The 57,671-nt window shown below is 37.5% G+C and carries 42 protein-coding genes and 1 other RNA gene (2 of these 43 running past the window's edge); 13 read left to right on the forward strand and 30 right to left on the reverse strand.

All coding sequences use genetic code 11. The features are described from left to right. The 3 genes from KORDIASMS9_RS23955 to glgA all read right to left on the reverse strand — a co-directional run. Positions 1-29, reverse strand: the start of a protein-coding gene (locus KORDIASMS9_RS23955; protein ID WP_256387002.1) for a hypothetical protein. 103 nt of this gene lie to the left of the window's left edge; the window shows 29 of its 132 coding nt (coding positions 1-29); it begins with the start codon at positions 27-29; its stop codon lies beyond the left edge, outside the window. Positions 30-276: 247 nt separating this feature from the next. Continuing rightward, positions 277-1,545 (reverse strand): glucose-1-phosphate adenylyltransferase, encoded by a 1,269-nt coding sequence (locus tag KORDIASMS9_RS20940; RefSeq protein ID WP_114904730.1) that lies wholly within the window; start codon positions 1,543-1,545, stop codon positions 277-279. A 6-nt stretch (positions 1,546-1,551) separates the two neighbouring features. Beyond that, positions 1,552-2,754 (reverse strand): glycogen synthase, encoded by a 1,203-nt coding sequence (gene glgA, locus KORDIASMS9_RS20945; protein ID WP_114904731.1) that lies wholly within the window; start codon positions 2,752-2,754, stop codon positions 1,552-1,554. Positions 2,755-2,964: 210 nt separating this feature from the next. On the opposite strand from glgA, the gene msrB reads away from it, so the two are divergent. Further along, the gene (msrB, locus tag KORDIASMS9_RS20950) at positions 2,965-3,450 is read left to right on the forward strand and encodes a peptide-methionine (R)-S-oxide reductase MsrB (RefSeq protein WP_114904732.1); all 486 of its coding nucleotides are present in this window, start codon (positions 2,965-2,967) and stop codon (positions 3,448-3,450) included. A gap of 1,120 nt (positions 3,451-4,570) precedes the next feature. On the opposite strand, the gene KORDIASMS9_RS20955 is transcribed toward msrB, so the two are convergent. Then, positions 4,571-5,290 (reverse strand): hypothetical protein, encoded by a 720-nt coding sequence (locus tag KORDIASMS9_RS20955; protein WP_114904733.1) that lies wholly within the window; start codon positions 5,288-5,290, stop codon positions 4,571-4,573. A gap of 147 nt (positions 5,291-5,437) precedes the next feature. On the opposite strand from KORDIASMS9_RS20955, the gene KORDIASMS9_RS20960 reads away from it, so the two are divergent. Both KORDIASMS9_RS20960 and KORDIASMS9_RS20965 read left to right on the forward strand, forming a co-directional pair. After that, positions 5,438-5,908, forward strand: a complete 471-nt coding sequence (locus KORDIASMS9_RS20960) for a hypothetical protein (protein WP_114904734.1) — start codon at positions 5,438-5,440, stop codon at positions 5,906-5,908. After that, complete coding sequence (locus KORDIASMS9_RS20965) at positions 5,905-6,471, forward strand: DUF1572 domain-containing protein (RefSeq protein ID WP_114904735.1); 567 nt, start codon at positions 5,905-5,907, stop codon at positions 6,469-6,471. The genes KORDIASMS9_RS20960 and KORDIASMS9_RS20965 overlap by 4 nt, the downstream gene beginning before the upstream one ends. 286 nt (positions 6,472-6,757) lie before the next feature. Here KORDIASMS9_RS20965 and KORDIASMS9_RS20970 read toward each other — a convergent pair whose 3' ends face one another. The 13 genes from KORDIASMS9_RS20970 to KORDIASMS9_RS21030 form a co-directional block, all read right to left on the reverse strand. Then, complete coding sequence (locus KORDIASMS9_RS20970) at positions 6,758-7,624, reverse strand: SGNH/GDSL hydrolase family protein (protein WP_114904736.1); 867 nt, start codon at positions 7,622-7,624, stop codon at positions 6,758-6,760. Between the two features lie 304 nt (positions 7,625-7,928). Next, positions 7,929-9,572 carry a serine hydrolase gene (locus KORDIASMS9_RS20975; RefSeq protein ID WP_162820093.1) on the reverse strand — a complete coding sequence of 548 codons (1,644 nt, stop codon included), beginning with the start codon at positions 9,570-9,572 and terminating at the stop codon, positions 7,929-7,931. An 84-nt stretch (positions 9,573-9,656) separates the two neighbouring features. After that, positions 9,657-10,850 (reverse strand): AraC family transcriptional regulator, encoded by a 1,194-nt coding sequence (locus KORDIASMS9_RS20980; protein WP_114904738.1) that lies wholly within the window; start codon positions 10,848-10,850, stop codon positions 9,657-9,659. 27 nt (positions 10,851-10,877) lie between these two features. Beyond that, positions 10,878-11,492 carry a zinc-ribbon domain-containing protein gene (locus KORDIASMS9_RS20985; RefSeq protein WP_114904739.1) on the reverse strand — a complete coding sequence of 205 codons (615 nt, stop codon included), beginning with the start codon at positions 11,490-11,492 and terminating at the stop codon, positions 10,878-10,880. Positions 11,493-11,524: 32 nt separating this feature from the next. Further along, positions 11,525-12,283, reverse strand: a complete 759-nt coding sequence (locus tag KORDIASMS9_RS20990; RefSeq protein WP_114904740.1) for a hypothetical protein — start codon at positions 12,281-12,283, stop codon at positions 11,525-11,527. A 25-nt stretch (positions 12,284-12,308) separates the two neighbouring features. Continuing rightward, positions 12,309-12,656, reverse strand: coding sequence for a hypothetical protein (locus KORDIASMS9_RS20995; protein ID WP_162820094.1), 348 nt, complete (start codon positions 12,654-12,656; stop codon positions 12,309-12,311). Positions 12,657-12,712: 56 nt separating this feature from the next. Continuing rightward, entirely contained in the window at positions 12,713-13,336 is a 624-nt protein-coding gene (locus tag KORDIASMS9_RS21000) for a hypothetical protein (protein ID WP_114904742.1), read from the reverse strand. A 24-nt stretch (positions 13,337-13,360) separates the two neighbouring features. Further along, entirely contained in the window at positions 13,361-13,834 is a 474-nt protein-coding gene (locus KORDIASMS9_RS21005; protein ID WP_114904743.1) for a hypothetical protein, read from the reverse strand. Positions 13,835-13,887: 53 nt separating this feature from the next. Beyond that, positions 13,888-14,841, reverse strand: coding sequence for a hypothetical protein (locus KORDIASMS9_RS21010; RefSeq protein ID WP_162820095.1), 954 nt, complete (start codon positions 14,839-14,841; stop codon positions 13,888-13,890). A gap of 267 nt (positions 14,842-15,108) precedes the next feature. Continuing rightward, entirely contained in the window at positions 15,109-17,064 is a 1,956-nt protein-coding gene (locus KORDIASMS9_RS21015; protein ID WP_114904745.1) for an OmpA family protein, read from the reverse strand. Between the two features lie 21 nt (positions 17,065-17,085). Further along, a complete protein-coding gene (locus tag KORDIASMS9_RS21020; protein ID WP_114904746.1) occupies positions 17,086-18,030 on the reverse strand; it encodes a type IX secretion system membrane protein PorP/SprF in 945 nt (314 codons plus the stop codon). 56 nt (positions 18,031-18,086) lie between these two features. Beyond that, positions 18,087-33,635: a gliding motility-associated C-terminal domain-containing protein gene (locus KORDIASMS9_RS21025; protein ID WP_114904747.1), complete on the reverse strand. Its 15,549-nt coding sequence runs from the start codon at positions 33,633-33,635 to the stop codon at positions 18,087-18,089. Positions 33,636-34,766: 1,131 nt separating this feature from the next. Continuing rightward, on the reverse strand, positions 34,767-35,855 hold the full coding sequence (locus KORDIASMS9_RS21030) for a hypothetical protein (protein WP_114904748.1): 1,089 nt from the start codon (positions 35,853-35,855) through the stop codon (positions 34,767-34,769). A gap of 792 nt (positions 35,856-36,647) precedes the next feature. Here KORDIASMS9_RS21030 and lpdA point away from each other — a divergent pair. The 4 genes from lpdA (at position 36,648) to KORDIASMS9_RS21050 (ending at position 39,416) form a co-directional block, all read left to right on the forward strand. Continuing rightward, positions 36,648-38,039: a dihydrolipoyl dehydrogenase gene (lpdA, locus tag KORDIASMS9_RS21035; protein WP_114904749.1), complete on the forward strand. Its 1,392-nt coding sequence runs from the start codon at positions 36,648-36,650 to the stop codon at positions 38,037-38,039. A gap of 57 nt (positions 38,040-38,096) precedes the next feature. Continuing rightward, a complete protein-coding gene (locus KORDIASMS9_RS21040; RefSeq protein WP_114904750.1) occupies positions 38,097-38,732 on the forward strand; it encodes a hypothetical protein in 636 nt (211 codons plus the stop codon). A 2-nt stretch (positions 38,733-38,734) separates the two neighbouring features. Next, positions 38,735-39,040: a DUF3817 domain-containing protein gene (locus tag KORDIASMS9_RS21045; protein WP_114904751.1), complete on the forward strand. Its 306-nt coding sequence runs from the start codon at positions 38,735-38,737 to the stop codon at positions 39,038-39,040. Between the two features lie 187 nt (positions 39,041-39,227). Then, on the forward strand, positions 39,228-39,416 hold the full coding sequence (locus KORDIASMS9_RS21050; RefSeq protein WP_114904752.1) for a hypothetical protein: 189 nt from the start codon (positions 39,228-39,230) through the stop codon (positions 39,414-39,416). A 265-nt stretch (positions 39,417-39,681) separates the two neighbouring features. Here KORDIASMS9_RS21050 and KORDIASMS9_RS21055 read toward each other — a convergent pair whose 3' ends face one another. From KORDIASMS9_RS21055 to KORDIASMS9_RS21075, 5 genes are all read right to left on the reverse strand, one after another. Further along, entirely contained in the window at positions 39,682-40,404 is a 723-nt protein-coding gene (locus KORDIASMS9_RS21055; RefSeq protein WP_114904753.1) for a diphthine--ammonia ligase, read from the reverse strand. A gap of 6 nt (positions 40,405-40,410) precedes the next feature. Continuing rightward, entirely contained in the window at positions 40,411-40,827 is a 417-nt protein-coding gene (gene aroQ / locus KORDIASMS9_RS21060) for a type II 3-dehydroquinate dehydratase (RefSeq protein WP_114904754.1), read from the reverse strand. A 91-nt stretch (positions 40,828-40,918) separates the two neighbouring features. Then, a complete protein-coding gene (locus KORDIASMS9_RS21065) occupies positions 40,919-41,518 on the reverse strand; it encodes a porin family protein (protein WP_114904755.1) in 600 nt (199 codons plus the stop codon). Positions 41,519-41,660: 142 nt separating this feature from the next. After that, entirely contained in the window at positions 41,661-42,263 is a 603-nt protein-coding gene (locus tag KORDIASMS9_RS21070) for a porin family protein (protein ID WP_114904756.1), read from the reverse strand. 131 nt (positions 42,264-42,394) lie between these two features. Then, positions 42,395-42,907: an outer membrane beta-barrel protein gene (locus KORDIASMS9_RS21075; RefSeq protein WP_114904757.1), complete on the reverse strand. Its 513-nt coding sequence runs from the start codon at positions 42,905-42,907 to the stop codon at positions 42,395-42,397. Between the two features lie 167 nt (positions 42,908-43,074). Here KORDIASMS9_RS21075 and xerD point away from each other — a divergent pair, with 167 nt between their 5' ends. After that, positions 43,075-43,971: a site-specific tyrosine recombinase XerD gene (xerD, locus tag KORDIASMS9_RS21080; protein ID WP_114904758.1), complete on the forward strand. Its 897-nt coding sequence runs from the start codon at positions 43,075-43,077 to the stop codon at positions 43,969-43,971. A gap of 60 nt (positions 43,972-44,031) precedes the next feature. On the opposite strand, the gene KORDIASMS9_RS23525 is transcribed toward xerD, so the two are convergent. The 5 genes from KORDIASMS9_RS23525 to KORDIASMS9_RS21100 all read right to left on the reverse strand — a co-directional run bounded on the left by KORDIASMS9_RS23525 (position 44,032) and on the right by KORDIASMS9_RS21100 (position 46,951). Then, positions 44,032-44,202 (reverse strand): hypothetical protein, encoded by a 171-nt coding sequence (locus tag KORDIASMS9_RS23525; RefSeq protein ID WP_162820096.1) that lies wholly within the window; start codon positions 44,200-44,202, stop codon positions 44,032-44,034. Between the two features lie 146 nt (positions 44,203-44,348). After that, entirely contained in the window at positions 44,349-45,920 is a 1,572-nt protein-coding gene (gene rny, locus KORDIASMS9_RS21085) for a ribonuclease Y (RefSeq protein WP_114905314.1), read from the reverse strand. A gap of 249 nt (positions 45,921-46,169) precedes the next feature. Continuing rightward, positions 46,170-46,295: non-coding RNA, 6S RNA (ssrS, locus tag KORDIASMS9_RS21090), on the reverse strand. 53 nt (positions 46,296-46,348) lie between these two features. Then, the gene (locus KORDIASMS9_RS21095; protein WP_114904759.1) at positions 46,349-46,642 is read right to left on the reverse strand and encodes a cell division protein ZapA; all 294 of its coding nucleotides are present in this window, start codon (positions 46,640-46,642) and stop codon (positions 46,349-46,351) included. 18 nt (positions 46,643-46,660) lie between these two features. Then, on the reverse strand, positions 46,661-46,951 hold the full coding sequence (locus KORDIASMS9_RS21100) for a hypothetical protein (protein WP_114904760.1): 291 nt from the start codon (positions 46,949-46,951) through the stop codon (positions 46,661-46,663). Positions 46,952-47,135: 184 nt separating this feature from the next. Between KORDIASMS9_RS21100 and KORDIASMS9_RS21105 the strand changes: the two genes are divergently transcribed. From KORDIASMS9_RS21105 to KORDIASMS9_RS21115, 3 genes are all read left to right on the forward strand, one after another. Continuing rightward, the gene (locus KORDIASMS9_RS21105; protein ID WP_114904761.1) at positions 47,136-48,836 is read left to right on the forward strand and encodes a M23 family metallopeptidase; all 1,701 of its coding nucleotides are present in this window, start codon (positions 47,136-47,138) and stop codon (positions 48,834-48,836) included. 5 nt (positions 48,837-48,841) lie between these two features. Beyond that, positions 48,842-51,316, forward strand: coding sequence for a TonB-dependent receptor (locus KORDIASMS9_RS21110; protein ID WP_114904762.1), 2,475 nt, complete (start codon positions 48,842-48,844; stop codon positions 51,314-51,316). Between the two features lie 128 nt (positions 51,317-51,444). Then, a complete protein-coding gene (locus KORDIASMS9_RS21115; protein WP_114904763.1) occupies positions 51,445-52,089 on the forward strand; it encodes a hypothetical protein in 645 nt (214 codons plus the stop codon). A 65-nt stretch (positions 52,090-52,154) separates the two neighbouring features. Here the strand turns inward: KORDIASMS9_RS21115 and KORDIASMS9_RS21120 are convergent, their stop codons facing one another. The 3 genes from KORDIASMS9_RS21120 to KORDIASMS9_RS21130 all read right to left on the reverse strand — a co-directional run bounded on the left by KORDIASMS9_RS21120 (position 52,155) and on the right by KORDIASMS9_RS21130 (position 56,036). Beyond that, on the reverse strand, positions 52,155-52,880 hold the full coding sequence (locus KORDIASMS9_RS21120; RefSeq protein WP_114904764.1) for a glycosyltransferase family 2 protein: 726 nt from the start codon (positions 52,878-52,880) through the stop codon (positions 52,155-52,157). After that, entirely contained in the window at positions 52,867-54,696 is a 1,830-nt protein-coding gene (locus tag KORDIASMS9_RS21125; RefSeq protein ID WP_114904765.1) for a hypothetical protein, read from the reverse strand. The genes KORDIASMS9_RS21120 and KORDIASMS9_RS21125 overlap by 14 nt, the downstream gene beginning before the upstream one ends. Positions 54,697-54,887: 191 nt before the next feature. Next, entirely contained in the window at positions 54,888-56,036 is a 1,149-nt protein-coding gene (locus KORDIASMS9_RS21130; RefSeq protein WP_114904766.1) for a cysteine desulfurase family protein, read from the reverse strand. A gap of 143 nt (positions 56,037-56,179) precedes the next feature. Between KORDIASMS9_RS21130 and KORDIASMS9_RS21135 the strand changes: the two genes are divergently transcribed. Beyond that, positions 56,180-56,713, forward strand: a complete 534-nt coding sequence (locus KORDIASMS9_RS21135; protein ID WP_114904767.1) for a hypothetical protein — start codon at positions 56,180-56,182, stop codon at positions 56,711-56,713. A 481-nt stretch (positions 56,714-57,194) separates the two neighbouring features. Beyond that, a protein-coding gene (locus KORDIASMS9_RS21140; RefSeq protein WP_114904768.1) for a hypothetical protein crosses the window boundary here: on the forward strand, positions 57,195-57,671 show its 5' portion. The gene runs 306 nt beyond the window's last position; the window shows 477 of its 783 coding nt (coding positions 1-477); its start codon is at positions 57,195-57,197; the stop codon falls past the right edge of the window.

A 57,671-nucleotide genomic window follows, 5' to 3' on the forward strand; every position in this document is an offset into this window, starting at 1 on the left:
GCTAAAATTTTCTTTACAGTTTTTTCCATGATTCTAATTTTTGTGTTAATGTTTTTAGAGATAAATAAAATCCCTTACTATGGTAACGAGATTTTCATCAGTATATTACTAAACTTGATTTAGAAATCCGTTATATTCGCTTTAAACGATTATGAAAAACCGAATCATACTGAATCAAGCTCAGCACAAGAGTTCGGTTTGACGAAACTAAAGTTCAAAAAAAAATCCCGTTCTACAACGGGATTCAATAACCTTCAACTTTATAGAAGCTGAAGGTTATTGTATGATCGTTCCCTTAGGAATAACCGAATCTTTTTTGATCACCACAATGCCGTCTTTGACAAAATAAGTGTCCGTTTCCACATCTTGTAAGTCTGGGCCACCGTTTATTTTTACATCATCGCCAATACGACAGTTTTTATCAATGATAGCGTTTTTAATGTAACAACGCTCCCCGATTCCCGAAAGAATGTCAATTTTCTTTTTTTCAATTTCTTCTAATGATTCATAGGTATCACTTCCCATCATGTAGGTGTTGATGATGACCGTATCTTTTCCAATACGAGAACGAATTCCGATGACAGAACGCTCAATTTTGGAAGCCTGAATGATACAACCATCAGAAATGACCGTTTTGTTCAGTGTGGTTCCTGAAATTTTAGAAGTCGCTAAAATACGTGCGTTAGTGTATATCCGTCGTTTTTGATCGTATAGGTTAAATTTTGGAATGTCGTCCGTTAATCCCAAATTGGCTTCAAAGAAGGAATCAATGTTTCCAATATCTGTCCAATAGCCTTGATACTGAAAACTCACGGTTTTATGATCGTTGATACTTTGCGGAATGATTTCTTTTCCGAAATCAACCGTATCTGGATTGTCCATGAGTTTGATGAGCAAATCTCTATTGAAAATATAAATTCCCATAGAAGCTAAGTATTTTCGCCCTTCTCTTTCCATTTCTTCGCCTACATCCGATGTCCAATCTGGCAATAAGTCTGCCGCTGGCTTTTCAATAAAAGACGTAATGACGTTTTCCTCATTCGTTTTTAGGATTCCAAACGACGTTGCATCTTTTGCATTCACTGGGTACGTAGCAATAGAGATTTCTGCGTTTGATGCTTCATGCCGTTTGATCATTTCATTAAAATCCATCTGATACAATTGATCTCCCGAAAGGATCAGTGCGTACTCAAAATCATTTTTTAAGAAGTGATGCATGCTTTGTCGTACTGCATCTGCCGTTCCTTGAAACCACTTGTCACTCGTAATGGTCTGTTCAGCCGCAAGGACATCTACAAAAGCCGAACTAAAGAAACTAAAGTGATAGGTATTTGAAATATGCTTGTTCAACGAAGCCGAATTGAACTGCGTTAACACATACATACGTTTAATGTCCGAATTGATACAGTTGGAAATTGGAATGTCTACCAATCTATATTTTCCAGCAATTGGCACCGCTGGCTTAGAACGTGCTTCCGTTAATGGATAGAGTCGTGAACCTTGTCCGCCTCCGAGAATAATACTTAGTACTTTGTCGTTAATCATGGTAAATTATATGATGGATTTATATAGGTTTTCAGTTTGTTTTGCAATGGCTTTCCAGTCAAAAAAGTCTTCTACGCGTTTTCTACCTTCTGTTTCCATGTGGGCTCTAAGTTTGTCATCATTGACCACTTTGTTGATGCCATCCGCTAGATCTTTCGCAAATTTTTCAGGATCCATAGGTTCAAAAGGTGCTGCGTCTTGTTGTTCCACAGAAACGAGAATTCCTGTTTCGTTCGGAATTACGACTTCTTTAATGCCGCCAACAGCACTGGCTACGACTGCCGTTTTACAAGCCATGGCTTCAATATTGATAATACCGAATGGTTCGTAAATGGACGGACAACAAAAAACGGTAGCGTGTGAATATAGTTGAATGATTTCTGGTTTTGGCAACATTTCTTCAATCCAAAACACATTGTCGCGCGTTTCTTTAATTGCTGCCACACTTTCCTGCATTTCTTTCGCGATGTCTTCCGTATCTGGTGCACCCGCACACAATACAATTTGCGTGTCTGCGTCAATATGTTTGATGGCATTTACCAAGTGAATGATTCCTTTTTGACGTGTAATTCGTCCCACAAAAAGCACATACGGTTTTGTTGAATCTATCTTAAATTTTTCAAGGATGCCTTTTTCGGGTGTGAATTGATACTGCTGTAGATTGATTCCGTTGTAAATGACTTGTATCTTTTCTTCATTTACGTTGAAATGTTTCAAGACGTCTACTTTCGTTTCTTCAGAAACGGCAATGATTGCATCGGCCATTTCGATGGCTGTTTTTTCAATCCATGAAGAAGCATCGTATCCGCGACCTAATTGCTCACGTTTCCACGGTCGTAATGGTTCTAGCGAATGCGTCGTAATTACCAACGGCTTTCCGTAACACAATTTCGCCATGATTCCTGCAAATTGCGCATACCATGTATGACAATGTACCACATCAGCATCGATGCCATTGGCATTCATGTGCAAATTGGTTTGCATGGTATTGAAAACTGTTTTCAGCTTTTTATCTGTGTTTTCAAAATCGTTGTGAGTACCTAAAAACCCTGCAATGCTGAGGTTTTCACCTTGGACATCTTGATCGCCAAAACTACGTACCTCAACTTCCATGAGTTGTTTCAATTCATCTGCTAAATATTCTACGTGAACTCCAGCACCTCCATAAACATACGGCGGAAATTCTTTGGTAAAGAACAGTACTTTCATGTGCTATTTTTCCTTTTTCTGGTTGATTTGTGGTAATGACTTTAAAATTAATCAATTAATATGACATAATTGCTATAATTGTGCGACTGTTAACGGAATATTAAAACGAAATCCTTTTCGTAATGATGGGATGTTTGTTACGACAGACTGTTTGTGTAAAAAGCCGTATTTTTACAGTAAAATTGAAAAAAAACGTTTAAACAAGAATAGATGAAAAAGATTTTTTTAGTTGCCTTGATGGGCATGTTATTTAGTTGTACAAGTTCTGCTCAAAAGAAAGCAGACAAAAATACCAAAGAAGAAACATTTAAGGTCACTAAAACCGAAGCAGAATGGAAAAAGCAATTGAGTCCAGAAGCATTTTACGTACTGAGAGAAGCTGGAACCGAACGCGCCTTTACAAGTCCGTTGAATAAAAATTATAAAGCAGGAACCTATCATTGTGCAGGTTGTAATACGCCATTGTTTGAAAGCGAAACTAAGTTTGATTCTGGAACAGGTTGGCCAAGTTTTTATAAAGAGATTGAAGGAAATGTGTCGTTTAGCACCGATTATAAGATTGGCTACGCGCGCACCGAAGAACACTGCGCCACTTGCGGCGGGCATTTAGGACACGTATTTAACGATGGACCAAAACCTACAGGAAAAAGACATTGTATTAATGGTGTGGCGTTGAAGTTTGTACCGGAAAATTAGACGCGCTTTGCTGTTAGACCGCTTCGCTATTGGATATTAGACCGTGCTAACGCACTTATAGACTTGCTTTGCTATTGGTATTTTGGGAAGAAGAATTTCGTATGAAACTTCATTGACACATTTTCAAATTACCAAATTGATATATTGAATTGGATACGCTTTGCTGTTAGACCGCTTCGCTATTGGATATTAGACCGTGCTAACGTACTTATAGACTTGCTTCGCTATTGGTATTTTGGGAAGAAGAATTTCGTATGAAACTTCATTGACACATTTTCAAATTACCAAATTGATACATTGAATTGAATGCGCTTTGCTGTTAGACCGCTTCGCTATTGGATATTAGACCGTGCTAACGCACTTATAGACTTGCTTTGCTATTGGTGTTTTGGGAAGAAGAATTTCGTATGAAACTTCATTGACACATTTTCAAATTACCAAATTGATACATTGAATTGGATGCGCTTTGCTGTTAGACCGCTTCGCTATTGGATATTAGACCGTGCTAACGCACTTTTAGACTTGCTTTGCTATTGGTATTTTGGCAAGATGAATTTTGTATGAAACTTCATTGATACATTTTCAAATTACCAAATTGATACATTGAATTGGATGCGCTATCGCTTTTAGTATATTAGTATCAGCTTCGTATTTTAGTATCGCTGTTAGATGTTAGACCGTGCTAACGCACTTATAGACTTGCTTTGCTATTGGTATTTTGGGAAGAAGAATTTCGTATGAAACTTCATTGACACATTTTCAAATTACCAAATTGATACATTGAATTGAATGCGCTTTGCTGTTAGACCGCTTCGCTATTGGTATTTTGGGAAGAAGAATTTCGTATGAAATTTCATTGATACATTTTCAAATTACCAAATTGATATATTGAATTGGATGCGCTTTGCTGTTAGACCGCTTCGCTATTGGATATTAGACCGTGCTAACGCACTTATAGACTTGCTTTGCTATTGGTATTTTGGGAAAAAGAATTTCGTATGAAACTTCATTGACACATTTTCAAATTACCAAATTGATACATTGAATTGGCTACTAATACCAATCAAAAAATCCTGAATTACGATTGTATAATTCAGGATTTTTTTATGTTTGAAACGCTTTAATTCAATTTGTTATAGATACTTTTCCAAATGTATTTGTTAAAGTTTTTCCCCGAAGCTACACCGTAAAATATGGCAACTGCAATCATTGATTTGAAGTGAAACATAAATAAGATTACAGCGTATGAGGGATTGGGTTCTTTAGAGAAGATGGAATAGGTTAACCAAGTTCCTAAAATACTGATAACTACCGAAAATAATAAAAAGTTGTATTCGTTTCGGATGGGCCAATATTTGAATTTTCTAAAGAAATTTAAGTCATTTCCCCATTTGTGAATTAGGTAATAATATCCATTTCCAATAGGCGCAAATAATAGTGGATCGTCTGCTTCTTTGAGTACAAATAGTTTGGAAGGCGCAATAATTTTAAAGCCACTCAACGTAGTGTTGTGTTGTTTTTCAATGTTGGTAATGGCAGAGATCGCTTCTTCAGGATATTCACCTTTAAAATATTTGGTATCTAAGAAACGTAATCTGTACGTAACACATACTTTTTCTATTTGACTGATGTGAAAGACGGATTGACTGTCTATGTTGTCTATATCAAATTGATTCGTAGTGTTTCCACCTGAAGCATCGTTTAATTTTTGAAGGATTTCTGCTCTTGATTTGTCAACTTGCTGAAAGATATCAGCAATCCAAGCGGTGAGATTTTCTTCGTTGACAGTGTTTGCTCTTTCCTTTAGTAATTCATTCTTTATATCGACATTCGGAAGCATTTTTTCTTTTTATTGTAAAAATAAAAAAAAAACTAAAAAAATTATAATATGTAATTCACGTCACCCTTATCTGGAATTGTTTTAAATAACATTCGTTTTTGTTGATCGATTTAGCTTCGTTTTTGATTTTTTCTGTATCTTGAGTGCATGGAAAAACGCTACTTTGTGTTGAAAAAAGGATACTTGAATGTTGATGAAGATTTTTTCTATTTCAGCGATCATGGAAATTGGGAAACGTGTCAAATTTTAGAAGAAACTGAAGTGCCACGTTTGACATTTTTTTATGTTTCTCACCATATCATTAAAGTGGTGTATACTATTCTTGCCATCGCTTTTGTCTTTCTTCTTTTGAATAATGAAGTTAATTTTTCTGGTGGCATCTTGCTTTTAGGAACGCTGATACACTTTCTTGATTATCGCTATAAAACCCAGTATTTCAAGATTCCGCTTGGTAAAATTCAACAGATTGTACTCAGAGATGAGAAATTGATGGTGGAATTTCTCAATAAGAAAGAGAAGATTATTGAGCATACTGTGAAACTTGATGATTCCAGAGAAACAAAAGATATTCAACAGTATTTAAGTACATATTTTAACCAAAAACTTCATGTTGCATGAGTACTACTATTGCAGTCAATTATTTAGAAAGTACCAAAAAACAATTCGCTTATTATAAAAGTTTGGGCGATAAAACCTTTGCACAATTGAACGATGCTGATATTCACTGGCAAGCCAATGAAGACAGCAATAGTATTTCCATCATCGTAAAACATATTGTAGGGAATATGCTGAGTCGTTGGACCAATTTCCTCACGGAAGATGGCGAAAAGGAATGGCGACATCGCGATGCTGAATTTGAAGCTACGTATAAAACCAAAGCTGAAATGATGGCTGCATGGGAAAAAGGCTGGCAATGTTTGTTTACTGCGATCCATCCATTGCAAGCGGACGATGTTTCACGCATTATTTACATTCGAAATCAAGGACACACGGTTTTGGAAGCTATTACGCGGCAATTGTGTCATTATCCGTATCATATTGGGCAGTTGGTATATGTTGCCAAGTTGATTCGTTCTGATGAATGGACTTCGTTGTCTATCCCGAAAGGTCAATCTTCAACATATAATAAAGATAAATTTAGTAAAGAAAAAAGTAAGAAGCATTTTACGGATGATGTGTAGATGCGGTTTGCTTTTAGATGTATTAGAACCGTCCTTGCGAGGAGCATAGCGACGTGGCAATCTGTTTCTAAGCTAAAATTAATTTTGTTTAAAATTCTTGTCATTCCGTACTTTTATACTGAGTTTAACAAAGTATGATACGGAATCTTACGCATTGTTATGGGACGCTGAATCACACTTGGAATCCGCTCAATGTAAAAGTTCAACTTGACGCAAGATTGTTTGCTATTTCTCTATTTATTGATTTTTCAAACTGACACATCTTCACTTTCTCAAATTAAAGAAGCTACACAATTAAATGCCTAAAGACTTTTACAGGATCTTCTTGAATGACTTCCGTTATTTTTTCGTGATAGATGTTCGCAATTTTTCGGTAGCCCGAATTTTTCAAATGAATTTCGTTGTCCCACTGCGAATCTTCTGGGAATTCTCCACGCAAGTCTATGTGATGAAAGTTTTCGTATTGTGCATCCAATCCAATGAGCATTTCATTAAATTCGTCTACTAAGTATTTGATAATGGCTTCATGATCTTCTTTTCGTGTGATGTTTTTCATACCAAACGAAGGCAACAACCACGGACCTTTGATGTTTCTAAAGATAAAATTATAGCCTTTTCCGTTGACTTTTGCATAATCGTAGCCATCCATTAAAATGTTACAATCGACATTGGTCGTACGCACCGATTTGATAAAAAATTCCACCGCCGTTTTCATTTCTTGCAAACGCGCTTGAAATATTTCTGTATTGATCAAACTTGCAGGTCTGGATACTTCGTGGTTTAAATAGCCTAGAATTTCACTTCCCACAATATCGTTGCCACCTGCGCTAAAGAGTACAATTTTAGGTTTGTGTTTTCGAATGGAATTCAACGTTTTTTGCAGCGAAATTGCACCTTCATTTTGTACCGAACTGCGGCGGCGCTTGATTTCCGTTCCGTACACCATATTTTCGAGCGTATCGCCCGCTTTGGCATATTTATCAATGGCATAGCCTTTTTTGATGAGATAGTCAATAATATCTTTTCGCAACGGATAGGCAAACCACGAATCGCCTTCCGCTACAATCGTTAATTCTTTTGGATACGCTGTTTTGAGTCTTTTTTGAGCAATCCGTATTTGATCGCGCTTAAAATTTTTGAGTTGTTGAGACATGCTAATATTTTTTTGGAACTCTTTTTAAAGGTAAGATTTTTTTTTAAAAAAGGAGTTACAGTTTTTCTCAATCGCTATTGTACTTGTTGTTTTTTTGAGTTGAATTGCTGGAAGTTTGCTGACTTTTTGTTGATTTCTATTATTTCTTACAGCATATAATACCAATTAAACTATAAAATTGGTATAAACACTGTACAGTAAATGAATATACATCATTTTCCATACAGTGTTTTTTGAATTTAGCAATGAATCGGTTTTAATGGATACACATGATTAGTCTGCGTAATAATTTATCTGTATTTTGCTACTTTCGCACAAAGCGCAAATTTTCTATACGTCCTGTAGAAACGAGTATTTCATTGATGTTTCCTTTTTTATCAGTTGTAAACGACAGATTGTAGTCATCTACTAACATTTCATTATCATATATCAAGAGCCCTTTCATTTTTTCCGCTCCTAGCGTCACTTCATAATTTTCCTTCCCAAGATTTTTGATGGTAAACGAAACATTGATTTCATCATTTAAGAAAGAACCGTTGAGCGCCGTATAGTCAAATTTACTTAAATCACTTTCAATACGTGTGAGTGTAAATGGTGGAACTGTTGGATAATACGCCGTAATTTGCATGGCGCCTTTTTTATTTTTGGTAAATTCTTGCTTGAAAGGCGCGTCATTCCACTGATGGAAGATATTGTCGTCTTCTCTAACGAGTTCGATATCATTTCTTCCCGATCGAATCATATATAATTTACCTTCACGCTCTTCAAATTTCATAATATACCCACCTTCCGTACGATACGTTCCTAAAATATCCTTAGTGGTTACCTTCGCTCCTACAGCTGCTGGAACAATAGCAAAGGTTTCTTTTTCGCTTGTTTTATTCAACAGGACATCTGCCATTTGCAAGGTGAGCATCATCGGATCAATTTTTCCCGAATTAATGATCGTTACAACTGTGAAATTCCCAGTTTCAAATCGTGCGGTAATGGCTTTCCATGCACCTGTAGAACCGCCGTGAAAACGGTATTTTTCATTTCTATGTTCGCCACGTTCTACACCATAACCGTACTTTTTAATTTTTGAATTTTTGATCAATTGTTGACTTTTTTCTAAGATTTCTTTGGAGAACACATCGCTTTTTTTTGTGTGCAGTATTTTTTCCCAATGCAATTGATCTTCCAATGTAGAAAATAAGTTTCCATCTCCATGTACATTGCACGTCCAATCGTAGGTAGTCCAAGTATTAAAATTGAAATACGGCTTTGCTATTGGACCTTTGATGTTTTCATAATCATCTACAAACGACGTATTCGGCATTCCTAAATCTGTAAACATTTGATCGGTATACGCTACAAAAGTCATTCCTGTTACTTTTTCTACAATTTGCGTCAATATGATGTAATTGGAATTGGTGTATGAATATTTGGTCCCTGGCACAAAGTTAAGTTCGTATTGCTTTTCCAGTAATTCCATCACATCTGCATTGTCAAATTTTTGTTTCCACCAAGTGTATCCTTGCAAACTCCACAATCTATATACACCTCGTATGCCACTAGAATGATTTAATAAATGTTTTATTTTGATTGGATGTTGGATGTTTTTTAAAAGATTTGGCACATACTTGCGAATGTCATCTTCCAAACTGAGTTTGCCTTTTTCTTCTAGGGTTAATATAGCAAAAGCCGTAAATTGTTTTCCGTTAGAAGCGATATTGAATCGTGATGATTTGCCAATTTGAATACTGTCTTTTAAGTTGGCATATCCTGCATATTTGGTATAGATCGTTTTACCATTTTGAACAATTCCTACGGCAATGCCTGGGGCAACTTTTGGAATATCTTGTAGGGCTATTTTGTTGAGTTGGGTGCGTTGTGCTTTCGTTAATTTTTGTCCAAATGCGAACAGAGAAGTTAAAAAGAAAGCTAAGAAGATTATTTTACATTTCATAAGTATATTATTTGCGTTTTTTGATATTACAAATGTGCGCATCTTCTATATACAAAGCGCGCCAAATCGTGATTTGACACTTTTTTAGGAGTCTTTTTTGCTAAAATATTCTTTCGGAGTTTGTTGTGTGTGCTTTTTAAAAGCTCTGTTAAATGTTGATTTTGAGTTAAATCCAGATTCTAGCGCGATTCCCAACAAGGTTTTAATGTTATTTTCGTTGGCTTCTACTTTTTTTATGACTTCTTTCGTTCTGTACGTATTTACAAAGTCGTTAAAGTTCATTTTGAAACCTTTGTTGATGATATTTGACACTTTTTTTGGATGTGTATTGAGCTTTGAAGCAACATCAAATAGTGTCAAGCTTGGATTGGCAAACAATTGTTCTTCTGTCATGAATTGTTCTAGTTGTTGCTGCAATATTTTGTCTTCTTCTGTAATGCTGACTTGTGTTTTTTCTGAATTTTCAGCAGGCTTTTCTTGATGATCCGCTTCCGCGAGAAAGTCCATCGTTGTATTCGAATCTAATTTGGGTAAAAACTGAAGATTTATTTTGATGCTATGTACGTATCCGCTCAAAGCGATGTAATAGAACAAAATTGAAAACGCGAGATAATACCAGTACTTCCTTCCAAAATTTGCCCATTCAGGATTGATGATAAAAAATAAGGCACGAATGAGCAATAATCCTAAGAATGCAATGAGAAACCGTTGAATCCACACGTGCAAAATGGAATCGGCAAAACTTACCGTTTCATAGGTTTTCTTTTTGTATTTCGCATATAATTTTAACGATTCAAACAAGTAAAACACCAACATCACAAAACCTGCAATTTGATACCACGCGGAGAAATCCTTATCGCGTTGGTCTGCGTAAAAGTAATATTCATCTAAAATTAGAGTATCTGTCACCCAAACCATCAAACTATATATTGCATACATGATGGCAGGTACAAAGTGAAGCCAATCTTTTCTTTTAAAACGAAAGCAAGGATTCAACGAACTTTTTACATAAAAATATAAGAATGGTGGCAATAAAAATAGTTGTTGAAATGGTACAAAGAATAAAATTTCCCGATACGTATCTATGCCATACCAACCTGCATATCCTAACATGAAAGGTGCAATATACATCGTACATAAAAAGATAAACGCAGCCAGCCAAAAACTCGATTTGTGTCCGTTGCGAATGCCTTTGTACAGCAATAACAACGTAAATATGATTCCATGAACAAAGAATATTAATAAGGTAGAACTTTTAAACCCGAAACCGAAGTGCATGTGTAATTGTATTGTTTTTTTGTGTGGTTAGTGTAGGTACTCTTGGAATTTTTTCATCCTAAAAATAATTAGAAAAATGATTGCAGGAATAATTAATAAAATTATAATAGCGTTTGCCAATTCACTTCCACCCTTTTCTTGATATAATGATACGGACAAAAATATAGCAACTATTACATAAATGATTTGACTTATAAAATAGAGCTGTAATCCTTTTTTTCGTTTTAGCATCATGAGTATAATTGCAATGAAGGTTGTTAATGAAACAATTGACATAACAACAGTAAGTACCACATAGACTGATGAGGCAAACTTAAATAACGTTCCAAAAAACAAATAGACAATTGTAGAACTAATCATATACAAAGGTCCTATAAATCCTAACAAAAAAAGAAATATATACAAAGGTGGTATGCGTTTTCTAGCGCTTCTAGGAATGTTTGTGGCTTCCGCTGTTTGCTGAACAGTTTCGGTTTGCTGAACAGTTTCGGTTTGTTGAACAGTTTCGGTTTGTTGAACAGTTTCAGTTTCCTGAACGTTTTCTGGCTCTACAATTTCTTTGATGATTTGTTTTTCACCACATTCACGACAAAACTTAGCGTCGTTTGCGATAGAATGTCCGCATGCTGTACAGTATTTCATGTATGATTTTTTTTCAATATAGTTAATAAAAATTAAAATACATCGGGAAGATTGCGTTCATAACGTGTTAAATAGTCTTTTCTATTGAGTTTTAAGATTTCTAAGAGTTGCGCTTTGGTAATGTCTACATTCGTGAGATCAATTGTTTGTACGCCTTCGTTGATCGTCCCAAGAATAAGTTGAAAATAACCTTTTTCATCTCCAGATCTGTATAATACACGATAGTCGACGATGTCATGCCAAAAAAATCGCTTTTCGCGTATGGTAACACCGAATTCGTCTGTGGTAAGAAGTATTTTTTTGGGAGTATAATAATCTATCATCAATCGTATAAGAAGAAAAATAAATGCTAAAACTGCTAAAAAATTAGACAACACTTTATAAAAATACGTTTCAGCATTAAAGCCTATTGATAAAAGTATGATAAAACCTAAAAAACTTAGTATCGTCCAAACACTTCCTTCTCTAGACGTTTTAATTTTGAGTCCGTGTGTGTTTTCTTTTGAATGATAGTTTGCTTTATATGGATAATTTGGTTTGAAGTAGTATTGCTTTTTAATATACTTTAGCAAGTAGTTTTTTTTAACAAGCGTTACAATTTCATTCTGAATATCTATTTGAATGCCTTCTAGTGCTTCAAAATCTAGTTGCATCGAAGGACATTCGTTTTCAAAATTGGCAATCGCTTTTGTCAGCACGCAGGTAATTCCTTTAGAATTGTCATAATCGCGATAATGGCAAATTTTACAATATGCCAAATGGTGATTTCTTTTGTTTAAATTCTGTTGCATGTTACATCATCATTTAAAAAGTATGTTACCTAATCAACAAAAATAAGATTGCTGTAATTCCTCTAAACTCCATGGAGTTTCTTAATTTATCAATTTTAAGTACTTGTGTGTATATAAATAGCAATACAGGATATGTAAATAGCGAAAGCCAAAAATACCATTGAGACTTCCCTGGATTATCGGAAAATATAAACTGTAAGTTGACAATGTCACGAAACATAAAGCACATCAGCAAAAAAGCAACAATATATACGCTTCCCAAAATTAATATAGCTACACAAATTTTTCGATCTATCGTAACTATTTTTGGTTTTACGGCATCTGCAAGTTTTAAAGCAATGATTCCTAAAGAATACCAAAAAAATCCACGCATGAGTATGTTTTCGAAAATGTGGATTGTGTATTCTAAGAATTCGTACATACAGGTGTTTATTTTCTAAATTTTGAACTGAATAAAGCGTCTTGCATGATCCTTTTATCTTTTTCGTTGTTGTAATTTAGGATGACATTAAACGCAACACCATTGATCAATTTTCTGTAATACAATTGGTTGAGTATGACTTCTCCATCCGATCCATAAATGACAAATCCTATTCTTTCAAAATCGAGTCCATCAATACGTTCTGTAATTGTTGCCATAGAATCTACGTTGATTCCTTTACTTTTATAAGTGTCATAAAGTATGGATTTAAGATTTGCTGAGCTTTCCTTCCATTCGCCTTCATAGGTTTCTTTGAAAGATTCTGAATTTGACAGAAATATATTGTACTTATCTTTTTTAAAAGCTATCAAATCTTTTACGCTGGAATCATCTACATCCATATCATGCACATCTTTAAAAACTTTTTTTCCTTTTTGTGAATAGTCGTCTTTTTGTGATTTGGTAATGATTTCCCAGCCTTTGGGCACTTTGAGCTGCCAACCAATTTCTTTGCTTACGTATAGTTGATCTTTATAGTTTCCTTCGTCAAATTGCTTATTCGGATCTACTTCTTTGCAAGCATTGACACTGACACAAATACAGAGAAAGAAAAGGATTTTTTTGAATTGCATTGTTTGTATGTGTAGATGTGTGGATTATTTCGTTAAATAATTTCTGATATCTTTTGACCAATATAAGAACAAGAAAATTGCCGCAGGTAATACGACGAGTAAAGTCCAGCTTGTAGAGTAATATTCTGTTTCCGTTGGAATACGAGTTAGAATAAATAGCAAAATAAAAATTGCTTGACATACGGAGTATATATACAATCCCATCTTCTTTTTTGACAACATCATAATGGCGCCAATCATCGTACCCACACAGGTAGCTGCATATAAATAGTACATAAAATCTCCCATACCAAAATACGAGGAAATGGAATCATACAGAAGTGATTTTCCCATAGAAAATAAAGATCCGATAATGGTAAAAATGACAAGAATTGTTAAAATAGTTGGTGCGCCTCTTCTTTCTACAAATACGACTTCTTTTCTTTGATCGGAATCCTCAATAGGTTGGAATTTAATATTGTTTGAAGTGTCTTTTTGAGGCTCTAAAGAATTATTCATAGTATACGTTTTATCGTGTTATGTTGATTTTTTGTTTTTATTACAGGAATTTACTATTCCCAATAGGTGATTTCGCGAATGTTTTCCTCTTTTTTTTCAAATTTGTGTGGTGGTGACCACGCTTTTTCGGTTACAATTTGTTTGATCCAATTCCCGTTTGCATCATATTCATATACATACGTTTCTTCCGTTGTAAAGTCTAGTCTCATTTCATAAGATTCATACACAGGAAAGTGCTTTTCATTGTATTTAATAATTTTAATGTTGTATTGCTCGCCCGATTTTTGAGTATCGTATTTTTTCTCTTCAACTACAAGACCTCCTCTGTAGGTATATTCAGTATGATGATATGCATCGGTTTCCTTAATCAATCGCCCAAAAGTGTCATATTTACATCTTCTAACGGTATCATTTGCAGAAAAATTGTACGCTGCTATTTTACGTATTAGTTGACTGTCATGCCTGTATTGATTGATATAAGTAAATGTTGAGGTTTTACCTTTTGAATCAATCCGTACTTTTTTTATGATCAAGTCATTAGTATCGTAATACCGCATTTCAGTATATTGCAACTCACGGTTTAAGTATTTTTTAAAAGTGCGCATTCTTTTCTCTTTATCGTACGCCACGCGTTCTTCTCTTTCAGTATACGTGTTGCCAGAGTGATAATCAACACTTTTCTTAAAAGTTTTAATTAATTCTTTATCTTCTCCATAAGTGTAATACACACCATTGGTAAAGTCGTTACCATAGAAATAATTTTCATCTTTTAAAAGAAATCCATCCTTGGAAAATTCTTGTGCTTTTCTTTGCCACAGCGTTTTCTCTTCGTTAGAATTATCATTTATTTTTTTTGGAAACATCAAAACTACTTTTTTTACTTTCCCAAACAAATCATACCGTTGCAAATCGTTTTCAAAGTCAAGATCTCCAACATTTTCTTTGGGATTTTTGAAACAACTTATCAAAAATAAAGTCACTAAAAAATAAGAGAATAATCGGTACAATGCTGAATAGTTTTGGTTATCGGTTTTGTTGTATTTGAAATTTTATAGTTTGAAAGATATAAACTATTTGTAGAAAAACAAGGATGGAACAGTGTTTTTTGCGTCGTTTCATTGTAAATGTAAATGCCATTAGCTAAATAAGCTGCAGTACTATTTTTAATTCACATTAGTATGTTCCATAAAACACAAAGCCCTAAAGCGAAAGAGACTTTAGGGCTAAAATAGAGAAGTATTTTAGTTAAAAAATTACTACGTACTCGAATCGTTTTAATTTTCAATAATTATAAACTCACTTCGTCTATTCAATTGATGTTCGTATTCAGCGCATGGGACGCCGTTACTACATCTATTTACGTGCCTCGTTTCTCCGTAGCCTCTGCCCTTGAGTCTACTTTCACTAATACCATTGGTTAGTAAGAATTCTATAGTTGATTTGGCACGTCTGTTTGATAAATCCATATTATAATCGTCGTCTGCTCTACTATCGGTATGTGAACGTACATCAATTTTCATCGTTGGATATAATTTCATGACTGCTATTACTTTGCGTAATTCTATTTCTGCATCCGCTCGGATATAGTCTTTGTCTAAGTCAAAATAGATCGGATTGAGTCCGAGTATTTTTACTAAATCAGCACCTACAGGAGCCACAATAGGTTTTTCCATCGTGTTCCCTGTTTTGAGGAATAGCGTCTTTTTTAGGGTTTTATTGAGTTCATTAGTGGTTCCGAATGATTTTTCGGCAGTTCCGTAATTTTCTTTTGCGGCTCTTATGGCATATAGTGTGTTGCAATCTAAAGGAAACTCAAAACTTCCATCATCTTTGGCAAAGGTTTGAGCAATCATATTATTGTCATTGTCTAACAATAGTACTTTTGCATTCGAAATTGGATTGTTAGTTTGTTCATCCAACACAACACCTTTAAGCGTTTGTGCACATTTTGAAATGATTTTTTCTGTACGCACAAAGCTGTAAATATCATCATTGCCCATACCACCTTCACGATTAGACGCAACATATCCTGCGCCTGAAATTTCATTGATGATAAAGGTAAAATCATCCTCTGGACTGTTGATGGGGCGCCCCAAGTTAAAAACTTCCCTGTAGTCATTTGCCCTGTCAATTGTTGACACAAAAACATCTAACCCGCCCAGGCCAACATGTCCATCGGATGAAAAATATAGTGTATTGTTTTTACTGATAAAAGGAAAGGTTTCTCTTCCTTCTGTATTGATGGTTTCTCCTAAGTTTGTAGGTTTGCCAAATTCCGTTCCTTTAATGGCTACTTTGTATAGATCTGATTGTCCTTTTCCGCCTGGCATATCAGAAGCAAAGTATAATGTTTTTTCATCAGTGCTCAACGCTGGATGCGCTACTGAATATTGATCACTGTTAAAGGGTAATTCTGTAACGTTCCATTTGTTATTTTTACGTATGGCTCGATAAAGTTTTAAACGGTTTGTACCTTCCTCGTCTTCTTTGTATTCTTTGTTGGTATAATTGTTTCGTGTGAAATAGAATGTGTTTCCATCTTTGGTAAATACTGCTGTAGATTCGTGATATATAGAATTGATGACCTTCGGCATTTTTTCAAGGGTAGTTGCTGCATCTTCTGAAACAACACTTACTTGATACAAGTCTAAAAAAGGTTGTTCATTCCAATCGTGAATTCTTTTGGTAGCGCCACGATTTGATCTGTTGGACGCAAAAACCAATCTGTTTTGATAAAACGAAGGTGCAAAGTCTGACAGCTCGGAATTAAACCCTGCTTTTTCAAGCTTGAAACGTCCAGATTGTTGTTCTATTTCTTGCAAATAATTGCGCTCATTCACAAATAGTTTTGCTCTGTAATCTTCGCCTTTAGTTTCATAAAATTTTTCCATAATCGCATCAGAAGCTGTGTATTGTTCTGTACTTTTTAACGAAAGTGCATATCTGTATAAATATTCGGCATTTACCTCTTCAGAAAAATTATATAAAGCTCCGTACCATTTTGCCGCATTTTCATAATCTGCTATGAAATAATACGAATCTCCCAAACGCGCATATAATTCTGTTGATTGATATCCTTCTTCTGCTACTTTTAAATACGCTTCACGCGCATCTATAAAGGCATATTTGTCATACTCACTATTTCCTTTTTTGATATTTTTTTCTTGTGCGTTAACCGCTATAATTCCAACGATTAAGAAAGCTATGATTGTATATACTCTGTGTCTCATGTGTAACTTTTTTTGGTTGGATTAAAAGAATCTTGGTGATACCATACGTTTGTTTCTCTTGAAAAGTTCATACCGAAGAAAGACCTCGTACGAACCGTCATTGAATTGCTGTAATTGCGTAGTTTCTCTGTCATACGCAAACCCAATCATAAACTGATCTGATAATTGAAATCCTACCATGGCGCTGAGTGCCGCGCTCCATCTGTAAGCAGCTCCAAGCGTGAGTTTGTCATAGATAAGAAAGTTAGCAGACACATCTACCTGTAAAGGTGCACCTGATACAAGTTTTACCAATCCTGCAGGTTTAAATTTTACTTCACTAGACAGTTCAAATATATAGCCTGTCATGAGGTAATAATTAACTCGTTCTACTGCTGTTGCACTAGAATTGTTACTATTGGGCGCGTCATCAAAGTGTTCTGTTTCAAGTATGTTTGGCACGCTCAATCCTAAGTAGAATTTTGGGGTATGATAATACAATCCCACTCCAAATTGTGGAGAAAAGCGCCTGTCTATATTTATAAAAGCATCAGGATCTCCTGGATTAAATGGTCCTGTATTCAGTCGATTTGAATCAATGTCTAATAAGTGTGCTCCTGCTTTTATTCCTAGTGCCAATCGTCCTTGTGTTCCCACATCTAACGTATAGCTGAAATCAATATCAATGTAACTTTCTTTGGCAATAAATATTTCGTCATTGGTTATGTTCAAACCTAATCCGACACGCTTTCCTACGGGTGAGTGCATGGATGCCGTAAACGTTCTTGGTGCGCCATCTAGTCCTACCCACTGTGATCTGTATAATCCTAGAAAACTAAACACATCTCTTGATCCAGCATACGCAGGGTTGATACTCAGCGTATTGTACATGTATTGTGTATACTGTGCATCTTGCTGAGCTGTTGTATGATTAGAGAACAACACTAAAACCAGTAAAGCTATAATGGTTACATAATTTTTTTTCATAAGTGTATGTATTATACCTATCAGAGCTTTCACTCCGATAGGTGTTTGTATTGTTTTTATCTTCTATTAATGTAAAATGGTCCTGCTTTTTCTTGTCTATTTCCATTGCCATCTACATAAGAAAGTACATAGTAGTAAGTACCGACTGGCAGGCGGTCGTCTTTTGCTATGGTGACTCTACCTTCGGAGTATCCGCGGAAGAATTTGTTTCCTTGACCATACCCGTCTACATCGTATACTTTTATTCCCCATCTGTTATAGATTTTTAAGTTATTGTTAGGGAAGTTTTGAATTCCTTTGATGGTGAACACATCATTGAGTCCATCACCGTTTGGTGTTACGATATCGTATATTTCAATCTCAATATTTGGATCTCCATTGTTGACCTCTACATAATCAGGAATGTTATTTCCGTTGTCGTCTCCAAGTTCGTCGCCGTTTGGAATTGCATCACCATCACAGTTCAATGCTAACCAAGCAGCGCTTACTGCGTCTAAGTCTTGACTATTAAAGTCAAAGTCACAAGGATCGGCCGGATTGGTATTGTCATTGGCAACTTCGACAGCATTGGTAACACCATCTCCATCACAATCACCAGTATTCCATGCATCTGAAGGCGAAATTGTTTGACTCGCTACATTGAGACTACAATCGTCTAGTGGATTGGTTCCATCTGCTAGTTCATCACCATTGGTTACGCCATCGCCGTCACAATCTGCGTTGCTCCATGCTGCACTTACGGCATTGATATCTTGATTTACTGTATCATAATCACAAGGATTTTGTACGCGAGTTCCGTCTGTAATTTCATCGCCATTCATCACGCCATCACCGTCACAATCAAGCATTTCCCAATCAACACTTACCGCTGTTACATCTTGACTTGACATTTCGTATTTACAAGGATCTTCTGGATCAGTTCCATCAATTGCTTCTTGACCGTTTGTAACTCCATCGCCATCACAGTCGAGATCATCGAAGTTCATCGTTACTATAGATATGTCCTGACTGTTGATATCAAAATCACATGGGTTTTGTGGATCGGTTGCATCTAGAATTTCTTGCCCGTTGACCACTCCATCACCATCACAGTCGATAGCATCCCAAGCATCAGTAACAATTGTTATATTTTGGTTAATAGCATCAAAATCACAAGGATCATCTAGATCGGTTCCATCTAATATTTCTTGAGCATTGGTTACTCCGTCACCATCACAGTCTAAATCTTCAAAAGCTGTATCTACAGGTACTGTTTGACTCGCCATTACAAAATTACAAGCATTGTTTGGGTCTGTTCCGTCGTTCGCTTCATCGCCATCAGTAACTCCATCGCCATCTGTGTCTTCATCTAACGGATCCGTTACATTGCCATTTGGATCGTTTGGCGTTGCAGGATCGTCTGTTCCTGTTACTTCTTCACCATTGGTTAAGCCATCATTATCACAATCTAAATCATTCCAAGCAGCAGTTACCGTTGCCAGGTCTTGATTTACAGGATTATACTCGCAAGGATCGTTTGGATTGGTGCCATCTACTGCTTCTACTCCATCAGTTACGCCGTCTCCGTCTGTGTCTGGATCTTGTGGATCGGTAGTGTTACCATTTGGATCGGATGGTGTGCTTGGGTCGTCTACGCCACTAACTTCTTCTTCATTGGTTAATCCGTCATTATCACAGTCTAAACCATTCCAAGCTGCTTCTACTGGTACAGATTGACTTGCTAGTAATAAGTCACATGGATCGTTTGGATTGGTACCATCATTTGCTTCATCGCCGTCTGTTACGCCGTCGCCATCTGTGTCTGGATCTTGTGGATCGGTGGTGTTACCATTTGGATCGGATGGTGTTGTTGGGTCGTCTACGCCTGATGTTTCTTCTCCATTGTTTAATCCGTCACTATCACAATCTAAGTCTGTCCATGCAGCTTCTACTGCTGTGAGGTCTTGACTTGAGGCTTCGTATACACATGGATCGTTTGGATTGGTGCCGTCTGTTGCTTCATCGCCGTCGGTTACGCCGTCTCCGTCTGTATCTGGATCTTGTGGATCGGTGGTGTTCCCGTTTGGATTCGCTGGTGTTGATGGATCGTCATTTCCTGTAACTTCTTCTTCATTGGTTAATCCGTCATTGTCACAGTCTAAACTATTCCAAGTTGCTTCTACTGGTACAGATTGACTTGCTAGTAATAAGTCACATGAATCGTTTGGATTGGTGCCATCATTTGCTTCATCTCCGTCTGTTACGCCGTCACCGTCCGTGTCTGAATTTTGTGGATCGGTGGTGTTACCGTTTGGATCGGCTGGTGTTGTTGGATCGTCTACGCCTGATGTTTCTTCTCCGTTATTTAGTCCGTCATTATCACAATCTAAGTCTGTCCATGCAGCTTCTACAGCAGTAATATCTTGACTTGAAGCTTCGTATAGACATGGATCGTTTGGATTGGTGCCGTCATTTGCTTCAGTTCCATCTGTTACGCCGTCTCCGTCTGTGTCTGGATCTTGTGGATCGGTTGTATTTCCGTTTGGATTCGCTGGTGTTGATGGATCGTCATTTCCTGTAACTTCTTCTTCATTGGTTAATCCGTCATTGTCACAGTCTAAACTATTCCAAGTTGCTTCTACTGGTACAGATTGACTTGCTAGTAATAAGTCACATGAATCGTTTGGATTCGTGCCATCATTTGCTTCATCTCCGTCTGTTACGCCGTCACCGTCCGTGTCTGAATTTTGTGGATCGGTGGTGTTACCGTTTGGATCGGCTGGTGTTGTTGGATCGTCTACGCCTGATGTTTCTTCTCCGTTATTTAGTCCGTCATTATCACAATCTAAGTCTGTCCATGCAGCTTCTACAGCAGTAATATCTTGACTTGAAGCTTCGTATAGACATGGATCGTTTGGATTGGTGCCGTCATTTGCTTCATCGCCGTCTGTTACGGCGTCGCCGTCTGTATCTGGATCTTGTGGATCGGTTGTGTTGCCGTTTGGATTCGCTGGTGTTGTAGGGTCGTCGTTTCCTGTAACTTCTTCTTCATTGGTTAATCCATCATTGTCACAGTCTAAACTATTCCAAGCTGTTGCTACCGTTACCGTTTGATTCGCTGCTACAAAATCACATGGATCGTTTGGATTGGTACCATCATTTGCTTCATCTCCGTCTGTTACGCCGTCGCCATCTGTATCTGGATCTTGTGGATCGGTGGTGTTACCATTTGGATCGGCTGGTGTTGTTGGATCGTCTACGCCTGATGTTTCTTCTCCATTGTTTAATCCGTCATTATCACAATCTAAGTCTGTCCATGCAGCTTCTACTGCTGTGAGGTCTTGACTTGAGGCTTCGTATAAACATGGATCGTTTGGATTGGTGCCGTCGTTTGCTTCGTCTCCATCAGTTACGCCGTCGCCATCCGTATCTGGATCTTGTGGATCGGTGGTGTTTCCGTTTGGATTCGCTGGTGTTGTAGGATCATCGTTTCCTGTAACTTCTTCTTCATTGGTTAATCCGTCATTGTCACAGTCTAAACTATTCCAAGTTGCTTCTACTGGTACAGATTGACTTGCTAGTAATAAGTCACATGAATCGTTTGGATTCGTGCCATCATTTGCTTCATCTCCGTCTGTTACGCCGTCACCGTCCGTGTCTGAATTTTGTGGATCGGTGGTGTTACCGTTTGGATCGGCTGGTGTTGTTGGATCGTCTACGCCTGATGTTTCTTCTCCGTTATTTAGTCCGTCATTATCACAATCTAAGTCTGTCCATGCAGCTTCTACAGCAGTAATATCTTGACTTGAAGCTTCGTATAGACATGGATCGTTTGGATTGGTGCCGTCTACTGCTTCATCGCCGTCAGTAACTCCGTCTCCGTCTGTGTCTGGATCTTGTGGATCGGTGGTGTTGCCGTTTGGATTCGCTGGTGTTGATGGATCATCGTTTCCTGTAACTTCCTCTTCATTGGTTAATCCATCATTATCACAGTCTAAACCATTCCAAGCTGTTGCTACCGTTACCGTTTGATTCGCCGCTACAAAGTCACATGGATCGTTTGGATTCGTTCCGTTTACTGCTTCTATTCCATCGGTTACTCCGTCTCCGTCCGTATCTGGATCTTGTGGATCAGTTGTATTACCATTTGGATCGGCTGGTGTGCTTGGATCATCTACGCCTGAGGTTTCTTCTCCATTGTTTAATCCGTCGCTATCACAATCTAAGTCTGTCCATGCAGCTTCTACAGCAGTAATATCTTGACTTGAGGCTTCGTATAGACATGGATCGTTTGGATTGGTGCCGTCATTTGCTTCAGTTCCATCTGTTACGCCGTCTCCGTCTGTGTCTGGATCTTGTGGATCCGTTGTATTTCCGTTTGGATTCGCTGGTGTTGATGGATCGTCGTTTCCTGTAACTTCTTCTTCATTGGTTAATCCGTCATTGTCACAGTCTAAACTATTCCAAGTTGCTTCTACTGGTACAGACTGACTTGCTAGTAATAAGTCACATGAATCGTTTGGATTGGTGCCATCATTTGCTTCATCGCCGTCAGTTACGCCGTCTCCGTCCGTATCTGGATCTTGTGGATCGGTGGTGTTACCGTTTGGATCGGCTGGTGTTGTTGGATCGTCTACGCCTGATGTTTCTTCTCCATTGTTTAATCCATCACTATCACAATCTAAATCATTCCATGCAGCTTCTACTGCTGTGAGGTCTTGACTTGAGGCTTCGTATAGACATGGATCGTTTGGATTGGTGCCATTTACTGCTTCATCGCCGTCAGTAACTCCGTCGCCATCCGTATCTGGATCTTGTGGATCGGTGGTGTTGCCGTTTGGATTTGCTGGTGTTGATGGATCGTCGTTTCCTGTAACTTCTTCTTCATTGGTTAATCCGTCATTGTCACAGTCTAAACTATTCCAAGCTGTTGCTACCGTTACCGTTTGATTCGCCGCTACAAAATCACATGGATCGTTTGGATTGGTGCCATCATTTGCTTCTACTCCATCAGTTACGCCGTCGCCATCCGTATCTGGATCTTGTGGATCGGTGGTGTTACCATTTGGATCGGATGGTGTTGTTGGGTCGTCTACGCCTGATGTTTCTTCTCCATTGTTTAATCCGTCACTATCACAATCTAAGTCTGTCCATGCAGCTTCTACTGCTGTGAGGTCTTGACTTGAGGCTTCGTATACACATGGATCGTTTGGATTGGTGCCGTCTGTTGCTTCATCGCCGTCGGTTACGCCGTCTCCGTCTGTATCTGGATCTTGTGGATCGGTGGTGTTCCCGTTTGGATTCGCTGGTGTTGATGGATCGTCATCTCCTGTAACTTCTTCTTCATTGGTTAATCCGTCATTGTCACAGTCTAAACTATTCCAAGTTGCTTCTACTGGTACAGATTGACTTGCTAGTAATAAGTCACATGAATCGTTTGGATTCGTGCCATCATTTGCTTCATCTCCGTCTGTTACGCCGTCACCGTCCGTGTCTGAATTTTGTGGATCGGTGGTGTTACCGTTTGGATCGGCTGGTGTTGTTGGATCGTCTACGCCTGATGTTTCTTCTCCGTTATTTAGTCCGTCATTATCACAATCTAAGTCTGTCCATGCAGCTTCTACAGCAGTAATATCTTGACTTGAAGCTTCGTATAGACATGGATCGTTTGGATTGGTGCCGTCATTTGCTTCAGTTCCATCTGTTACGCCGTCTCCGTCTGTGTCTGGATCTTGTGGATCGGTTGTGTTGCCGTTTGGATTCGCTGGTGTTGTAGGGTCGTCGTTTCCTGTAACTTCTTCTTCATTGGTTAATCCATCATTGTCACAGTCTAAACTATTCCAAGCTGTTGCTACCGTTACCGTTTGATTCGCTGCTACAAAATCACATGGATCGTTTGGATTGGTACCATCATTTGCTTCATCTCCGTCTGTTACGCCGTCGCCATCTGTATCTGGATCTTGTGGATCGGTGGTGTTACCATTTGGATCGGCTGGTGTTGTTGGATCGTCTACGCCTGATGTTTCTTCTCCGTTATTTAGTCCGTCATTATCACAATCTAAGTCTGTCCATGCAGCTTCTACAGCAGTAATATCTTGACTTGAAGCTTCGTATAGACATGGATCGTTTGGATTGGTGCCGTCATTTGCTTCATCGCCGTCTGTTACGGCGTCGCCGTCTGTATCTGGATCTTGTGGATCGGTTGTGTTGCCGTTTGGATTCGCTGGTGTTGTAGGGTCGTCGTTTCCTGTAACTTCTTCTTCATTGGTTAATCCATCATTGTCACAGTCTAAACTATTCCAAGCTGTTGCTACCGTTACCGTTTGATTCGCTGCTACAAAATCACATGGATCGTTTGGATTGGTACCATCATTTGCTTCATCTCCGTCTGTTACGCCGTCGCCATCTGTATCTGGATCTTGTGGATCGGTGGTGTTACCATTTGGATCGGCTGGTGTTGTTGGATCGTCTACGCCTGATGTTTCTTCTCCATTGTTTAATCCGTCATTATCACAATCTAAGTCTGTCCATGCAGCTTCTACTGCTGTGAGGTCTTGACTTGAGGCTTCGTATAAACATGGATCGTTTGGATTGGTGCCGTCGTTTGCTTCGTCTCCATCAGTTACGCCGTCGCCATCCGTATCTGGATCTTGTGGATCGGTGGTGTTTCCGTTTGGATTCGCTGGTGTTGTAGGATCATCGTTTCCTGTAACTTCTTCTTCATTGGTTAATCCGTCATTGTCACAGTCTAAACTATTCCAAGTTGCTTCTACTGGTACAGATTGACTTGCTAGTAATAAGTCACATGAATCGTTTGGATTCGTGCCATCATTTGCTTCATCTCCGTCTGTTACGCCGTCACCGTCCGTGTCTGAATTTTGTGGATCGGTGGTGTTACCGTTTGGATCGGCTGGTGTTGTTGGATCGTCTACGCCTGATGTTTCTTCTCCGTTATTTAGTCCGTCATTATCACAATCTAAGTCTGTCCATGCAGCAGTGACTGTTGCCAAGTCTTGATTCACAGGATTGTAATCACAAGGATCTTGTGGGTCTGTATTGTTTGGTCCTAGTGTTCCATCTCCATCTGGATCTACTTCATCTCCGTTGGTTACTCCATCGCCATCACAGTCTGATGTTAACCATGAAGCTGATACTGATGCCAAATTTTGTGCAGTTATATCATAGTCGCATGGATTATTGGGATCGGTTCCGTTTGGTCCTGCTGCTCCATCATTATTTGGATCCAGTTCTGTTATATTTGATACGCCATCTCCGTCGCAATCTGCTGTTGCCCATGCTGATGTCGTATTCATTAAGTCTACATTCGCTACTGTTGCTCCAACACATGGATCATTTGGATCTGAATCTGTGCCGTTTAGTGTGCCGTCTCCGTCACAATCTGCAGCAGCGTAAATTGCATTCGTTACGTCTTCATCTCCTAATGTACCATCGTCAACACAAGGATCTTGCGGATCTGGATCTGTGCCGTTTGGTGTGCCGTCTCCGTCACAATCTGCAGTAGCGTAAATTGCATTCGTTACGTCTTCATCTCCTAATGTACCATCGTCAACACAAGGATCTTGCGGATCTGGATCTGTGCTGTTTGGTGTGCCGTCTCCGTCACAATCTGACATTGTCCATATTGCGTTCGTAGCATCTTCGTCTCCTACCGTGCCATCGTCAACACATGGATCTTGTGGATCTGGATCTGTGCCGTTTGGTGTGCCATCTCCGTCACAATCTGCAGCAGCGTAAATTGCATTCGTAGCATCTTCGTCTCCTAATGTGCCATCGTCAACACATGGATCTTGTGGATCTGGATCTGTGCCGTTTGGTGTGCCATCTCCGTCACAATCTGCAGTAGCGTAAATTGCATTCGTAGCATCTTCGTCTCCTACCGTGCCATCGTCAACACATGAATCTTGCGGATTTGGATCAGTTCCGTTTGGTGTGCCGTCTCCGTCACAATCTGACATTGTCCATATTGCGTTCGTAGCATCTTCATCTCCTACCGTGCCATCGTCAACACATGGATCTTGCGGATCTGGATCGCCTCCATTTGGTGTGCCGTCTCCATCACAGTCTGCTATTAACCAAGCGGCGGTTTGTGTTTGTGTGACAAGTATTGGATTGTAATCACAAGGATCTTGTGGGTCTGTATTGTTTGGTCCTGCTGTACCGTCTCCATCTGGATCTACTTCATCCCCATTGGTTACTCCATCGCCATCACAGTCTGTTGTTAACCATGAAGCTGATACTGATGCCAAATTTTGTGCAGTTATATCATAGTCGCATGGATTATTGGGATCGGTTCCGTTTGGTCCTGCTGTTCCATCATTATCCGGATCCAGTTCTGTTATATTTGATACGCCATCTCCGTCACAATCTGCTGTTGCCCATGCTGATGTAGTATTCATTAAGTCTACATTCGCTACTGTTGCTCCAACACATGGATCATTTGGATCTGGATCTGTGCCGTTTGGTGTGCCGTCTCCGTCACAATCTGCAGCAGCGTAAATTGCATTGCTTAAATTTTCATCTCCTACCGTGCCATCGTCAACACATGGATCTTGTGGATCTGGATCAGTTCCGTTTGGTGTGCCATCTCCGTCACAATCTGCAGCAGCGTAAATTGCATTCGTTACGTCTTCATCTCCTACCGTGCCATCGTCAACACATGGATCTTGCGGATCTGGATCTGTGCCGTTTGGTGTGCCATCTCCGTCACAATCTGCAGCAGCGTAAATTGCATTCGTAGCATCTTCGTCTCCTAATGTGCCATCGTCAACACATGGATCTTGCGGATTTGGATCAGTTCCGTTTGGTGTGCCATCTCCGTCACAATCTGCAGCAGCGTAAATTGCATTGCTTAAATTTTCATCCCCTACCGTGCCATCGTCAACACATGGATCTTGCGGATTTGGATCAGTTCCGTTTGGTGTGCCGTCTCCGTCACAATCTGCAGCAGCGTAAATTGAATTGCTGAAATTTTCATCTCCTAATGTACCATCGTCAACACATGGATCTTGCGGATTTGGATCTGTGCCGTTTGATGTGCCGTCTCCGTCACAATCTGCAGCAGCATAAATTGCATTCGTTATGTCTTCGTCTCCTACCGTGCCATCGTCAACACATGGATCTTGCGGATTTGGATCTGTGCCGTTTGATGTGCCGTCTCCGTCACAATCTGCAGTAGCGTAAATTGCATTCGTAGCATCTTCGTCTCCTAATGTGCCATCGTCAACACATGGATCTTGTGGATTTGGATCTGTGCCGTTTGGTGTGCCGTCTCCGTCACAATCTGCAGCAGCGTAAATTGCATTCGTTACGTCTTCATCTCCTAATGTACCATCGTCAACACATGGATCATTTGGATCTGGATCTGTGCCGTTTGGTGTGCCGTCTCCGTCACAATCTGCAGCAGCGTAAATTGCATTGCTTAAATTTTCATCTCCTACCGTGCCATCGTCAACACATGGATCTTGTGGATCTGGATCAGTTCCGTTTGGTGTGCCATCTCCGTCACAATCTGCAGCAGCGTAAATTGCATTCGTTACGTCTTCATCTCCTACCGTGCCATCGTCAACACATGGATCTTGCGGATCTGGATCTGTGCCGTTTGGTGTGCCATCTCCGTCACAATCTGCAGCAGCGTAAATTGCATTGCTTAAATTTTCATCTCCTAATGTGCCATCGTCAACACATGGATCTTGTGGATCTGGATCTGTGCCGTTTGGTGTGCCATCTCCGTCACAATCTGCAGTAGCGTAAATTGCATTCGTAGCATCTTCGTCTCCTACCGTGCCATCGTCAACACATGAATCTTGCGGATTTGGATCAGTTCCGTTTGGTGTGCCGTCTCCGTCACAATCTGACATTGTCCATATTGCGTTCGTAGCATCTTCATCTCCTACCGTGCCATCGTCTACACATGGATCTTGCGGATCTGGATCGCCTCCATTTGGTGTGCCGTCTCCATCACAGTCTGCTATTAACCAAGCGGCGGTTTGTGTTTGTGTGACAAGTATTGGATTGTAATCACAAGGATCTTGTGGGTCTGTATTGTTTGGTCCTGCTGTACCGTCTCCATCTGGATCTACTTCATCTCCGTTGGTTACTCCATCACCATCACAGTCTGTTGTTAACCATGAAGCTGATACTGATGCCAAATTTTGTGCAGTTATATCATAGTCGCATGGATTATTGGGATCGGTTCCGTTTGGTCCTGCTGTTCCATCATTATCTGGATCCAGTTCTTCTCCATTGGTAACTCCGTCTCCGTCACAATCTGCTGTTGTGTATAATGGATTGCTTAAATCAGCAACTGTTCCTGCCGCACATGGATCATATTCCTCACGGAAGTCTACTTCTGAAGTAGTAGGATCATCATCATTGTCTGTTCCTAATGCTCCTGTATTTAAGTTGTCGTTAACATCTGGTTCAACGCCAGTGTCATCACTTGTATCAAAACCGTCATCCAATCCGTCCCCATCTGTGTCAGTTCCTGTGAAGGTTCCTTGTCCTGCTTCTAATATGTCATCAATTCCGTCATTGTCACTGTCAGTATCTAGATAATCTGGTGTTGCATCTGTGTCTGTGTTTTCTGGAGTATCTATGAAGCCGCCGCCTTCATACGCATCATCGATTCCGTTGTTATTGTTGTCAATTCCACTTGGTGGCGTGTAGCTTCCTGTGGATTGTGCTTCTATATTGTCTGGAATTCCATCATCATCGGCGTCAATGTCTAGATAGTCTGAACCGTCATTTATATTTCCATCGGTGTTTGCTGGAACAGTTCCTGCGGTGTTGTCTGCTTGACCGTCCATATTTCCATCTGCAAAGACCGCATCGTCTGCATCTACATCACCATCATTGTCAGTGTCTAAGTCACCATTTCCTGTTTCGACAACATCGGTAATTCCATCATTGTCACTGTCTAAATCAAAATGGTTTGGAATACCATCATTATCGGCATCGAAGCCTGATTCGATCATGCCATTTACATCTCCAATTAGTGGATCGGCTGGTGCATCGTCTAGATAGTTTGGTACGCCGTCGTTGTCTGTGTCTGCACTTGGATCTATTCCTGTTGGATTTTCATCTACATCGGCGATTCCGTCATTGTCATCATCAACATCATCTATATCCGTGATTCCGTCACCGTCACTGTCCATTTCCTCACGGAAGTCTACTTCTGAAGTAGTAGGATCATCATCATTGTCTGTTCCTGATGCTCCTGTATTTAAGTTGTCGTTAACATCTGGTTCAACGCCAGTGTCATCACTTGTATCAAAACCGTCATCCAATCCGTCCCCATCTGTGTCAGTTCCTGTGAAGGTTCCTTGTCCTGCTTCTAATATGTCATCAATTCCGTCATTGTCACTGTCAGTATCTAGATAATCTGGTGTTGCATCTGTGTCTGTGTTTTCTGGAGTATCTATGAAGCCGCCGCCTTCATACGCATCATCGATTCCGTTGTTATTGTTGTCAATTCCACTTGGTGGCGTGTAGCTTCCTGTGGATTGTGCTTCTATATTGTCTGGAATTCCATCATCATCGGCGTCAATGTCTAGATAGTCTGAACCGTCATTTATATTTCCATCGGTGTTTGCTGGAACAGTTCCTGCGGTGTTGTCTGCTTGACCGTCCATATTTCCATCTGCAAAGACCGCATCGTCTGCATCTACATCACCATCATTGTCAGTGTCTAAGTCACCATTTCCTGTTTCGACAACATCGGTAATTCCATCATTGTCACTGTCTAAATCAAAATGGTTTGGAATACCATCATTATCGGCATCGAAGCCTGATTCGATCATGCCATTTACATCTCCAATTAGTAGATCGGCTGGTGCATCGTCTAGATAGTTTGGTACGCCGTCGTTGTCTGTGTCTGCACTTGGATCTATTCCTGTTGGATTTTCATCCACATCGGCGATTCCGTCATTGTCATCATCAACATCATCAACATCGGGAATTCCATCGGCGTCTGTATCTACTGGAAGTAATACTGCTGGACCTGTAGGGTCTTCTATGACACCAGTTATTTCAATATTATCATCACCAACAAGATCATCAACCAATACGTATGTTGCCGTTAATACATTGATTCCATTGATATTTTCTATTTGTTGTGTAATTGGTATTAGATTCCCTCGGTAATCGAAATCTATTCCACCTGCAGAAGAAGGTCCAAATTTTCGGTACGCATCATAATCAGATAAGGACGAGATTCCATACCAATAGAATTTTACTGTTGCGGCTTGTCCGTTTCCTACACATGCTAAAGAGAAGTCTATTAATCCATAAGGATAATCATATACCGCATCTTGACTCGCTAGAGAAGCTTCTGTCAATAATACCATTGAGGTAATTTGATTACAATCTTCACCTACATTTGGCGATGTTACTTCTATGGTTACATAGTCACCATTTGCATCTGGAATTGAGGCTACATCTGGTTGTTGACTATCTAGTGTTCCGTCATTGTTTCCATCTCCACCATTTGGTGCGCCATCTTCAACAGCTTCATCTACATTGTCCATATCATTCGTAACACCTGTAAAATTCACTGTTACAGAACTTATGGAAGAGAGACAACTTGTTACTGTGTAATCAAAAATATATGTTCCTGTTACAAGACCTGAACTATTTAAGGTTCCTGCACTTTGATCAAAGTTTACTCCTGGCGCAGCAGAACTTCCATTGATGCTCCATGTTCCTCCAGCATCTGGAGAACCATTGAGGTTTGTGAATAAATTTATAATTCCTGAAGCTGTTGTTGCTGCTATGGTATTGTTTGTTCCTGCATTTGGTGCTGCTTGCACTGATACTGTGACTGATGTAGTTTCATTGATAGTACATGGACCACTAGCATTTACTGTGTAGTCAAAGATATATACTCCTCCCGTGGTTGGATCGAATGTTCCTGCTCCTGCGCTAAAGTCTCCGCCAGGCATATTAGGAGAACTTCCTGAAACTGTCCAATTTCCTCCTAAATCCGCTCCTGTTAGTAATGTATTTAAGTCAACCAAAACATCTCCTGCACAGGCATAATTGTCTGTTCCTGTTCCTGCTTCTGGTTTGTCTGTAACTGTAACCACTACTACATCTTCTCCTGCACACATGGTACCGTTGTCAGCATTTAATCGAAACCATGTTGTTTCATTTACTGTAACGGAAGGTGTTAGTGTGGCTATTTCAAAAGGTGCACTCCATGGACCAGTTGGTCCATCTGTACTGTACGACCAAGCATATCCCCCAGAACCATTGACTCCAATATTATCTTGAATGTTTAATGCTTCATTTGCTGCTACCGATGGTGTAAATGGTACTTCATAGATAGAAGCTGTAGCGGCAGTACACGAATCATCATTTATTTGAGCAGAAGGCGTTCCGTTAGGAATGGTTCCACTTGTAAAAGTGGAGGTATTAGAACCGTCGACAAAACTTATGATTACGGAGTCTATTTCTCCAAAATCCTGAAATTCACAGTCATATATTTGTACTTTCCATCCTCCTTGTCTTGCATCATAGCCATTGAGCGGCGTCATATCGATAAGATTGATTCCTGAAGCAGGAGAGAAAACAGTACACACTGTACTGTTATTGGATGGATTGGAATAATAGGCATTGTATGTACCTGTTAAAGCGGGACCTGCTCCACTACATGCATTGTTTCTTGCAAATTCACATATATCAAAAACGGGAAGTGTTGGTGTGATGGTTTGATCATTGGTGAATGTTAGATTTACTGCATTGTCTGCGGCATAACATGGACTTCCTGTTTCATTGAGTCCTAGTGGAATATTAACTAAACCATCTGGCGACACTAAATAATACCCAACGTCAGATATGTAGGTATGTGTTACGTTGAATGTAACTGACACTACGGTTGAATTTGTAATTCTGAAAGGTCTTTCTACTGGATCGTAATAGGTGAAATCTGTATTGTTTGCTGCTATACCATTAAGCATTACAGTATCTCCTGAACAAGCTATAAGGTCTGAACCTGCTTGTGTTTGAATAGATGTATTCCAAACCCAAGCTCTTCCTTCTTCAATAGTTCCTCCATCGTTTCTAACTACTAAATAACCCCCATCGGCTAATCCTGTTTGAATTCTTGTTGAGTTTATAGCATAGTTGTCATAGGTATTAGTTGTTGGATTGAATAGATACCAATCATAGGTTGTGACTCCAACACCAGCCGGACATTCTAGTTGTCCGACATTTGCTCCTCCGTCAAACACAAATATGGGATCATCTGAGTTTGCTGAGAAAAGTGGATTTGTATAATTTGTTGTGAGTGTTCCGCAATTGGAAGAAGCTGTTGGTGCAGATAATGCAATTTCACTCCCTTCAAGTTTAATGACTAATACTGTCGTTGTTTCATCATTACAAGGACCTGTACCGCTAACTACATAATTAAAAGTAGATGGTCCTAACGGTAAACTAGATACTGTAAGCGTACTTCCTGAAAGTGCGCCTGTAGTATCATTATCCATCCAAATTCCTCCTGCATCTTCTGAACCATCCAGAGCAGAAAATAAATCTGCTGTGGTGTCTGTTGTAAAAACATAAAAAGGTCCAGAAGTTGCTCCGGAATTAGGGGGATTTGTAAGGGTTAGGGTTGCTGTTGTGGTAGCTGATGTGTTTCCAAAAGGATCTGTTACTGTAATTTCAACAATTCTTGGGGTTGCTATTTCTGGAACTACTGCGCTATTAACATATACTAAATCATCGAGTGTATTTCGTACTGTATTTACATCTGCACTTTGATTGGTTACTGTAAGCGTAGTTGTTCCGTTTCCTGAAACCGAAACTCCTGGAAATATACCTTTTATACTCAGTGTTTCATCTCCTACATCTTGCGGATTTGTTAAGGTAATAGTCATAAAGTCAAGACCGTGAGGCGCATTGAATTCAGACGTTGCTCCTGTTGATGCTGCATCTAAAAATTCTGTGCTTTTAGAACATCCAGGTACTGAAATATTTATACCTCCTGCTCCTGTAATATTTGTATCGTCTAATCGTATGTAAGGAACTGGTGCTAGATCTAGTGTAAAAGGTTCACCAGAAGCAGCTTCCGCTCCATCCGTAACATAATATTCTACCGTAAGACTTGTAACAGCTATATTACTTTGTACCGTCCAATAGGTTCCGGCTGTACTAATGGAGCTGGAAGAACCAATATGAATTTCGGAAGTATTATTGTTATTTATGAAATGACCTGTTTGTCCTCCTGTTAAACTTCCTGAAAATAAAGCTCCTGCATCTGGACTTGATATTTTTATGTTTTCTGTACGAATTAATTCGCTGTGTTCTTGTGAACTTAGTATGACATGTACAGGTTCGCTAAATGTATAGGTGTATAAGTTCCCCGAAATACCCGTAGTAGCTCTACTATTATTGAAACTATTTGTTAGTATTATGGCAGGAGCTACTGCATTTTCTACGCCTCCAGTGGTTACGGAAGGACCTCTAGTAATGTCAACAGTCACAAAAGTAACGCCGTCTCCAACAGCAGATAGACTGCTCGTTTGGAAGTTATTTTCAGGAACTGTTCCTGATAAACCTCCCCAAGTTGTTACTACTTGAGCTTTGGACTCACTTGAAAATACAAGCATCAAAACAAGTACAATAACAAACTGCAATCGGTGGATTTTATGTGTAGTAATTCTCTTTTTTATTGTGGAACGATGGTTGTTCATTTCCTCAAAAAACAGTCTAACTCTCGAGTAGCTAATTAAAAGATATCTTAACATAAGTGAAAAGTATATTAGTATACTTCTAATTAGATAGAAGTATATTTGGTTAGTTAGAATATTGGCTTTATATTTAAATACGAATTGAAGTTGTTTACAACTTACCTATCTATTTATTTAATAAGCAAATCAGTAATTTCGTATTTTTGATATATTGGAATTGTGTCAGTTAGATATGTCTGACTTCTAATAGCGTAAAGATGTAACATAATACGGTTGATTTTTAATTAAATTAACTGTTATCCTGCCCTGCTTTTGTTTGCTCTCCAAAGTTTTACAATTGCGGGGTTTTTTTAATTTTTATATAAGCTATATGATAATTTATATATATAAATCATATAGACAGCTTTTCTTTTACTCTTTCAAGTAAATATGATAGTAATCGCTTATTGAATGGTTTGATAAAATAGTTCTTAGAAAACTACTCAAGGGATTTAATCAGGGTTTTAGAGGGAAATTGAATTAGACACATGGGCTTTGTTAGGTTTTTTTGTTATTATAATTTTTTTTTAATATTTAATTACGATTCTTTTTTAAAGAAAAATATGTTGTTAAAATAAGATAAATAATGGTGATCAAAAATGATTTTACCTTACTTTAACTACGGTATTCAAATTTTAATTTGATAAAGTAAAAATCGTATTATTATCTCTTGCCCCTTTTGTACTTAAAAATTAGATTGAAACATATTCTTAAAAAAATGTAGCACTAATCTTACGATTATAAATATAGTTAATATTTTCTTAAAACCAAATGAATTTCGACACTTGAGCGTAAATAATATGCTTTTTGTCGATGAATCGACATTTTCGTTAGATCAATAAAAAATTAAAATTCGATATCTTATCTAAAATTAAAGCTGAAAATAGCAGTATACACTATTTGATGCATCTTTTTTGTATGCGCTATGAGAGCATTTTTAGGAATTTATTTTATTGGATTAATTTGAGTTGGTTTAGCTTTTAGCAAAAATAGTTTTACATTTTAAATTTTCTATTTACTTCTAAAAACTCTTTTTAGAAAACGAACCATTTCTGGGGAATTAACAGTGATTCCATTTAATTTGAATTCTGTAATGGTGACCAAACCTCCTAAAATTTTTTCTTCGTTTTTTTCTTCTATGACTTGTACTTCAACAGATGATTCTTGTTGATAAATCGTCATGTTTAAACTTTCAATTTGTTTGTCTTTTAGTTGCAACATTGTACTGGCTAATGCTAATTGTGACTTGTAAAAATAAACTTGTGAAGCTAATTTTTGAACGCTCATATCTGTAAACTCTGAAGCTGCACTTTCAAACTCTGGACTTTCGGGTAAGTGAAGATAAATTTGTAACGCTTCTTTTATTTTATCCAACGCCTCTTCTCCATCTTTTGGAATTACGGTAAATAAAGTTTCATGTGCTTTGGATTCTATATTGGTTTCTGCGTTGATACCAATGTCTTTTAAAAAGGTAGCAAAATAGATGAGATATTGCTCGCAAGAAGTTTGGATTTCGGGTGGGAAAGTGAAGGTGTTTGTTAGGTTTCGTTGGTTAGGACTTTTAGTTAATTCAAAAAAAACATTTTCAATTTTAACATTTAGTAATTCAGTTATTTCTTTATGAACAACAAAAATATCTCTTAACCATACATCACTAGTTAGATAGATATTCAAACCTAATTGAATTACTTCTTGGAAGTTTTCAAACTGTTCTTCTTCATTAATATATACAAGCTCATTATCATCTAGAGATTTAGTTAGCCTTTTAAAAAAAGAATGAATTCCATATTGAAAATTCCAATTATCCATATTCAAATGTATATTAACATGAGAAATTTCGTTATCTGTAAAATTTATACTTGTATAGGATGTAAAAATAAAATCCCATTTATAATAAAAGTTGTCTTCGAAAAGTATTCTAGTAGCAAAAATTTTCTCGCCAAAAATATCTGACATCTTGATTCCTGATAGCTTATCAACTTCTTCAAACAATAAATAAAAACCAAGATCTGGGTCATTAATTTCTATACTCCCTATAACTTCTCCATCCAAAAAAACTTTTTCCTGCTCTCTATCTATTACCAAATTCGGCTTTCCCATATCTTAACTATTAATTACAATACGTTTGTTGCTACAATGTACTCAAATGTTACATTTCCTACAAAAAAAGGGAAATTCAAAATGCAAAAGTCTTTTGAAACGTCATTGCGAACGTTTTGTAAAAAACGTGTGGCAATCTGTTAGTTAAGAAACAGATTATTTCGATTGAACTCAATACAAGTACTTTGTCATGCTTCCTCGTAACGTTTCTGATTGGATTCGGTTAAAAAGTTCCAAACGTCACTTCGAGTGAAATTTTGAAAAAATTTTGTATCGAGAAGTACTTTGGTTTTCCGAGCTGTTCTCGATACATTTTTACCTATCTCGACTGCGCTCGATATGACAAAAATACTCGAACTGACGTTCAGTGCAAACAAATCGTACTTCAAAAATCAACAATCGTACTTCGAACTGAGTTAGCGATAGCAGTGGAAAGCCCACAGCGAGTGTGCGAGCGCGGACTTGCAGCGAATAGCGCGACCTGAAGCGTAGCGGAAGGGAACTTCCTAATTAATTTGATGATGTGTCGATTTGACAATTTGTTGATCATATAGTTATAATGGTATACTTTGGAATCATTGAACGCGATTGCGATACGAAATGAACGAATAAACAAATCGACGAATCCTCAAAAAAACAAAAAAGTCTAAAATCGATAGCGATCTAAAGCGAAGCGTATCTAAAAGCACTTGTGCTGAGCTTGCCGAAGCAAAAACAATTGTATAAAATTTAAAGTTCGCGGATAATTCCGTAAATTTGCACTTCGAAAAACAGACAACAAAATTTTAAGATATGAGTACATACGATATCATCGTTTTAGGAAGTGGTCCTGGTGGATATGTAACTGCCATTAGAGCTTCTCAATTAGGGTTGAAAACCGCAGTCGTTGAGAAAGAAAGTTTGGGTGGCGTTTGCTTAAATTGGGGATGTATTCCAACGAAAGCGTTATTGAAATCAGCACAGGTTTTTGAGTATTTGAAACATGCTGGCGATTACGGATTGTCCGTAAAAGAGTATGATAAAGACTTTGACGCGGTAGTACAACGTAGTCGTAATGTAGCAGATGGAATGAGCAAAGGAGTTCAGTTCTTAATGAAAAAGAATAAAATTGACGTGATTAACGGTTTTGGAACGCTAAAAGCTGGAAAGAAGATTGATGTAAAAGATGCCGATGGAAATGTAACCGAATATAGCGCCAAACATATTGTGATTGCTACAGGAGCGCGCTCGCGCGAATTGCCAAGTTTACCACAAGATGGCGTAAAAGTGATTGGCTACCGTAAAGCAATGACCTTGCCGCAGCAACCTAAGAAAATGATCGTTGTTGGTTCAGGTGCGATTGGTGTAGAGTTTGCCTACTTTTATAACTCGATGGGAACAGAAGTAACAATTGTGGAATATATGCCAAAAATTGTTCCTGTAGAAGATGATGAAGTTTCCAAACAATTGGAACGTTCGTTTAAGAAAAGTGGTATCAAAATTATGACGTCTGCGGAAGTGACTTCAGTAGATACTTCGGGCGATGGCGTAAAAGCAACCGTAAAAACGAAAAAAGGTGAGCAAATCTTAGAAGCTGACATCGTACTTTCGGCAGTTGGAATTAAAACGAATATCGAAAACATCGGATTAGAAGCTGTGGGAATTGCGACCGATAGAGATAAAATTTTAGTAAACGATTACTACCAAACAAATATTCCTGGGTATTATGCTATTGGAGATGTAACGCCTGGACCAGCCTTGGCACACGTTGCTTCTGCGGAAGGAATTTTATGTGTAGAGAAAATTGCAGGAATGCATGTAGAAGCCTTGGATTATGGAAATATTCCTGGATGTACGTATTGTTCTCCAGAAATTGCTTCGGTTGGTTTGACAGAGAAGCAAGCAAAAGAGCAAGGCATTGACATTAAAGTTGGAAAGTTCCCATTCTCTGCTTCTGGAAAAGCAAGTGCTGGCGGAAATAAAGAAGGATTTGTCAAAGTAATTTTTGACGCCAAATACGGCGAATGGTTAGGCTGTCACATGATTGGTGCTGGCGTAACAGACATGATTGCCGAAGCGGTGTTGGGTAGAAAATTAGAAACTACTGGACACGAAGTATTAAAAACAGTGCATCCGCATCCAACGATGAGTGAAGCGGTCATGGAAGCTGTGGCAGATGCGTATGATGAAGTCATTCACATTTAATAATATATTGAAAAGCTGCTCTTAGAGCGGCTTTTTTTATACTTTTTAGTTTTTTGTATGAAGAAATTATTGTGTATCCTTATTGGAATTGTTTTGGCTAGTTGTTCTGGAACGAAAAGCGAGTCAAGAATAAAGAAAAGACCTAAATTACCGCCTATAGTTTCCTGCGCTGAAGATGCTAAGATTTTTGATCAAGATGTAAAGTATGAAACTAATAAACTTAACACAATTGAACATTTGTCATACTCAACCACTTATGTTCGTTTGTATAATCAAACTGATTCTCTAGAAAAAAATGAAATACGATACAAGCTTGCGAAAACATCAGAAAGAGTCGCATTAAAAGTATTTCCCACAATAAAACTCACAGATGCTTCTAGATTACTAGCTGAGAATTATAAAACAATTTTATTTTCTACAAATAGAGTGAGAAAAAATGTTTCAGATTCTAAATATTTTGAAAATTTAATTATTCCAAACGATCAAAGTAATCTTCAACTTTTCGTTTATGTCGTTAGCGGTATAAGAGATAAGCAATTCACAACTAGTTTCCATTTCTTTGTATTGAACACCACGTATAACTCATTATTGTATTATGATTATGTCAAAACTGAATGTGATCCTAGAGACGAAACCATGTTTATGAAAACTTTGTATTACGGAATGAACAAATTAAAAAATAGTGTAAAATAGTTATGTTAGAACCAATTCAAAAAGAAACAAAAACACTGCAATGGTTTCGATGGATCGCGATTTTGGAAGGAATTTCATTTATCGCTTTCTTTATAACGATGCCGTTAAAATATTTTATGGAAATGCCAACGCCCAATAAATTTGTGGGAATGGCACACGGAATTTTGTTTATCGTATATGTAGTATATGCGTATTTGCTCACCGAAGAACAACACTGGACTAAGAAAAGTTTTGGTGTTTTATTTGTTGCTTCGTTACTTCCTTTTGCTACGTTTTATGTGGAACGGAAGTATTTGAAGGCGAAATAATACCAATTGTATAGTCAAATCTCTTAAAAAAACAGATATTCAGAATTTTAGCACCAAACTTTAGTTCACTTCTTTCCTTACGGATTCACATAATATATGTAGTATATTTTTTTTATTTTACTTTCTTGGGTAACATTTTTTTACTTCTTGAACTGAATAGTAGTATTAATCATATAAATCACATATTATGAAAAAAAGAAGTATTAAAACTTTGGAATTAAGAAAGTCAACAGTATCTGTTTTAACTGACAGAGAAAAACTAAGTATTGAAGGAGGTATTACACCTTTAACATTATCCTCTATTGTTTGCGCAGAAGGAGCATTTTATGTTACTGTCGCTGCAACAGCTGCAATTTCTGCAAAAATTTGTGACTAAATCCTAGTATGAAAACAGTGGACTTCGGTTCACTTTTTTTATGAAATTTTTCCAAATAAAAAGCCATTCAATCTCACTTGAATGGCTTTTTCCTCAACCAACCTAATAACTGATATCCCACCTTCAGCTATGTAAAAATTGCTGTGAAACTTCGTTTTGTTTCACAGTCAAATATAGCTTAGATGCTTCTTAATTTGTTCTTAACTAATTGCCAAAACTTGATTAAAGTTTTCACAGAGAAACGTTAATTTTTAAGAGTTTACGCTTATTTCGGGATTAAATCGCAATACCAAAAAGCAGTATCCCACGTAGAATCGTCTGAGGTACAAGTAGCTGACTCTTTTTTTGAAGGTGTATAGGTTTTTAACACTTTTTCGCCAATCGTAAAGTCAATCGGTGATGAAAAAATAGGACCGTCAAAGACAAAGGTGTGAAATTCGCCGTTTTCGCCGCAAGGATCAACGTTATCAGGCAACTCGCTAATGAAATCTTCATCCAATATTCTTCCCACAAAAGAAGCATCTAACAGTTTTGCGTTGACACAAACGGTAATGGCCTTGAAGCCTAAGGAGATAAATTCTTTCAGTAACACTTTGGTATCTTGTTTCCACAATGGAAAAACACCTTTGATACCTACTTCTTGCAATTTTTCTTCTCGATAATTGCGTAAGTCTTCTAAAAAGATATCACCAAAAATTCCGTAGGTAAAACCCGCTTCTACCAATTGTTGTGTGGCTTCCTTCATCGTTTTATCATAGCTAGACATAGAGACTTCCGCTGGAAAGTATATTTTTTGTAAAGGCAATTGTAAGCGTGCTACTTGTGCATCTAACAAAGCTTCTCGCAATCCGTGCATGGAAACGCGCTCAAAGTCTTTATTTACGGTGGTGACTAATTGTGTAACTGCGTATTCCTTCTGTCGTAAGACATCATACAAAGCCAAGGCGGAATCTTTTCCTGTACTCCAATTAAAATATGCTTTTTTCATCATGATTTACGATAAGAAACTCTGAATTGCCAATTGATAGCTTTGCATCCCAAAACCTAAAATAACGCCTTTTGCGTTGGGCGAAATATACGACTGGTGTCGAAACGCTTCTCTACCAAAAGTATTGGAAATATGCACTTCTACAACAGGCGATGTAATCGCTTTAATAGCGTCGCCAATTCCAATAGACGTATGTGTGTAGGCGCCTGCATTGAGAATGATACCATCATACGTAAAACCAACTTCTTGAATTTTATTGATCAATTCACCTTCTACATTCGATTGATAATAGTATAAATGTACTGTTGAAAATTGCGATTGAAGCGTTTCAAAATAATCTTCAAACGTGGCACTTCCGTAGATTTCGGGTTCGCGTTTACCAAGCAAATTCAAGTTAGGGCCATTGATAATAATGATATTCATAAGAATAGTTTTGGTAAAAATACGAAAATCAGCACACAAAAAAAGAAGCCGAAGCTTCCTTTTGTAATTCGCACAGGTATTAAATAGCTATTTAAAAAAAATAACCTACAGATAGTTGTAAAACGCCATTATAGAAAGAAGGAGATCGTGCTGACGAGTTGATCATACTCGAAATAGAAAAATGGTAACGTGCGTTAAGATTCAATCCATTGTCAAATTTATAGCTTGTTCCAAAAGCTGCAGAAAAATCGACATATTCAAATCTACTTCTAATATCTAATTCTGTGTTGTTTCTTTTTTCCGAAGCAGAAAGTAATACGCCAATTTGTGGTCCTGCTTCCACACTCCAGCCTTTCGTCAAATAATATTTTGCTAAAATCGGAAGGTTTACATAATCAAAATGATATTCGGTGCTTTGTGTAAAGCTACCTGCCGTAGATTTAATAGTTTGTTTTCGTGTGCCACCTTGTTGTGAATAGAGCAATTCTGCCTGGAGCGAAAATCGTTTGGAAAGAGAGAGTTCTGACATCACACCAAAGTGAAATCCAACACGTGGACTCAACTCAAAACTGGGCGCTCCTATAACCCAAGAAAAGTTTGTTCCAGCTTTCAAACCAAAAGAAAATTTTTCTTGAGCATTGGCGGTAAATCCAACACATAGTAATACGAAAATAATTGTAATTTTTTTCATGTAGTAATCGATTTAAATTATTCATTAATATTGAAACGAATGTATCAAACACTACAAATCGAAAACTACAATTTTGATTTTATTTAACAGAAAAAGGAAACTTTGTAGCTTCCTTTTATAAATTGGGTATGCTTTGTTATATTCATTTTAAGAAATAACCAATAGACACTTGCAATACGCCGTTGAAATTATCATCTGTAACGCCTTCAACATCGTTTACATTAGATACACCAGCGTTGTAACGTGCGCCAAAGCTTAATCCGCTATTCAGTTTATAACTTACACCTAAACTCGCTGCAAAGTCTATACTTTTCAATGCATCTTTGGCATCTACTTCAATTCCAGCACCTTCTTGTTCGGCAGAAAGTAAAAAACCAATTTGCGGTCCGGCTTCTATGCTAAAATTTTCGGTAATATAATATTTAGCCAACACAGGAAGGTTTACATAATTTTGACGTGCTTTCAACTCTTCTTCTTGTATTGTGAATCCATCTAAAGTAAAAGCAACATCCTGCTGCGCTCCTTGTTGTGAATATATTAATTCTGGTTGTATGGAGAATTTTTCTGAAAGTGAAAATTCAGACATCACTCCTAAATGCACACCAATACGCGGCGTAATTCCATCAGATGAATCTCCTGTAACCCAAGATGAGTTCAATCCACCTTTAAAACCAAAAGAAATTTTTTGCGCATTGGCAGTAAATCCAATACCTAGTACTACAAAAAGAATGTAAATTTTTTTCATGTAAAATCGTTTTTAATTATTTCGTTAATGTGGTCGCGAATGTATTAAACTATGGTATTTTTTTGAACTATATTTTCATAAAAAAAAGGAAGCCAAATTGACTTCCTTTTTTATAGTATGTTTTGTTTTGATTATAGTCCAAACATTACTCCTAATCCGATTGTGTCGAAGCTTCCGCCATCAATAGAAATTCCAGTGTAAGATACGTTTAAGCTAACTCTTTCAGAAACATTGTATCCAATTTTTGGACGGTAGTAAAAACCTCCATCATTACCATCATTGATTCCGATTGCATACCCTAAGTCTGCACCTACAAAGAAATCATCTGATACATTGTAACGAGCAGCACCTGCAATTGGAATAAACTGAGCATCTTCTGCATCTATTGTAGTTGTAATACCGAATACAGTAATTGATTGCTCATCACCAAATGCGTTTGTGAATCCTGTTGCAACACCCGCGTCAAACTTATCAGATACATTCCACATGTATGCAGCATCTAATCCAACACTGAACGTGTAAAAATCTCCAGCATCACCAATTGGTAAAGCTCCGTTGATTCCTACTTCAAATTTTCCGTCTTGTGCATTTGCTGTAAATACCATAGCAAAAACTGCTACTACTGCTAAAATAGTTTTTTTCATCTTTAAATAGTTTTTTAATTAATTCGCTTACAAAAATCCGCTTTTTTATAATTTAACTTACATTTGTTAACGAATTATTAACACTTTTACGACCATTATTCCAATTAAAATATTGAAAACCAAATATTTAAATTTTAAAAAAAAGTTTTAAATAAAATGCCTTTTTTATGAAATGGACGCATGCACTTAGGGATTTTACCCATTTTTTGAAGATCGAACGCGGTTTATCAGAGAATACAATTGTTAATTATTCGCACGACATTGAGAAGTTAATTCGATATATAGAACGCACTAAAATTAATGATACTCCTTTGTCTATTGACGAGGCAACCATGCAAAGCTTTATTTATGAAATTGCGAAAGTTGTCAATGCACGATCACAAACGCGTATTATTTCTGGTTTGAAAAGCTTTTTTACCTATTTGGTATTTGAAGAGTATCGAAAAGACAATCCGATGGAAATGATAGAAGCGCCCAAAATTGGGAGAAAACTTCCGGATACTTTAGCACTTGAAGATATTGAAAAGCTCATTGATGCTATTGATTTGAGCTCTTCGGAAGGACATCGCAATAAAGCTATTATTGAAACCTTGTACGGTTGTGGTTTGCGCGTCAGCGAATTAGTGAATTTAAAGTTGTCCGATTTATTCTTTGATGAAGGTTTTATCAGAGTAACGGGAAAAGGTGATAAACAGCGTTTCGTGCCAATTGGTCCCATTACACAAAAACACATTACTCTATATGTAAAAGAATCGCGTCCTTTTGTAAAGGAAGTTCCTGAGTTTAGTGATACTGTTTTTTTGAATCGTCGCGGAAAACAACTCACGCGCGTAATGATTTTTACCATTATCAAACGACTTGTAGAAAAAATTGGATTGAAAAAAAATGTATCTCCACATACCTTTCGCCATTCGTTTGCCACACATTTATTGGAAAATGGAGCCGATTTGCGCGCCATACAACTTATGTTAGGACACGAAAGCATTACTACAACCGAAATCTACATGCATGTCGACAGAAAACATTTGGCGGACATTATGGAAAAATTTCACCCAAGAACATAAAAAAACAGCAACCTTTTTATAAAGACTGCTGTTTTTCTTCTTTTCCTAGCATTACTAATTCTAGCAAGTTTTCCAACATTCCTTCACGGAACTTTTTTGACCTACAAAAATACTGTTACAGTAACACATAAAAGAAGCGGCTACGGAGGATTCTTTTCCTCCGCTGGCTTGCACTTGCTGTACTTTCGTAAGTGCATCAACGCCAGTTAGATTCAAGATTTTTTGTAACATGTGGGAACTATTTAGGTTATATATTAAAATTAACCATAAATACACCTATTCCGTCATTGTTTTGCCATAAACAATAAACGTGAATACCGTAGTTAAGAAAACTTTGGTATTCACGTTTTATAATGAATTGAATATTTTTTGAATGCTTATTTCGCGATATTCACCGCTCTGGTTTCACGGATTACCGTGATTTTTACTTGACCAGGATAGGTCATGTCCGTTTGAATTTTTTGTGAAATATTAAACGACAATTCTGCTGCTTTCGCATCGTCTACTTTTTCGCTTTCTACAATAACACGTAGTTCTCTTCCGGCTTGAATTGCATAGGCTTTCTTTACACCTGTAAATCCGAACGCAATGTCTTCCAAGTCTTTCAAACGCTGAATATAACTGTCTAATACTTGACGACGTGCGCCTGGTCTTGCGCCAGAAATCGCATCACATACTTGGACAATTGGTGATAATAATGAGTTCATTTCTATCTCGTCATGGTGTGCTCCAATAGCATTGCAAACTTCTGCCTTTTCACCGTACTTTTCTGCCCATTGCATTCCTAAGATTGCGTGTGGTACTTCCGTTTCCGTATCAGGTACTTTTCCGATATCGTGTAACAATCCTGCTCTTTTTGCCAATTTCGGATTCAATCCTAATTCAGCAGCCATCACACCACAAAGTTTTGCAACTTCACGCGAGTGTTGCAGCAAGTTTTGTCCGTACGAAGAACGATACTTCATTCTACCAACCGTTTTTATCAATTCTGGATGTAATCCGTGGATTCCTAAATCAATTACGGTACGCTTTCCGACTTCAATAATTTCCTCGTCAATTTGCTTGCGCGTTTTCTTTACAATTTCTTCAATTCGTGCAGGGTGAATTCGTCCATCCGTAACCAATCTGTGCAATGATAAACGTGCAATTTCTCTTCGAACCGAATCAAAACAAGATAAAATAATCGCTTCTGGTGTGTCATCTACAATAATTTCTACACCTGTCGCGGCTTCCAACGCTCTAATATTTCGTCCTTCTCTACCAATAATACGACCTTTTACGTCGTCAGATTCAATATTAAAGACAGACACACAGTTTTCTACCGCTTCTTCCGTTCCAATACGTTGAATGGTGTTGATGATAACTTTCTTCGCTTCTTGCTGTGCGGTGAGTTTTGCTTCTTCCAATTTTCCTTGAATGTAACTCATCGCATCTGTTTTGGCTTCTTCTTTGAGCGATTCTACCAATTGTTCTTTCGCTTCATCCGCAGACAATCCGGAAATTACTTCCAGTTGTTCTACTTGACTTTTGTGCAAACGGTCAATTTCAGACTTTTTCTTATCAATAAAATCTAAGCGATAATTGTAATCTTTTACTTTTGATTCTAAATCTTGATTTAATTTCTTGTTTTTTGACAACTCGCTAGAAATCTGTGATTCTTTATCACGCGTACGCTTTTCAGCTTCTGCCATTTTCTTATCTTTTGATAAGATGAACTTTTCGTGTTCGGCTTTCATTTCTAAGAACTTTTCTTTCGCTTGAAGAATTTTGTCCTTTTTAATGTTTTCGGCATTTGATTTTGCCTCTTTTAATACTACAGAAGCTTCTTTTTTGGCTTCTTCTATCATTTTAGAAGCTTGTTTTTTCTCCAAGCTCTTGGCAATGACAAAACCTATGATTAATCCAATCGCACCTGCGGCGACTGCAATTATGATTGTTGTGCTTTCCATCATCTATCGATCTTAATTTGTAATAATTGTTTAAGGTAAAACCTTAGTGTCCACTTTTTAGTGGCGATTGTTCCACTTTCGGTTTGAAATGTGCTTTGCAACGTTTTCAAACAAAAAGTGTGATTTTTAGGGTTGTTAGTTCCACTTACATTTTTGTGTTCGCATCTCGACTGCGCTCGATGTGACACGCTTCAAGCTTTTCAAAACAGAGTTTCACTAAAAAAGCCTACATTGATTAGAGTTTTGTATAAACTCCAAAAAACAAGTTTAGAGCTAACAGATTGATCAAGGATCTGCCCGAATACAAACGAATTTGTACTAGCAGCCTGCTTTTACAACCATGACTCACTCTTTTTAATTAAATTAACGTTGAGTTTATCAAAAATAAAAACCAATGTAGGCAGTAACCTATTTATATTTTAAAGAACTTATTGACTAAGCTGTGCTTTCAGTAATTCGTCAAGCGCTTTTAGCTTTTCTTCTAATGCTGTTTGATTCGAGTCTTTATCGATGGTTTTTTGTTCTGCTAGTGCTGCAAATTGCAAGGCACACATTGCCAACACATCTTGCTTATCTCTTACTGCATAACTTTGCTCAAGTTGTTTAATTCGCTCTTCTATTTTTTTTGCCGCTTTCCGCAATCCTTCTTCTTGGCTTGCCGAAATGGTTAACGGATACACTCTATCCGCAATAGAAAGCTTTATTTTGAGCTTGTTGTCCATAGTGTAAAGAACTCTTATTTATTCAGCCAATTGTGCAATACAATGGTCAATTTGACGAATTAATGTATTTATTTTAAGCTTAGCTTCTTTTTTGTTGTTATCACTGCCGAGCATTGAATTTGCAATTTTCAGCGATTTATACTTTTCTTCCCATTGTGAGATTTCTTGTTGTAAACGCTGCGATTCTTCCTTTGAATTGGTCAACTCTTGTCGTAGTTGTTGATTTTTTTGCTCCAAAACTGCAAGCTTGTGAAGCATTTTACTGACTCTATTTTCAAGAGAATCAACGATTTTCAAAGTACTATTCATTACATTTTTATTCAATGCGTATGGTTACAAATTTAGCATTCATAAAATAACTTCGCAAGGGTTTTGACTATTATTTAAAGTAAAGCTTTAAGATTCTTACTTTTTTTGGTGTAGTTTTTGAATTTAAAGATTCGAAATTAACTAAGTATTAGCTATTTTAGCTTTTCAAAACGCATTTTGATTTATGAACAGATTGTTTTTTATTTTTTTACTTTTCTTTTCTTTTGCCTATTCTCAGAACGAAATTATCAATACCGATTTTAGGTCACCGCTAGATATTCCGATCATTTTGTCAGGAACTTTTGGCGAATTGAGAAGCAATCATTTTCATTCGGGCATTGATATTAAAACAAAGCAGAAAGAAGGTTTTGAAGTCTTTGCCATTGGTGATGGTCATGTTTCACGCATCAAAATTCAACGCTGGGGATTTGGAAAAGCACTTTACGTGACACATTCCAACGGATATACTTCCGTGTATGCACATTTGAAAAAACTCGCGCCAAAGTTAGAAGCATATTTAAAGAAACAACAATATGCTAAAGAAAGTTACGCGATTCAACTCTACCCAAAACCGTCTGAATTGGTGGTGAAAAAAGGAGAAGTAATTGCATATTCTGGAAATAGTGGTTCTTCGGGCGGACCGCATTTGCATTTTGAAATTCGCGATGCAGCATCAAAACCTATGAATCCGATGTTGTTTGGTATAGAAGTGAAAGATTCGCACCATCCAAAAGTAAATGGCGTGTTTGCTTACGCACTTTCCGATTCGGCACAAATCAATGCTTCTAGCAAAATTGTGCAACTGCAATTGAAAAAAGGAACACAAAAAAATAGCTTTACGACTTCAAAAGTGTACGCTTCCGGCGTGATTGGCTTGGGAATTAATTCATACGATCGACAAGATTTAGCCTTTAATAAAAACGGAATTTATCAACTGGAAAGCTTTGTAAATGGCGTGAAAAATTTCAGCTACACTTTTAATAAGTTTTCGTTTGGCGAATCGAGATACATTAATACGTTGATTGATTACGAACGTTTCAAAAAGCTAAAACAACGCGTACAACGCTGCTTTTTGATTCCCGCGAATAAATTGAGTATTTATGACAATGTTGTCGATAACGGACGCATTCACATTGAAGAAGGAAAAGAATATACAGTGGTTTTGAAAGTGAAGGATTTTAAAAACAATATGACCACGATTACCATTCCGATTGTAGGGAAGCAACAAAAAATCACGCGAAAGCGAACGGAAAGTATCACGAAAAACTTCATTACTCGTAATGCAGAACATTCCCTAAAGAAAGAAGACGTCAGTGTGTTCATTCCGAAGAATACTTTTTATGAAGATTTTTATTTCGATCTATCAAAAGATACACAAGGACGCTACAACATACACAACGAAAAAGTGGCGGCACATAAAAACTTCGTCATTTCGTTTGATGTGTCTAAATATCCCGCGAAAGCGCGCAAAAAGTTATTTATTGCCAGTTTGGATCGCAAGAAAAAACCATCCTATAGTAAAACCAAAAAGAAAGGCACCACATTTACGACAAGTACCAAAAGTTTGGGCACGTATTTCTTAGCACAAGATTCCATTCCACCCAAAGTGAAACCTATCAACTTTGCTAAAGACAAGTGGATTTCCGCCAAAAAATACTTAAAAGTAAAAGTCACAGACGATCTTTCAGGTGTTCGCAGTTTTCGTGGAAGCATTAACGGACAATGGATTTTATTTGAATATGATCCAAAAAAAAACCTGTTGACCTACGATTTTAACGATATTATTTTTACCGAAGCAAAACATAATTTAAAGTTGATCGTTACTGATAATGTTGGAAATAATACTACATTTACCAGCACATTTTATAGAAAAACCAAAAACTAATACTATTGAAACCCACACGTTGTACACTTTTCTTAGCTTTTTTATTGTTTGCAAGCTTTCTATTTGCACAGACAGGAACCGTAAGAGGAGTTATTTTAGATGCTAATAATCAGCCTATTGACGCCGTAAATATTAAAACATCTGTCGGTACCGGAACACAAACCAACAAAAATGGTTTTTTTAAGATTGTGATTCCCGCCAATGAAAAAGTAACCCTGACATTTACACATATTGCACACAAAACAATTACACTGACGGTGCAGTTGAAAAACGGAGAAGATTACGATTTTTATCCTGTCATGTCTACCACAGCAGAACAAATTGGTGCAGTAGTGATTGATTCCCGAAAACGGAAAGCGGTAGAAGGTATTACAACACTTTCTGCGGAAACAGTTCGCTTGATTCCTGGCGCAAATCCTGGTGTGGAGAATTTGATTATGTCATTGCCAGGTGTGAGTAATAACAATGAATTGAGTACACAATATTCGGTTCGTGGTGGAAACTACGACGAAAACTTGGTGTATGTGAATGAAATTGAAGTGTATCGTCCGTTTTTAATTCGTTCGGGACAGCAAGAAGGATTGAGTTTTGTAAATACTGATATGGTACAAAACGTAGATTTTTCTGCAGGAGGATTTCAAGCAAAATTTGGCGATAAATTATCTTCTGTATTAGATATTACCTATAAAAGACCGGTTCGCTTTGGCGGAAGAGTCAATCTGAGTTTATTGGGCGGAAGTGCTTCACTAGAAACGTCTAGTAACGACAGTAAATTTTCGACCATTTCAGGAATTCGTTTTCGCGACAATAGTTTGTTGGTAAATAGCAGACAAACGGAAACAAATTTTAGACCGCGTTTTACGGATTTTCAAACGTATATGACGTATAAATTTTCAGATAAGTTTCATTTGAACTTTTTAGGGAATGTTTCCTTAAATGATTATGATTACGAACCGTTGACGCGTCAAACCAATTTTGGAACCTTACAAGATCCGATTGCGTTGTTGATTTTTTATGAAGGACAAGAACAAGACCGCTACCGAACGTATTTTGGAGCATTTAAAGCGAATTATTTCTTGAATGATGATGTCACGCTGAAACTCATCGCTTCTATGTATCATACCACAGAACAGGAGCATTTTGACATTTTAGCGCAATATCGTTTGGGGGAAGTAAATGCAAATATTGGCGATGAAGATTTGGGGGAAGTTGAATTTAGCGAAGGAATTGGTTCCCAATTAAATCACGGACGAAACGATTTAGATGCCTTAATTGTAAACGTAGAACACAAAGGAACCTACGAAATTGACGAAGAAGACAACCAAATAGATTGGGGAATTAAATACACACATGAAGACATTCGCGATCGTTTGATTGAATGGGAAGTGATTGATTCTGCTGGTTTTTCCATTCGTCCACCATTACCTGATTTTATAAACAACCAACCATACGAAGCGTTTGAAGGTCCATTGGAACCATTTCAGTCGATTCGCGCTCGAAATAATACTCAAATTGACCGTTTTTCAGGATATGTACAATGGAGTAAGCAATCGAAATGGGGCGAACATGATTTGTATACAAATATTGGTGTACGCGCGCACAGTTGGACCGTAAATGGCGACGGAATTCAAAGCAATACACAAGCTGTGGTAAGTCCTCGAGCGCAAATTGCCATCAAACCTGATTGGGAAAAAGACATGTTGTTCCGTCTCTCAGGTGGATTTTATCATCAGCCGCCTTTTTATAGAGAGTTGCGTGGTTTTGACGGCGTTGTAAATCCGAATGTAAAAGCGCAGCAATCTATTCATGTCGTGCTGGGAAATGATTATAGTTTTAAATTGTGGAAAAGACCTTTTAAACTGACCACCGAAGCGTATTATAAAAACTTATCGAATGTAAATGCGTATACGATTGAAAACGTTCGAATTCGCTACAGAGCTGATAATGCCGCGGAAGCATTTGCCTATGGTTTGGACATGCGTTTGAATGGTGAATTTGTCCCAGGAACAGAAAGTTGGTTAAGTTTTAGCTATTTACGTACCGAAGAAAACATCAATGATCGTGGATTTATCAGACGTCCGACGGATCAACGGATGCAGTTTGGCATGTTATTTCAAGATTACATGCGTAAGATTCCAAATTTAAAATTATACTTAAATTTAACGTATAATACAGGATTGCCTGGCGGATCGCCAAGTTATTCAGATCCATATTTGTTTCAAAGCGAATTGCCAGATTACCGTCGTGTTGATGTAGGTTTTTCGTATGTGTTGGTGGACAAAGACAAGCAATTTGATAAAGGACATTGGCTATCTGCCTTCAAAGATTTGAGTGTTGGTTTTGAGATTTTCAACGTGTTTGACACCTTCAATTCCATTACCAATACGTGGGTTCGCGATGTGTATACAAAACGTCAGTTTGGAATTCCTAATTTCTTGACAGGACGTGTATTTAATGTGAAGATGAGTATGCGATTTTAGCATCTCGACTGCGCTCGATGTGACAGGTGTAGTTGTTGGTTGTTTGTTGTTTGTTGTTTGTTGTCACTCAAACCTACAACTCATAACTCAAAACCCTATCGTAATTTGAATTTGAAAAGAATATTATTGTGAAAAAAATCCTCTTTATACTTATCATCTGCTTCGGAATACAACAAAGCAACGCACAAAAAAAGATTTACGTAAGCGATTCGTTTGAGGAGCTTTCAAAAGATCATCAAATCATTGCGATTCTTCCGTTTCAAACGACGCTCAATTTAAAATCTGACAAAAAAACCTATAGCGAAGCACAACTGAAAGAATTAGAATTAAGCGAAGGTATTGCTGTACAACAAGCCTTAGAAAGTTACTTTTTGAATAGAAAACGTAAGAAGAAACTCAAAATTGAATTTCAAGATATTAATACAACCAATCGTTTGCTACATAAAGCAGAGATTACGTCGGAAGACATGGACTTGTATGCACCGCAAGAATTGTGTAAGATTTTAAAAGTAGATGCGATTATCAGCGGAACGCTCACTTCTCGCCTCTTACTTTCCAAAGATGTGGATACGTCTTTTGATTTGGTTACCTATTTAAAAGGGAAGTCGGATTACGGTAAAATCATTATCAAATTGAGCAATAAAAATAATGGAAAATTATTGTGGCGATATGAAAAAACCATCAATCGTAAATCGGGAAAAAACACACGAAATATCATTAATAAAATGATGCGTATAGCTAGTAGAAAGTTTCCGTACGAGGAGAAAATTTAGTAGTTGTCTTTGAAACCTCAAAAAGCTGTCTTCGAGAACCTCAGACAACTTTTTGATGTAATTATTTACTTCATCCGAAATAAACCATATTTTAAGATACAATAGATGGCACGCACACCATCTTTCCAACCAATTTTTTTACCTTCATTGTAACGTCGGCTTTCATACGAAATGGAAACTTCTTGTAAACGAATTCCGTTGATTCTGGAAATTTTTGCGGTAATCTCAGGTTCAAATCCAAACCGTTTTTCGGTGATTGTGATGGATTTCATCATGTTTGTATTCAACAATTTATAACAAGTTTCCATGTCGGTAAGTTTCAACCCTAAGAAAAGATTGGAGAGAAACGTTAAAAACTTATTCGCATTGTAATGCCAAAAATAGGAAGTGCGTTTTTTTCCTTTATGAAGGAAACGAGAACCATACACCACATCGGCAACACCTTCCAAAACAGGCACTAACAACACATTGTATTCTTCGGGATTGTATTCTAAATCTGCATCTTGAATGATGAGATATTCACCTGTAGCTTTTGAAATTCCTGTTTGAATAGAAGCACCTTTTCCTTGGTTTTTTTCGTGTGTGCAAAATTGAATGTCCAACAAAGGATTTTCGTCGATAAACATTTGCACCAATGCTTTGGAATCATCTTGCGAACCGTCATCTATAATGACAAATTCTTTTTGAATAGCGTTCACCAATTGCACCGCTTTGATGTTGTCTAAAATCTGACGAACCGTTGCCGATTCGTTGTACACAGGAATAATAATGGTGAGTTTAGTTAGCTTCATACATCACTTGTACTTTTTCGTTGTTTTTGTAGCTACTTTTCTCGATTATTTTGCCTGTGCGGTCTTTTTTTACCACTTCTCCATGTAGTTTTCCTTCGTTCCAGATTCCTTCTAGCGTTTCACCATTGGCAAATGAGAGTATTCCGGGTCCGTGTCGCACATTGTTTTTCCAGTTGCCTTCGTATTGTTGTCCATCTTCCCAAAGATACGTTCCAATGCCATTGCGTTGGTCATTTTTCCAATCGCCCGAATAGCCTAATTCTGGTTGAAACTTCATTAAATAGGTGTTCGGATTTGGCAATTTCAATATGTTTTTGAATTTGTTCGGATACCGATCCATTGCAGGCACTAAATATTTACTTGTGGAAGAATAGCCCAATTGTTCTACCACAACATACTGTACTTTTTTACTTTTTAAAAATGCTATTTGCGCTTCTTTATCAAGTGTTCGTTGGTAATTTGTCACGTGTTTTTTTGAAAAAAGATAAAATAATCCTTCTTTTCGAACCGCAGTTACAGAAGTATCCTCCGCATTTTTTTTGATCCAATCCGCCACAGCGAAATAGTTTTTATACGTATCTGCATAGTCTGTAGTTGCTTTTTCGTGCAATTTAGAAATGGAACTACTTCCGTAGAAAATGAATCCACTCGCCAATAGAACAATCATAAGCGCAGGAACGATTTTTTGTGACGACCAACCGATTTTTGAACAGCTCAGTTTTAAGAGTTCCATCACACCAAAAACGCCTAAAAAAACTAAGATTGGAAGTAATGGTAAGATAAAACGTGTTCCATACCAAACACTTGGCCAAATGAGTAATAAGCCGAAAAAAGCAAGTACATAGAGTAAAATAAACGTTCGGAATTTTGATAGTTTATAGATTCCGAAAGCGATCGCAGCTAGCAATAAAAAACCGAGCAACCATTCTGCAAAAGGTGCCGCAGCATCCGAATAGATGATTTCTTTCGTAGAAGCCATTCCCGAAGGAATTTCCTTGGTGATGTAGCGTTCTAGGTTGAGTAAAATTCGATCGATCAAGTCTGAAAAACCAATCGTTCCCAATTCAGGTTGGTACGGATTTTTTAAGGAAAGTTGCGAAATGTAGGTGTTTCCTGTTGCGTTCATGCCGCGAATGAGCCAAGGAATGTATAATAGGATACAACCACCGATCAAACTGAATAGATAGTACCAGTGTTTTTTTAAGAATAAGAACGCAATCATGCTTGCAAATAGCGCCAATGCTACCGAACGAATGTAAAACGAAAACGAGAGACAGATTACTACTGCGAGAAAAGTTCCGTTTTTGAGTACAGGTTTCGAGAAGTCTATTTTTAGAAATAACCAAATACATACTAGCGAAACGAATAGAAACGGAATTTCACTCATCATGATGGTGGAATAGCCTAAAATATGATAGTTGAGCAAACTGATGAGACTTACCGCAAATGCCAAATGATCATTCTGTGAAAGCTTTTTTACGATAAAAAATAACAACAAAATAGCGCACAAAAGAAAAAATCCATTCACTATTTTAATCGTAGCAATATCGTTTGAAATAAATTTAACAACTCCCGAAATGATCAGTGGATAGCCTGGCGGATAATGATAATGTGCTTCTTTTTCTACGTGATGAATGTTGGTATAGCCTTCGCCATCAGCAATGGCGTTTCCTAAAATATAGTAACTCGCATTGTCGCCACCGAGACTGACTTTTGCATCGAAAATACTGCTGTAAATTGCAAAAAACGCAATCACTAGCACGAAAATGTATGCTATTTTGTGAAGTTTTTGGTTGGAAGCAATAGATTGAATCATGCGTTTTGACGTTTCAATACGTCATGGTTTGATTGGTGTTTCAATATAAAGATAATTATCTTTTCTTGTTGACTTGTCTTTATAAAAAAAGTGAATTCATTTTTACGAACTCACTTTCTATGTTTAGTATGTATGATGAGAAGCTGAGTCAAGTTCAGCTTGACGTTCAATCTTTCAATCTTTCAATCAACCTACGAATTCGCATATTCGTGCAACGTCTGTATGACATAATCAATTTCTTCTTTGGTATTGAATTTTGAAAACGAGAAACGCAACGATGGCTTTTCTAAATCTTCATCGTTTAAAATAGCGCGCAATACATGGGAACCTTTGCTGCTTCCCGATTGGCAAGCGCTTCCTTTGGAACAGGCAATTCCTTTTAAGTCCATGTGAAAAAGCAACATCAAGGCTTTTTGTTGATCGAATGGCAAACACACATTTACTAAGGTATACGTGCTTTTGGTGGTTTCATGACAGTTTCCGTTGAATTTTACTTCTGGCAATACTTTTTTAAGTTCGTCCATAAAGTAACTTTTCAAACCTTCCACATAGTTTTTTTCTTCTTCCAAATTCTCATACGCCAAGCGGAATGCTTCTTCCAAACCAACGACATTGTGTACTGCTTCCGTTCCTGCTCGGAATCCGCGTTCTTGCGATCCACCAAAAATTAATGGTTTTAATCCAGAATCTTTTCGAATAAATGCAAAACCAATTCCTTTCGGTCCATGAAATTTATGAGCTGCGGCTGCCATAAAATCGACAGGTGTTTTTTGCACATCCCATTCAAAATGTCCGATAGATTGTACTGTATCTGAGTGAAATAAAGCACCGTATTCTTTGCAAATTTCTGCTACTTTGTCTACATCCAATAAGTTTCCAATTTCGTTATTTACGTGCATTAAACTGACTAGTTTTTTAGAGTTGTCTGCTTTTAACAGCGCTTCTAAATCGTCGTAATCAGGCGTTCCACAGGATTGCAATTTTACATACGCTACTTTGATATCGCTTTCTATACGCAATTGTTCTACCGTGTGCAATACTGCATGATGCTCAATTGGAGACGTAATAATGGTCGTAACTCCCAAATCTCTCACAGAACAACGCAATGCCATATTATCTGCTTCCGTTCCGCCCGACGTGAAAATAATTTCTTGTGGAGAAGCATTTAAGTATTTTGCAATGGTTTTACGGGCAGTTTCTATCAAAGTTTTAGACGAGCGACCAAAACTATGTGTGGAAGAAGGATTTCCAAAATTTTCTTCTAAAGCTTTTTTGATACGATCGACAACTTGTGGTCGAATTTGTGTAGTGGCTGCACTATCAAAATATACGTTCTTCATGTAATATTTCTATAAATAGGATTGGATGTAAAAAGATGAACAAAAATAGGCGAAATAAAATTATTAACAATATGTTTCGAAATAAATAGAGTTTTCTTAATACTTTTGTTGCTGATTTTGATTTAAAATATAACGACACCTTTATGAAGAAAATAGTATTCCTTTTTGCAATCGCCTGTACTTTTTTTAGTTGTGATGATGGAGATTTGACTGTTGAAGAAATTGATTTGGAAACAACTGCTACGGTAGAAGCTTGTACTTCAGATTCGGGCATTCCTGCAGGAGTGACACTATTGTTCAAAATAAACGGCACAGAAACTGTGATTTTAGAAGCGCCTTCCAATTTGTATATCAATGAAGTTACCGAAACGGATATGCCTAGAACCGCAACGTTGAATAGTGACGCTTCTAGCTTTTACCGAAGTTTTGATACGAGTATTACCAGTGGTTATTTTTGTGACGAATTGCCTTCTGACATTCCCATAACGCTAGAATATACCGCTGTTGCAGGAACTGTGGAAGTAACAACCACCGAAGTATTGGATAGTGATACTATGGAAATTACAGGATATAAACACAATACGGTTTTTATTGATGTTGTGTTTACAGGAACCAACGGACAAGATGTACGTTATGGTGAGTTTGTTTTTGGCGAAATGACTACTGTGGTAGAGTAAGTTTTTGGTGTTGGGTGTTGGTTTTTATGCTATTCAATTTTTACTATTTTCTCGGTTCGCCATTTATTTATACTTACTTAATTCGAATGAAAGCTTGTAAACTATAATGTCGTTTTAACTACTATACTTACATTTGACACGAATTCGACATAACTTTAGAATCAATTTCATCCTTTTCAAAACGCAATATTTTTTTCTTTAAATAATAAAATTCAAGAGCTTATAGCTTTGTGAATTTCATGGTTTAAAATAACAGGACAAGAACCTAACCATAACATTTGTGTAAGTTTTTTAAACTAACTTTCTTCAAAAAAATATATAAAGAATTATATAAAATTCATGTGAGCACATGTGGATAAGTGTAATTCACCGAATAAAAATGCCATACATCGTAAATACTGATAACTAGCTATTTACTAATAAAAATTTGCTATGCTATTAAGTATCTTACAATCCCCTAAACCTTATAGCTGAAGATATCATGAAATGTTTTTCTGAAAAAAGTGTTGGCTTTGTATCTGTTAAAATAATTTTCACTGCTTTATTATTATTTACTTCTATTTCTGTACACGCTCAAGTAGGCATAGGAACTGAAAATCCAAAATCTAGTGCCATAGTAGATGTAGAATCTAATACAAAAGGAGTTTTGCTTCCTAGAGTTTCTTTAAACTCTACAACAGATATAACTACTATTGCGAATCCTACACATAGTTTACTTGTTTATAATACGGCTACTGTAAATGATGTATTTCCTGGATTTTATTATTATGATACAACGTATCCAAAATGGGTTCGATTTCAAGCAGGTGGAAGAAAATCTGTAAAGTATTCAAATACAGATGTTACTACAAATTTGAATCAAACTTCTGATACTGATATGCCAATTTTCGGAAATCTAGAATGGAGTGATGATACTTCAATTTTTGTACAATCAGGCAATCAATTACAGGTAAAAGTT

The organism is Kordia sp. SMS9 (genome assembly GCF_003352465.1).
Classification (GTDB): Bacteria; Bacteroidota; Bacteroidia; order Flavobacteriales; family Flavobacteriaceae; genus Kordia.

Coding starts and splice junctions, on each gene's coding strand:
- KORDIASMS9_RS20940 (WP_114904730.1), bottom strand. CDS start 1,545: ATGATTAACGACAAAGTACTAAGTATTATTCTCGGAGGCGGACAAGGT.
- glgA (WP_114904731.1), bottom strand. CDS start 2,754: ATGAAAGTACTGTTCTTTACCAAAGAATTTCCGCCGTATGTTTATGGA.
- msrB (WP_114904732.1), top strand. CDS start 2,965: ATGAAAAAGATTTTTTTAGTTGCCTTGATGGGCATGTTATTTAGTTGT.
- KORDIASMS9_RS20955 (WP_114904733.1), bottom strand. CDS start 5,290: ATGCTTCCGAATGTCGATATAAAGAATGAATTACTAAAGGAAAGAGCA.
- KORDIASMS9_RS20960 (WP_114904734.1), top strand. CDS start 5,438: ATGGAAAAACGCTACTTTGTGTTGAAAAAAGGATACTTGAATGTTGAT.
- KORDIASMS9_RS20965 (WP_114904735.1), top strand. CDS start 5,905: ATGAGTACTACTATTGCAGTCAATTATTTAGAAAGTACCAAAAAACAA.
- KORDIASMS9_RS20970 (WP_114904736.1), bottom strand. CDS start 7,624: ATGTCTCAACAACTCAAAAATTTTAAGCGCGATCAAATACGGATTGCT.
- KORDIASMS9_RS20975 (WP_162820093.1), bottom strand. CDS start 9,572: ATGAAATGTAAAATAATCTTCTTAGCTTTCTTTTTAACTTCTCTGTTC.
- KORDIASMS9_RS20980 (WP_114904738.1), bottom strand. CDS start 10,850: ATGCACTTCGGTTTCGGGTTTAAAAGTTCTACCTTATTAATATTCTTT.
- KORDIASMS9_RS20985 (WP_114904739.1), bottom strand. CDS start 11,492: ATGAAATACTGTACAGCATGCGGACATTCTATCGCAAACGACGCTAAG.
- KORDIASMS9_RS20990 (WP_114904740.1), bottom strand. CDS start 12,283: ATGCAACAGAATTTAAACAAAAGAAATCACCATTTGGCATATTGTAAA.
- KORDIASMS9_RS20995 (WP_162820094.1), bottom strand. CDS start 12,656: ATGCGTGGATTTTTTTGGTATTCTTTAGGAATCATTGCTTTAAAACTT.
- KORDIASMS9_RS21000 (WP_114904742.1), bottom strand. CDS start 13,336: ATGCAATTCAAAAAAATCCTTTTCTTTCTCTGTATTTGTGTCAGTGTC.
- KORDIASMS9_RS21005 (WP_114904743.1), bottom strand. CDS start 13,834: ATGAATAATTCTTTAGAGCCTCAAAAAGACACTTCAAACAATATTAAA.
- KORDIASMS9_RS21015 (WP_114904745.1), bottom strand. CDS start 17,064: ATGAGACACAGAGTATATACAATCATAGCTTTCTTAATCGTTGGAATT.
- KORDIASMS9_RS21020 (WP_114904746.1), bottom strand. CDS start 18,030: ATGAAAAAAAATTATGTAACCATTATAGCTTTACTGGTTTTAGTGTTG.
- KORDIASMS9_RS21025 (WP_114904747.1), bottom strand. CDS start 33,635: ATGCTTGTATTTTCAAGTGAGTCCAAAGCTCAAGTAGTAACAACTTGG.
- KORDIASMS9_RS21030 (WP_114904748.1), bottom strand. CDS start 35,855: ATGGGAAAGCCGAATTTGGTAATAGATAGAGAGCAGGAAAAAGTTTTT.
- lpdA (WP_114904749.1), top strand. CDS start 36,648: ATGAGTACATACGATATCATCGTTTTAGGAAGTGGTCCTGGTGGATAT.
- KORDIASMS9_RS21040 (WP_114904750.1), top strand. CDS start 38,097: ATGAAGAAATTATTGTGTATCCTTATTGGAATTGTTTTGGCTAGTTGT.
- KORDIASMS9_RS21045 (WP_114904751.1), top strand. CDS start 38,735: ATGTTAGAACCAATTCAAAAAGAAACAAAAACACTGCAATGGTTTCGA.
- KORDIASMS9_RS21050 (WP_114904752.1), top strand. CDS start 39,228: ATGAAAAAAAGAAGTATTAAAACTTTGGAATTAAGAAAGTCAACAGTA.
- KORDIASMS9_RS21055 (WP_114904753.1), bottom strand. CDS start 40,404: ATGAAAAAAGCATATTTTAATTGGAGTACAGGAAAAGATTCCGCCTTG.
- aroQ (WP_114904754.1), bottom strand. CDS start 40,827: ATGAATATCATTATTATCAATGGCCCTAACTTGAATTTGCTTGGTAAA.
- KORDIASMS9_RS21065 (WP_114904755.1), bottom strand. CDS start 41,518: ATGAAAAAAATTACAATTATTTTCGTATTACTATGTGTTGGATTTACC.
- KORDIASMS9_RS21070 (WP_114904756.1), bottom strand. CDS start 42,263: ATGAAAAAAATTTACATTCTTTTTGTAGTACTAGGTATTGGATTTACT.
- KORDIASMS9_RS21075 (WP_114904757.1), bottom strand. CDS start 42,907: ATGAAAAAAACTATTTTAGCAGTAGTAGCAGTTTTTGCTATGGTATTT.
- xerD (WP_114904758.1), top strand. CDS start 43,075: ATGAAATGGACGCATGCACTTAGGGATTTTACCCATTTTTTGAAGATC.
- KORDIASMS9_RS23525 (WP_162820096.1), bottom strand. CDS start 44,202: ATGTTACAAAAAATCTTGAATCTAACTGGCGTTGATGCACTTACGAAA.
- rny (WP_114905314.1), bottom strand. CDS start 45,920: ATGGAAAGCACAACAATCATAATTGCAGTCGCCGCAGGTGCGATTGGA.
- KORDIASMS9_RS21095 (WP_114904759.1), bottom strand. CDS start 46,642: ATGGACAACAAGCTCAAAATAAAGCTTTCTATTGCGGATAGAGTGTAT.
- KORDIASMS9_RS21100 (WP_114904760.1), bottom strand. CDS start 46,951: ATGAATAGTACTTTGAAAATCGTTGATTCTCTTGAAAATAGAGTCAGT.
- KORDIASMS9_RS21105 (WP_114904761.1), top strand. CDS start 47,136: ATGAACAGATTGTTTTTTATTTTTTTACTTTTCTTTTCTTTTGCCTAT.
- KORDIASMS9_RS21120 (WP_114904764.1), bottom strand. CDS start 52,880: ATGAAGCTAACTAAACTCACCATTATTATTCCTGTGTACAACGAATCG.
- KORDIASMS9_RS21125 (WP_114904765.1), bottom strand. CDS start 54,696: ATGATTCAATCTATTGCTTCCAACCAAAAACTTCACAAAATAGCATAC.
- KORDIASMS9_RS21130 (WP_114904766.1), bottom strand. CDS start 56,036: ATGAAGAACGTATATTTTGATAGTGCAGCCACTACACAAATTCGACCA.
- KORDIASMS9_RS21135 (WP_114904767.1), top strand. CDS start 56,180: ATGAAGAAAATAGTATTCCTTTTTGCAATCGCCTGTACTTTTTTTAGT.